43 protein-coding genes, 1 tRNA gene and 2 pseudogenes (1 of these 46 only partly in view) are annotated in these 52,566 nt (G+C 72.8%); 17 read left to right on the forward strand and 29 right to left on the reverse strand.

What is annotated here, in order from left to right:
- Positions 1 to 170, reverse strand: partial view of an SOS response-associated peptidase gene (locus ACTYVM_RS14810; RefSeq protein ID WP_445526397.1) — the 5' portion only. It extends 646 nt beyond the left edge of the window; only the first 170 of its 816 coding nucleotides appear in the window; its start codon is at positions 168 to 170; its stop codon lies off the left edge, out of view.
- A gap of 51 nt (positions 171 to 221) precedes the next feature.
- Here ACTYVM_RS14810 and ACTYVM_RS14815 point away from each other — a divergent pair, with 51 nt between their 5' ends.
- From ACTYVM_RS14815 to ACTYVM_RS14830, 4 genes are all read left to right on the forward strand, one after another.
- Entirely contained in the window at positions 222 to 944 is a 723-nt protein-coding gene (locus ACTYVM_RS14815; protein ID WP_400029027.1) for a M50 family metallopeptidase, read from the forward strand.
- A 131-nt stretch (positions 945 to 1,075) separates the two neighbouring features.
- Positions 1,076 to 2,392 (forward strand): 3-phosphoshikimate 1-carboxyvinyltransferase, encoded by a 1,317-nt coding sequence (gene aroA / locus ACTYVM_RS14820; RefSeq protein ID WP_445526398.1) that lies wholly within the window; start codon positions 1,076 to 1,078, stop codon positions 2,390 to 2,392.
- An 18-nt stretch (positions 2,393 to 2,410) separates the two neighbouring features.
- Positions 2,411 to 3,421, forward strand: a complete 1,011-nt coding sequence (gene rsgA / locus ACTYVM_RS14825; RefSeq protein WP_445526399.1) for a ribosome small subunit-dependent GTPase A — start codon at positions 2,411 to 2,413, stop codon at positions 3,419 to 3,421.
- A gap of 120 nt (positions 3,422 to 3,541) precedes the next feature.
- Entirely contained in the window at positions 3,542 to 3,865 is a 324-nt protein-coding gene (locus ACTYVM_RS14830; RefSeq protein ID WP_445526400.1) for a DMT family transporter, read from the forward strand.
- A 41-nt stretch (positions 3,866 to 3,906) separates the two neighbouring features.
- Here ACTYVM_RS14830 and ACTYVM_RS14835 read toward each other — a convergent pair whose 3' ends face one another.
- Positions 3,907 to 4,515 (reverse strand): TetR/AcrR family transcriptional regulator, encoded by a 609-nt coding sequence (locus tag ACTYVM_RS14835; protein ID WP_445526401.1) that lies wholly within the window; start codon positions 4,513 to 4,515, stop codon positions 3,907 to 3,909.
- A 232-nt stretch (positions 4,516 to 4,747) separates the two neighbouring features.
- Between ACTYVM_RS14835 and hisN the strand changes: the two genes are divergently transcribed.
- The 3 genes from hisN to ACTYVM_RS14850 all read left to right on the forward strand — a co-directional run bounded on the left by hisN (position 4,748) and on the right by ACTYVM_RS14850 (position 6,643).
- A complete protein-coding gene (gene hisN, locus ACTYVM_RS14840) occupies positions 4,748 to 5,545 on the forward strand; it encodes a histidinol-phosphatase (RefSeq protein WP_445526402.1) in 798 nt (265 codons plus the stop codon).
- A gap of 177 nt (positions 5,546 to 5,722) precedes the next feature.
- Positions 5,723 to 6,133 carry a CBS domain-containing protein gene (locus tag ACTYVM_RS14845; protein ID WP_445526403.1) on the forward strand — a complete coding sequence of 137 codons (411 nt, stop codon included), beginning with the start codon at positions 5,723 to 5,725 and terminating at the stop codon, positions 6,131 to 6,133.
- Between the two features lie 90 nt (positions 6,134 to 6,223).
- A complete protein-coding gene (locus ACTYVM_RS14850; RefSeq protein WP_400029021.1) occupies positions 6,224 to 6,643 on the forward strand; it encodes a Fur family transcriptional regulator in 420 nt (139 codons plus the stop codon).
- A 153-nt stretch (positions 6,644 to 6,796) separates the two neighbouring features.
- Here ACTYVM_RS14850 and ACTYVM_RS14855 read toward each other — a convergent pair.
- The 3 genes from ACTYVM_RS14855 to ACTYVM_RS14865 form a co-directional block, all read right to left on the reverse strand.
- Positions 6,797 to 6,870: transfer RNA gene (locus tag ACTYVM_RS14855), tRNA-Met, on the reverse strand.
- An 83-nt stretch (positions 6,871 to 6,953) separates the two neighbouring features.
- Positions 6,954 to 8,786: a tetratricopeptide repeat protein gene (locus tag ACTYVM_RS14860; protein ID WP_445526404.1), complete on the reverse strand. Its 1,833-nt coding sequence runs from the start codon at positions 8,784 to 8,786 to the stop codon at positions 6,954 to 6,956.
- Between the two features lie 218 nt (positions 8,787 to 9,004).
- Positions 9,005 to 11,992 (reverse strand): UPF0182 family membrane protein, encoded by a 2,988-nt coding sequence (locus ACTYVM_RS14865; RefSeq protein WP_445526405.1) that lies wholly within the window; start codon positions 11,990 to 11,992, stop codon positions 9,005 to 9,007.
- Positions 11,993 to 12,147: 155 nt separating this feature from the next.
- Between ACTYVM_RS14865 and ACTYVM_RS14870 the strand changes: the two genes are divergently transcribed.
- The gene (locus ACTYVM_RS14870; protein WP_445526406.1) at positions 12,148 to 12,690 is read left to right on the forward strand and encodes a PPA1309 family protein; all 543 of its coding nucleotides are present in this window, start codon (positions 12,148 to 12,150) and stop codon (positions 12,688 to 12,690) included.
- A gap of 101 nt (positions 12,691 to 12,791) precedes the next feature.
- On the opposite strand, the gene ACTYVM_RS14875 is transcribed toward ACTYVM_RS14870, so the two are convergent.
- The 4 genes from ACTYVM_RS14875 to ACTYVM_RS14890 all read right to left on the reverse strand — a co-directional run bounded on the left by ACTYVM_RS14875 (position 12,792) and on the right by ACTYVM_RS14890 (position 15,903).
- Positions 12,792 to 13,889 (reverse strand): YlbL family protein, encoded by a 1,098-nt coding sequence (locus tag ACTYVM_RS14875; protein WP_445526407.1) that lies wholly within the window; start codon positions 13,887 to 13,889, stop codon positions 12,792 to 12,794.
- Between the two features lie 50 nt (positions 13,890 to 13,939).
- Positions 13,940 to 14,071: a hypothetical protein gene (locus ACTYVM_RS14880; RefSeq protein WP_400029243.1), complete on the reverse strand. Its 132-nt coding sequence runs from the start codon at positions 14,069 to 14,071 to the stop codon at positions 13,940 to 13,942.
- Positions 14,072 to 14,246: 175 nt separating this feature from the next.
- A complete protein-coding gene (locus tag ACTYVM_RS14885) occupies positions 14,247 to 14,705 on the reverse strand; it encodes a molybdenum cofactor biosynthesis protein MoaE (protein ID WP_445526408.1) in 459 nt (152 codons plus the stop codon).
- Positions 14,706 to 14,793: 88 nt separating this feature from the next.
- The gene (locus ACTYVM_RS14890) at positions 14,794 to 15,903 is read right to left on the reverse strand and encodes an SDR family oxidoreductase (RefSeq protein ID WP_400029016.1); all 1,110 of its coding nucleotides are present in this window, start codon (positions 15,901 to 15,903) and stop codon (positions 14,794 to 14,796) included.
- A 193-nt stretch (positions 15,904 to 16,096) separates the two neighbouring features.
- Here ACTYVM_RS14890 and ACTYVM_RS14895 point away from each other — a divergent pair, with 193 nt between their 5' ends.
- Positions 16,097 to 17,581: a zinc-dependent metalloprotease gene (locus ACTYVM_RS14895; protein ID WP_445526409.1), complete on the forward strand. Its 1,485-nt coding sequence runs from the start codon at positions 16,097 to 16,099 to the stop codon at positions 17,579 to 17,581.
- Positions 17,578 to 18,129, forward strand: a complete 552-nt coding sequence (locus ACTYVM_RS14900; RefSeq protein ID WP_445526410.1) for an NUDIX hydrolase — start codon at positions 17,578 to 17,580, stop codon at positions 18,127 to 18,129. Before ACTYVM_RS14895 ends, ACTYVM_RS14900 begins: the two co-directional genes overlap by 4 nt.
- Positions 18,130 to 18,181: 52 nt before the next feature.
- Here ACTYVM_RS14900 and ACTYVM_RS14905 read toward each other — a convergent pair.
- From ACTYVM_RS14905 to ACTYVM_RS14915, 3 genes and pseudogenes are all read right to left on the reverse strand, one after another.
- Positions 18,182 to 18,286 (reverse strand): annotated as a pseudogene (locus tag ACTYVM_RS14905) (AIM24 family protein); the annotation flags it as partial.
- 119 nt (positions 18,287 to 18,405) lie between these two features.
- Positions 18,406 to 19,539: pseudogene (locus tag ACTYVM_RS14910) on the reverse strand (TerD family protein); the annotation flags it as partial.
- 136 nt (positions 19,540 to 19,675) lie between these two features.
- Positions 19,676 to 20,272, reverse strand: coding sequence for a M48 metallopeptidase family protein (locus ACTYVM_RS14915; protein ID WP_445526411.1), 597 nt, complete (start codon positions 20,270 to 20,272; stop codon positions 19,676 to 19,678).
- Positions 20,273 to 20,522: 250 nt separating this feature from the next.
- Between ACTYVM_RS14915 and ACTYVM_RS14920 the strand changes: the two genes are divergently transcribed.
- Positions 20,523 to 21,737 carry a TOMM precursor leader peptide-binding protein gene (locus tag ACTYVM_RS14920; RefSeq protein ID WP_445526412.1) on the forward strand — a complete coding sequence of 405 codons (1,215 nt, stop codon included), beginning with the start codon at positions 20,523 to 20,525 and terminating at the stop codon, positions 21,735 to 21,737.
- The gene (locus ACTYVM_RS14925) at positions 21,730 to 23,124 is read left to right on the forward strand and encodes an ABC1 kinase family protein (protein ID WP_445526413.1); all 1,395 of its coding nucleotides are present in this window, start codon (positions 21,730 to 21,732) and stop codon (positions 23,122 to 23,124) included. The genes ACTYVM_RS14920 and ACTYVM_RS14925 overlap by 8 nt, the downstream gene beginning before the upstream one ends.
- A gap of 12 nt (positions 23,125 to 23,136) precedes the next feature.
- Here the strand turns inward: ACTYVM_RS14925 and ACTYVM_RS14930 are convergent, their stop codons facing one another.
- From ACTYVM_RS14930 to ACTYVM_RS14950, 5 genes are all read right to left on the reverse strand, one after another.
- Entirely contained in the window at positions 23,137 to 23,406 is a 270-nt protein-coding gene (locus ACTYVM_RS14930) for a hypothetical protein (RefSeq protein WP_445526441.1), read from the reverse strand.
- Between the two features lie 146 nt (positions 23,407 to 23,552).
- A complete protein-coding gene (locus ACTYVM_RS14935; RefSeq protein ID WP_445526414.1) occupies positions 23,553 to 23,876 on the reverse strand; it encodes a putative WhiB-interacting protein in 324 nt (107 codons plus the stop codon).
- A complete protein-coding gene (locus tag ACTYVM_RS14940) occupies positions 23,873 to 24,241 on the reverse strand; it encodes a WhiB family transcriptional regulator (protein WP_400029007.1) in 369 nt (122 codons plus the stop codon). The genes ACTYVM_RS14935 and ACTYVM_RS14940 overlap by 4 nt, the downstream gene beginning before the upstream one ends.
- 174 nt (positions 24,242 to 24,415) lie before the next feature.
- On the reverse strand, positions 24,416 to 24,736 hold the full coding sequence (locus ACTYVM_RS14945) for a hypothetical protein (protein WP_445526415.1): 321 nt from the start codon (positions 24,734 to 24,736) through the stop codon (positions 24,416 to 24,418).
- A gap of 197 nt (positions 24,737 to 24,933) precedes the next feature.
- Entirely contained in the window at positions 24,934 to 27,282 is a 2,349-nt protein-coding gene (locus tag ACTYVM_RS14950) for an ATP-dependent DNA helicase UvrD2 (RefSeq protein WP_445526416.1), read from the reverse strand.
- A 97-nt stretch (positions 27,283 to 27,379) separates the two neighbouring features.
- Here ACTYVM_RS14950 and ACTYVM_RS14955 point away from each other — a divergent pair, with 97 nt between their 5' ends.
- Positions 27,380 to 27,637, forward strand: a complete 258-nt coding sequence (locus tag ACTYVM_RS14955) for a glutaredoxin domain-containing protein (RefSeq protein WP_445526417.1) — start codon at positions 27,380 to 27,382, stop codon at positions 27,635 to 27,637.
- 134 nt (positions 27,638 to 27,771) lie between these two features.
- Positions 27,772 to 28,569, forward strand: coding sequence for a class I SAM-dependent methyltransferase (locus ACTYVM_RS14960; protein ID WP_445526418.1), 798 nt, complete (start codon positions 27,772 to 27,774; stop codon positions 28,567 to 28,569).
- Positions 28,570 to 28,656: 87 nt separating this feature from the next.
- Here ACTYVM_RS14960 and nudC read toward each other — a convergent pair whose 3' ends face one another.
- The 5 genes from nudC to ACTYVM_RS14985 all read right to left on the reverse strand — a co-directional run bounded on the left by nudC (position 28,657) and on the right by ACTYVM_RS14985 (position 38,970).
- Positions 28,657 to 29,601, reverse strand: a complete 945-nt coding sequence (gene nudC / locus ACTYVM_RS14965; protein ID WP_445526419.1) for an NAD(+) diphosphatase — start codon at positions 29,599 to 29,601, stop codon at positions 28,657 to 28,659.
- A gap of 154 nt (positions 29,602 to 29,755) precedes the next feature.
- Positions 29,756 to 31,159 carry a dipeptidase gene (locus ACTYVM_RS14970; protein ID WP_445526420.1) on the reverse strand — a complete coding sequence of 468 codons (1,404 nt, stop codon included), beginning with the start codon at positions 31,157 to 31,159 and terminating at the stop codon, positions 29,756 to 29,758.
- Positions 31,160 to 31,169: 10 nt separating this feature from the next.
- Complete coding sequence (locus ACTYVM_RS14975) at positions 31,170 to 34,835, reverse strand: ATP-dependent helicase (protein WP_445526421.1); 3,666 nt, start codon at positions 34,833 to 34,835, stop codon at positions 31,170 to 31,172.
- A gap of 100 nt (positions 34,836 to 34,935) precedes the next feature.
- On the reverse strand, positions 34,936 to 38,271 hold the full coding sequence (locus tag ACTYVM_RS14980; RefSeq protein WP_445526422.1) for an ATP-dependent helicase: 3,336 nt from the start codon (positions 38,269 to 38,271) through the stop codon (positions 34,936 to 34,938).
- Positions 38,272 to 38,583: 312 nt separating this feature from the next.
- The gene (locus tag ACTYVM_RS14985; RefSeq protein ID WP_445526423.1) at positions 38,584 to 38,970 is read right to left on the reverse strand and encodes an MGMT family protein; all 387 of its coding nucleotides are present in this window, start codon (positions 38,968 to 38,970) and stop codon (positions 38,584 to 38,586) included.
- A 186-nt stretch (positions 38,971 to 39,156) separates the two neighbouring features.
- On the opposite strand from ACTYVM_RS14985, the gene ACTYVM_RS14990 reads away from it, so the two are divergent.
- The 3 genes from ACTYVM_RS14990 to ACTYVM_RS15000 all read left to right on the forward strand — a co-directional run bounded on the left by ACTYVM_RS14990 (position 39,157) and on the right by ACTYVM_RS15000 (position 45,309).
- Positions 39,157 to 41,976 carry a lysylphosphatidylglycerol synthase transmembrane domain-containing protein gene (locus ACTYVM_RS14990; protein ID WP_445526424.1) on the forward strand — a complete coding sequence of 940 codons (2,820 nt, stop codon included), beginning with the start codon at positions 39,157 to 39,159 and terminating at the stop codon, positions 41,974 to 41,976.
- A gap of 71 nt (positions 41,977 to 42,047) precedes the next feature.
- Positions 42,048 to 43,589, forward strand: coding sequence for an alpha/beta hydrolase (locus ACTYVM_RS14995; protein ID WP_445526425.1), 1,542 nt, complete (start codon positions 42,048 to 42,050; stop codon positions 43,587 to 43,589).
- Positions 43,590 to 43,764: 175 nt separating this feature from the next.
- Positions 43,765 to 45,309: an alpha/beta hydrolase gene (locus ACTYVM_RS15000; protein WP_445526426.1), complete on the forward strand. Its 1,545-nt coding sequence runs from the start codon at positions 43,765 to 43,767 to the stop codon at positions 45,307 to 45,309.
- Here ACTYVM_RS15000 and ACTYVM_RS15005 read toward each other — a convergent pair.
- The 7 genes from ACTYVM_RS15005 to ACTYVM_RS15035 form a co-directional block, all read right to left on the reverse strand.
- Positions 45,304 to 45,666, reverse strand: a complete 363-nt coding sequence (locus tag ACTYVM_RS15005; protein WP_445526427.1) for a transcriptional regulator — start codon at positions 45,664 to 45,666, stop codon at positions 45,304 to 45,306. The two genes, ACTYVM_RS15000 and ACTYVM_RS15005, sit on opposite strands and share 6 nt — an antisense overlap.
- 8 nt (positions 45,667 to 45,674) lie before the next feature.
- A complete protein-coding gene (locus ACTYVM_RS15010; RefSeq protein WP_445526428.1) occupies positions 45,675 to 46,037 on the reverse strand; it encodes a hypothetical protein in 363 nt (120 codons plus the stop codon).
- 241 nt (positions 46,038 to 46,278) lie between these two features.
- The gene (gene moeZ, locus ACTYVM_RS15015; protein ID WP_400028993.1) at positions 46,279 to 47,457 is read right to left on the reverse strand and encodes an adenylyltransferase/sulfurtransferase MoeZ; all 1,179 of its coding nucleotides are present in this window, start codon (positions 47,455 to 47,457) and stop codon (positions 46,279 to 46,281) included.
- 63 nt (positions 47,458 to 47,520) lie between these two features.
- Positions 47,521 to 48,270, reverse strand: coding sequence for a spherulation-specific family 4 protein (locus ACTYVM_RS15020; RefSeq protein WP_445526429.1), 750 nt, complete (start codon positions 48,268 to 48,270; stop codon positions 47,521 to 47,523).
- A complete protein-coding gene (locus ACTYVM_RS15025) occupies positions 48,258 to 49,220 on the reverse strand; it encodes an NAD-dependent epimerase/dehydratase family protein (RefSeq protein WP_445526430.1) in 963 nt (320 codons plus the stop codon). Before ACTYVM_RS15025 ends, ACTYVM_RS15020 begins: the two co-directional genes overlap by 13 nt.
- 249 nt (positions 49,221 to 49,469) lie before the next feature.
- On the reverse strand, positions 49,470 to 50,678 hold the full coding sequence (locus tag ACTYVM_RS15030; protein WP_445526431.1) for a hypothetical protein: 1,209 nt from the start codon (positions 50,676 to 50,678) through the stop codon (positions 49,470 to 49,472).
- On the reverse strand, positions 50,675 to 52,405 hold the full coding sequence (locus tag ACTYVM_RS15035; RefSeq protein ID WP_445526432.1) for a DUF3492 domain-containing protein: 1,731 nt from the start codon (positions 52,403 to 52,405) through the stop codon (positions 50,675 to 50,677). The genes ACTYVM_RS15030 and ACTYVM_RS15035 overlap by 4 nt, the downstream gene beginning before the upstream one ends.
- Between the last annotated feature and the right edge of the window lie 161 nt (positions 52,406 to 52,566).

Genomic DNA, 52,566 nt, shown 5'->3' on the forward strand with positions numbered 1-52,566 from the left:
GGACTGCGGTCGTCGGCGTCCTTCAAGGGGCGGTCCAGGACCACGTGGACCTCCTTGGTCGGAGCCACGTTGTAGTCGGGTTCCAGGGTCTCCTCCGGGTCCCACCGCTGGATCTCGAAGACTCCTGCGAGATCCTCGGGGCCGCGACTCGCCGCATACCGTCCGCACATACCGTGCAACACTGCCAGACCCCGCACACGCACAGGGAGCCACTCGGACACATGGACAGCCTCGCCGCCACCGCGCTGCCCGATCTCTGGGACCGGCTCGTCGGCACCCAGCCCGACCCCGACCTGTGGGTGGTGATCGTCACCGCGGCCGCCGCGCTCGCCGTGGTCGTGCCGCACGGCCTGTGGCGCGTCTCGCGCAACGCGATCACCATCGCGCACGAGGGCGGGCACGGGCTGGTCGCGCTGCTCACCGGACGCACGCTGACCGGCATACGCCTGCACTCCGACACCAGCGGCCTGACCGTCAGCCGCGGCAAGCCGCACGGCGTCGGCATGATCCTCACCGCGGCCGCCGGCTACACCGCTCCCCCGCTGCTGGGCCTGGGCGGCGCGGCCCTGCTTGCCACCGGCCGCATCACTCTGCTGCTGTGGGTGGCCACGGCGCTGCTGGTGGCGATGTTGGTGATGATCCGCAACGCCTACGGGGCGCTGACCGTGCTCCTCACCGGCGGCACGTTCCTGCTGGTGTCCTGGCTGACCGGCCCCCAGGTGCAGGCCGCGTTCGCGTACGCGGTGGTGTGGTTCCTGCTGCTCGGCGGGGTGCGCCCGGCCTTCGAGCTCCAGGCCAAGCGGGTGCGCGGAGGCGCCGGGGACTCGGACGCGGACCAGTTGTCGCGCCTGACGCACGTCCCGGCGGCGCTGTGGCTGTTCCTGTTCCACGCGGTGTCGCTGTGCTCGCTGATCGGCGGCGGGCGGTGGCTGCTGACGGGGTGAGGCGCTTTCTCCGAGGGCGACGACGGGGCCGAGAGGGCGCGTGACCGTGCCGGTGTGCGGCTGCGTCGCGGGGCGCGACCAGCGACTACGCGGCCGTACCCGAACCACGGCCGCCCATTAAGGTGGGGAACATGGCCCCGAACCCCGCGCACACCGCCCTCTGGCCCGCCCCGCACGCGAGCGGAGCCGTCGACGCGACGGTCCACGTGCCCGGGTCCAAGTCCGTCACCAACCGTGCCCTGGTGCTCGCCGCCCTCGCCTCCGAGCCGGGCTGGCTGCGCCGCCCGCTGCGCTCCCGCGACACGCTGCTGATGGCCGGCGCCCTGCGGGCCATGGGCGTCGGTATCGACGAGGGCGTGGGTCCTGACGGCACCGGGGAGGCCTGGCGCGTGATCCCGGCGGGGCTGCACGGCCCGGCCACGGTCGACGTCGGCAACGCCGGCACGGTGATGCGCTTCCTGCCGCCGGTCGCCGCGCTGGCCGACGGCCCCATCCGCTTCGACGGCGACCCGCGGTCGTACGAGCGCCCGCTGGACGGCGTCATCGACGCACTGCGCGTCCTCGGCGCCCGGATCGACGACGACGGCCGCGGCGCGCTGCCGATGACCGTGCACGGAAGCGGCGCGCTGGACGGCGGCCCGGTGGAGATCGACGCCTCCTCCTCGTCCCAGTTCGTCAGCGCCCTGCTGCTGTCGGGACCGCGCTTCAACCAGGGCGTGGAGGTCCGGCACACCGGCACGTCACTGCCGTCGCTGCCGCACATCCGGATGACGGTGGACATGCTGCGAGCGGTCGGCGCCCAGGTGGACACCCCCGAGTCGGGCGGCGAGCCGAACGTCTGGCGGGTCACCCCGGGCGCCCTGCTCGGCCGGGACCTGACCGTGGAGCCCGACCTGTCCAACGCCCAGCCCTTCCTCGCGGCGGCGCTGGTGACCGGCGGCAAGGTCGTCGTCCCCGACTGGCCGGCCCGGACGACCCAGCCGGGTGACCGGCTGCGGCAGATCTTCACCGAGATGGGTGGTTCCTGCGAACTCACCGACTGCGGCCTGGTGTTCACCGGTTCGGGTGCCGTGCACGGCATCGACGTGGACCTCGGCGAGGTCGGCGAGCTGACCCCGGGCGTCGCGGCCGTCGCCGCGCTGGCGGACTCGCCCTCCACCCTGCGGGGCGTGGCCCATCTGCGGCTGCACGAGACCGACCGCCTGGCCGCGCTGACCAAGGAGATCAACGAGCTCGGCGGTGACGTGACCGAGACGGCCGACGGCCTGCACATCCGCCCCCGCCGCCTGCACGGCGGCGTCTTCCACACCTACGAGGACCACCGCATGGCGACCGCCGGCGCGATCATCGGCCTGGCGGTCGAGGGCGTGCAGATCGAGAACGTGGCGACGACGGCGAAGACACTGCCGGAATTCCCCGACCTCTGGACCGGGATGCTCGAGGCGTAGGGACGCGGGGACCACACCATGCGCCGCTACGGCAAGCACACCGACGAGGACGACATCCGCAGCCGCCCCAACCGCAGGGGCAACCGGCCGCGCACGCACATCCGACCCAAGCACGAGGACGCCGCCGAGGGCATGGTCCTCACCGTCGACCGGGGACGGCTGACGTGCCTCGTCGACGACCGCGCGGTCATCGCGATGAAGGCCCGCGAACTGGGCCGCAAGGCCGCCGTGGTGGGCGACCGGGTGGCCCTGGTAGGTGACCTGTCCGGGAAGAAGGACACCCTCGCGCGCATCGTCCGCATCGAGGAGCGCGCCTCGCTCCTGCGCCGCACGGCGGACGACGACGACCCCTACGAGCGCGTGGTCGTGGCGAACGCCGACCAACTGGCCATCGTCACCGCGCTCGCCGACCCCGAGCCGCGCCCGCGGCTGATCGACCGCTGCCTGGTGGCGGCGTACGACGGTGGCCTCGACCCGCTGCTGGTCCTGACCAAGTCGGACCTGGCCCCGCCGGACAAGCTCCTGGAGCTGTACGGGGATCTGGACATCCCCTACGTCGTCACCAGCCGTGCGGAGCTGGACGCCGGTGCCGCCGCGGACCGGGTGCGCGAGCACCTCCACGGGAAGGTCACCGCGTTCGTCGGCCACTCCGGCGTGGGCAAGACGACCCTCGTCAACGCGCTGGTGCCGCCGGAGCGGCGGCGGGTGACGGGACATGTGAACGCGGTGACCGGCCGGGGCCGGCACACCACCACCTCCGCGCTCGCGCTGCCGCTGGCGGACGCGGCCGGCTGGGTCGTCGACACCCCGGGCGTACGGTCGTTCGGGCTCGCGCACATCGACCCGTCCCGGGTCATCCACGCCTTCCCCGACCTGGAAGCGGGCACCGAGGGCTGCCCGCGCGCGTGCAGCCACGACGAGCCGGACTGCGCGCTGGACGCGTGGGTCGCCGAGGGGCACGCGGACCCGGCCCGGCTGTACTCGCTGCGCCGGCTGCTGGCCACGCGAGAGCGCAGGGAAGGCGACTGACCTTCGCGTTGTTTGGGTGCGGTGCGGTCCGGCAAGTGCATAATCGCACGGAGCCGGATCATGACCTGCCCCAGGCACGACCAAGCGGTCACGGCACGCGGACCCACGGGAGGACAGCACATGGCGTGGCTGCTGGTCATCGTCGCCGGGTTGCTCGAGACCGGCTTCGCCGTGTGCCTGAAGCTGTCGCACGGCTTCACCCGGCTCTGGCCGACCATCGCCTTCTGCTGCTTCGCCCTGGGCAGTTTCGGTCTGCTCACCCTGGCCCTGAGGAAGCTCGACGTGGGCCCCGCGTACGCGGTGTGGACCGGCATCGGCGCGGCGGGCACCGCGATCTACGGCATGGTCTTCCTCGGCGACCTGGTCTCCACCCTGAAGATCGTCTCGATCAGCCTGGTCATCATCGGGGTGATCGGGCTCCAGCTGTCCGGTTCCGCGCACTGACGCGGCGGCGCGACGGGCGGACGGGCCGACGGGCCGACGGGTCAGCCCAGTTGGCGCGGGAGCGCCCCGCGTACCAGTTCGGCGACGCCGCCCCGGCCCGGCGGCGCCGCCACGCACGACAGGGCGAGACGGATCACCAGCTCGCAGGCGCGGGCCAGTTCGGCGGTGTCCGCCCTGGGTGAGCCGGAGACCGGGAGCAGGCTCACGGCGCGGTCGCGGACGATCGCCACGAAGTCGCCGGGCGACGGCAGTGGGCCGTCGGCCCGGCGCTGCGCCGGAACCGCGCTGGAGGACGGCACCGCCGACAGCGTCGGCGAGGGCAGCCGTTCGCTCCAGCAGCCAGTGAGCATCGCCTTCACCAGCGCGTTGTCCCGGGCCGCGGCGACGGTCCACTCGGCGACCGCGATGAGCCGCTCGCGCGGGTCGGTGGGGGCGGTGAGGGCCCGTTCGACCCCGGCGAGATAGCCGTCCGCCTCCCGCCGGACCAGGGCCCGCGCGCACCCCTCCTTGCTGCCGAACTCGTTGTACAGCGTCTGCCGGGAGACCCCGGCCGCTGCGGCCACGTCGACCATCCGTACCGCGGGCCACGGCCGCCGGGTCAGCGCCGTGTAGGCGGCGTCCAGCAGGGATTCCCGCGCTGCAGGCATCATCGCCTCCCTGGGGCGAGCGGCTCTGCGCCCAGGTTTGACGCCCCCGAACGCACTGTCAAGGGTCCGTGACAGCATGTGCGCTCCCTGCTGGGCACCACACCCTCGTCACCGCGGGTCCCACACCCCGTCGCCGCGGGCACCCAAGCCCCTCGGTGCACGGGCCCCTCCGCGCACCGAGGGGCTTGGGTGCCCCCCGTGGCCCCGTGCCGCCCCGGGCGGATACGGTGCTCGCATGCCGGACTACCTCGACGACCTGCGCCTGGCCCACGTCCTCGCGGACGCCGCCGACGCCGCGACCATGGGCCGCTTCAAGGCCCTCGACCTCAAGGTCGAGACCAAGCCGGACATGACCCCGGTCAGCGAAGCGGACAAGGCGGCGGAAGAACTCATCCGCGGCCAGCTGCAACGCGCCCGCCCCCGCGACGCGGTCCTCGGCGAGGAGTACGGCATCGAGGGCACCGGCCCCCGCCGCTGGGTCGTCGACCCGATCGACGGCACCAAGAACTACGTGCGCGGCGTCCCGGTCTGGGCCACGCTCATCTCCCTGATGGAGGCGGGCGAGGGGGGCTACTGGCCCGTCGTGGGCCTCGTCTCCGCCCCCGCCCTGGGCCGCCGCTGGTGGGCCGCCAAGGGCCACGGCGCCTTCACGGGCCGCAGCCTGGCGCGGGCGAGCAGGCTCCAGGTGTCCCGCGTCGCGGAACTCCCGGACGCCTCCTTCGCGTACTCCTCGCTGAGCGGCTGGGAGGAGCAGGGCCGCCTGGACGGCTTCCTCGATCTGACCCGCGCGGTCTGGCGCACCCGCGCCTACGGCGACTTCTGGCCGTACATGATGGTCGCCGAGGGCTCGGTCGACTTCTGCGCCGAGCCGGAGCTGTCCCTGTGGGACATGGCCGCGAACGCGATCATCGTGACGGAGGCCGGCGGCACCTTCACCGGCCTCAACGGCCGCCCCGGCCCGCACAGCGGCAACGCCGCCGCGTCCAACGGACTGTTGCACGACGAGATGCTGGGGTACCTCAACCGGCGCTGACGGGCGACGCGGAACGCGTGCGCACGCCCCCGGCCGGCCGCGCACGCCCTCTTGTTGACTCCCGCTTTGCCTGAGACTCTGGGAGTTCCCCTACTTGTGAACTTGTGCGGTGCTCCCCGGGCGCCCTTCGCGCCGGGCACGCACCAGCCGGATTCCCCGAGGAGGTGGCTCCCTCCCATGCTCGTCCGCGACGCCATGAGCACGGTGGTCCTCACCATCGGTCCCGCACACACCCTGCGCCAGGCGGCGGCCCTGATGTCCGCGCGCCACGTGGGCGCCGCCGTCGTCCACGACCCCGACGCGGGCGGCATCGGCATCCTCACCGAACGCGACGTCCTCATCTCCGTCGGCCTGGGCCAGAACCCGGACACGGAGCGCGTGCACGCGCACACCACCACCGACGTCGTGTTCGCCGCGCCGTCCTGGACGCTGGAGGAGGCGGCCCGCGCCATGACCCACGGCGGCTTCCGACACCTCATCGTCCTGGACCACGACGAGCCGGCGGGCATCGTCTCGGTCCGCGACATCATCCGCTGCTGGGCGCCGGTACGGCAGCACGCGGCGGCCGCCGGTGCGGGCACGGCCTGAACACACTCAATGGACTTTGTCCAACTTCAGCAGGGATCCAAAGTCACACTGATTCGGGAACTGTTTCCCCTTGCTGTTAGGCTGGTCTGTATGAGTGACCTTCTGGAACGGTTGCGCGGACGCGGATGGCGGATGACCGCGCAGCGGCGCGTGGTGGCCGAGGTCCTCGACGGCGAACACGTCCACCTGACGGCCGACGAGGTCCACGCCCGGGCCGTCGCCAAGCTGCCCGAGATCTCCCGGGCGACCGTCTACAACACGCTGGGCGAGCTGGTCTCCCTCGGCGAGGTCCTGGAAGTCGCCACGGACAAGCGCGCCAAGCGGTACGACCCCAACGCGCACGAGCCGCACCACCACCTGGTCTGCGCCGGCTGCGGCGCGATCCGGGACGTCCACCCGAGCGGCAACCCGCTGGCCGACCTGCCCGACTCGGAGCGCTTCGGCTTCACGGTCTCGGACGTGGAGGTCACCTACCGTGGGCTGTGCCCGAACTGCTCGGCGGCGGCCTGACAGCCCCGGCCCACAGCCCCACTCGCACAGGAAAGACCCCCGGCACCCGACGGCGCCGGGGGCCTTTCACGACCTGGCGTTCGCGAGCCGCCGTTCGCGAGCCGAAACACCGAGGGCCGGAATCCTGATCGGATTCCGGCCCTCGGCCTTCAGTAGCGGGGACAGGATTTGAACCTGCGACCTCTGGGTTATGAGCCCAGCGAGCTACCGAGCTGCTCCACCCCGCGTCGTTGAATGGAACAGTACGTGAACGCGGGGCCGAGAAGCAAATCGCTTACGGCGGCGACGGGGCACGACGACGGGACCCGCGTCACGCGGACAGCTCCTCGCGCAGCGCGTCACGCAGTCGCGCGGCCCGCTGGGCGACCTCCGCCGGCCCCAGCGTCACGGCACGGTCGGCCCACCCCTGCCCCTCGGCCAGCTCCCCGCGCCGGGCGTGCGCCAGGGCGAGCCGCAGCGCCGCCCGCCCGTGCCCGGCGTCGGCCGCCCGCGCCCACCACGCGGCCGCCTCGGGCTCGCTGCCCTCCCGGGCGAGCAGCAGCCCCAGGTTGAACGCGCCGTTGCGGGACCCGGACTCCGCCGCCTTCCGGTACCACCGCGCCGCCTCGACCACGTCCCCGCGCGCCGCGGCCAGCATCCCGACCCGCACCTGCGCCCGCCGGTGCCCCTGCCCGGCCGCCCGCTCGTACCACTCCTCGCACTCGGTCTTCTCCTGGATCGTCGGCTCCCCGAGCTCGTGCGCGGGTGCCGGCGGCCGCCGGGCGTCGAGCACGGTGGCCAGCCGGTACGCCGCCTCCGGGCTCCCGCCGCCGGCCGCGCACCGCAGATGCCGCTCGGCCTCCCGCTCGTCGCCCGCCCGCAGCCGGGCGATCCCCACCTGCAGCGCCGCCTCCGTGTGCCCGGCCGCCGCCGCCCGCTCGTACCACCGCAGGGCCTGGGCGTCCTGGTCCCGCCCGGCGTGGAGGATCCCCAGGTTGAACGCGGCGTCGACGCTCCCGGCCTCCGCCGCCTTGGAGAACCACGGCTCGGCCCCACCGGTGTCCCCGCCCTGGAGCAGCAGGACGGCCAGCGCGTTCGACGCCTCCCGGTGCCCGGCGTAGGCCGCGCGCCGGTACCACTGCTCGGCCTGCGCGGTACGGCCCTGCTCGGCGCAGAGCAGCCCGAGGTTGTAGGCGCCGTTGATGTCGCCCGCGTCCATCGCCGCCCGGTACCACCGCTCGGCGGTCTGCGTCTCGCCGCGCTCGGCGTGCAGCGCGCCCAGCGCGTTCGCCGCGTTGCCGTCGCCGTGTTGCGCGGCTCTGAGCCACCACAGGGCGGCGCTCTCGGCGTCACCGGCGTCCCGCAGCAGGAACCCGAGCGCGCAGGCGGCCCTGGCCTCGCCGTCCTTGGCGGAGGTCAGGTACCAGCGGCCGGCCTCCTTGAGGGCGCCGCGCCGCTCCAGGATGGCGCCGAGGTGCAGGGCGGCCCGCCGGTGCCCGCGCGCGGCGGCCTGGCGGTACCACTGCTCGGCCTGCGCCATCAGCCCGGCACCGTCCCCGCCGGGCTGCCTCCCGGCCCGCCGGTCCAGCGCCCGCGCCAGCCGGTACTCCGCCTCCCGGTGCCCCCGCTCGGCGGCGGCCCGCAGCCAGCGCTCGGCCCCGGCGTCGCCGCGGTGCTCCAGCAGGTCGGCGAGGGCGTAGGCGCCCAGGAGGTGGCCCTGCTCGGCGGACTGGCGCAGCCAGTACTCGGCGGCGGGCTCGTCACCGCGCTCACGGTGGTGCCGTCCGAGCGCGTGCGCGGCCGCCGCGGAGCCGGCGACGGCGGCGATACGCCACCACCCGGCGGCCTCGTCGGCGTATCCGCGCTGGTGGAGCAGGACGCCCAGGTTGTTGGCCGCGGCGCGGTCGCCGCCCGCGGTGGCGGAACGCAGATGGGGTTCGGCTCCGTCGAGATCGCCGCGGCGCAGCAGCATGGCCCCGAGGACGCTCATGGCCTCCACGTCGCCCGCCTCGGCGGCGAGGCGGCGGCGTGCCAGCTCGGCGGTCTCGTCGGCGGCCGCCGCCACGGACTCGCCCCGGGCCCCGCCTCCGGTCCCCTCAGAACCGGAAGCCTGCACAAATCGCCCCGTCCCGAACAGAGTTGCCTTGTCCCCCATAACGTCCATCGTCGCACCACCTGCAACCCGGGTACATCAGTAATACCCCAGCCAGTGAGGTCACTTCAGCGTTTTGTCGACATGCCCACAGAGAGACAAGTCAAACACAGATCTCCCAACTCCCCACGGCGGCACGGCGGCTGGATACGTCGGCACATGCGTTCGCACACGGCGAAGGGCCCGGATCCGCAGTGCGGATCCGGGCCCTTGGACTCGGCGGAGAGCGATCAGCCCCCGCTCGGGCTACCGCTCGGACTGCTGTCCGGTGCCGGAGCGCCGCCCTTGCCGTCGCCGTTCTTGCCGCCGGCGCCTGCCTTCGCCGCCTGCGCCTGCGCGTCCTCGGCCCGCTTCAGCGCGTCCTGAAGGTCCTTCTGCGCCTGGCCGTACGCCTGCCAGTCACCGTTCTTCAGGGCGGTCTGACCGTCGTCGAAGGCCTTCTGGGCGTCCTTCAACGCCTCCTTGACCGTCGGGTTGTTCGACGGCGGCGGGGTGGTCGTCCCGCCGGTGCCACCGCCACCGGTGTCGGAACCGGGTGGCTCAGTGGTCGAGCCCTCGACGCCGAAGATCTTGTCGAGCGCCTTGTCGAGCGTGTCCTCGAACGCCGTGTTCCCGCCGTAGGTCACCAGGACCTTGCGCAGCAGCGGGTACTTGAGGCCGCCGCCGCGCAGGTAGACCGGCTCGACGTAGAGCAGTCCCCCGTCGAGCGGCACCGTCAGCAGGTTGCCGTACTCGACCTCCGAGTCGCCACCCTTCAGCAGCCGGATGGACTCGGCGATGGCGGGTTCGGAGTTGAACTGGCTCTGCACCCGTTTCGGACCGTCGATCGTCTTGCCCGTGGGCAGCTTCAGGATGCTGATCCTGCCGTAACCGCTCGTGTTCGCGTCGGCGTTGACCGTCATGAACGCGCTCAGGTTGTCACGGCCGTTCGGCGTCATCGTCGTCGTCAGCGAGAACGTCTGGGACGACTCACCGGGCATCTTGAGGCTCAGGTAGTACGGCGGCACCGCGTCGCCCGACTTGTTGGTCGGGTCGTTGGGGATCTGCCACACCTCGCTGCCGCTGAGGAAGGTCTGCGCGTCCGTGACGTGGTAGCGCGTGAGCAGCTCGCGCTGCACCTTGAACAGGTCCTGCGGGTACCGGATGTGGGACATCAGCTCCGGGGAGATGTCCTTCTTCGGCTCGACCGTGCCCGGGAACGCCTTCATCCAGGTCTTCAGGACCGGGTCCTTGGTGTCCCACTGGTAGAGCTTGACCTCGCCCGTGTAGGCGTCGACGGTCGCCTTGACCGAGTTGCGGATGTAGTTGACCTGGTTCTGCTGGGCCACCACCCGCTGGTTGTTGGCGGCGGTCAGCGAGTCCAGCGTCGTGTCACCGAGGGTGGTGCGCGAGGAGTACGGGTAGCCGTTGGTGGTCGTGTAGGCGTCCACGATCCACTGGACGCGCCCGTCGACCACCGCCGGGTACGAGACCCCGTCGATCGTCAGCCACGGGGCGACCGCCTCGACGCGCTGCTTGGGCGTGCGGTTGTACAGGATGCGCGAACCGTCGCCGATCGCGCCGGAGTACAGGATCTGCGGCTCGCTGAACGCCACCGCGTACGCGGCCCGGTTCAGCGGGTTGGAGAGGCTGACGCCGCTGTTCCCCTTGTAACTGGTGGTCTTCTCACCGCTGTCGTCGGAGTAGTCGATCTCCTTCTGGGGACCGCCGACGATGGAGTAGGTGCTGGTCTTCTCGCCGTAGTAGATCCGCTGCTCGTAGCGCGGGAGGTCACCCGTGGACGGCAGGTTGTACTCGGTGAACACCGGGCGGCCCTCGGAGTCGGCCTCGGTGCCCTTGGCCGCAACCACGCCGTAACCGTGGGTGTAGCGGAAGTGGTCGTTGATCCAGTTGTTCTTCGGGATCCCGGCGAGGTTCAGCTCGCGCAGGCCGATGACCGTGTCCTGGACCTTTCCGTCCTTGGTCTTGTACCGGTCGACGGCCAGGTTGGACGGGAAGCCGTAGTAGTTGCGGACCTGCTGGAGCTGCTCGAACGTCGGCGAGACGATGTTCGGGTCCATCAGCCGGTAACTGGCCGCGTCGGCGGCGGCGTCCCGCAGCTGCTTCTTGTCCTGGGTGCTGCTCGTGCCCGCGTAGTCGGTGACCTTGGAGTCGTCGATTCCGTACGCCTCACGGGTCGCCTGGAGGTTCTTCTGGACGTACGGGGCTTCCTTGGCCTGCTCGTTGGGCTCGACCTGGAACTTCTGCACGATCGCCGGGTACAGGCCGCCGATGAGTACGGCCGACAGCACCATCAGGCCGAACCCGATGACCGGCAGCTGCCAGGTGCGCCGCCACAGGGTGGCGAAGAACAGCAGCGCGCAGATGACGGCGATGCAGAACAGGATCGTCTTGGCCGGCAGATAGGCGTTGGCGTCGACGTACCTCAGGCCCGTCCAGTTGCCGGTCGCCTTGAAGTCGCTCGACTTCACCGCCAGTCCGTAACGGTCGAGCCAGTAGGCCACCGCCTTCAGCGTCACGAAGACGCCGAAGAGCACCGACAGGTGCCCGGTCGCCGCGCCCGTGGCACGCGCGCCGGGGCTGGTGACGCGCAGACCGCCGTACAGGTAGTGGGTGAGCACCGCGGCGATCAGGGAGAGGATCGTCGCGGCGAAGCCGAAGCCCAGCAGGAAGCGGTACCAGGGCAGGTCGAAGGCGTAGAAGGAGACGTCCAGGTGGAACTGCGAGTCCTGCTTGCCGAACGGCACGCCGTTGACCCACATCAGCCAGGTCCGCCACTCGCTCGCGGCGGAGGCACCGGCGATCAGCCCGACCAGCGCCGTGATGCCGGACAGCAGCCACTTCTTGTACGGCGCGATGCCCATCCGGTAGCGGTCCAGGCTCTGCTGCTCCATCGACATGGCGCTCAGCGGCGGCCGCAGCCGGTGCGCCAGCCAGATGTTCACGCCGACCGCGGCCGCCATCAGCAGGCCGAAGACGAAGAACAGTCCGATCTTGGTCCACAGTGTGGTGGTGAACACGGACGAGTAGTGCACCGACCGGTACCACAGCCAGTCCGTCCAGAAGCCCGCGAACATGGCGAAGACCATGCCGAGGACGGCGAGGACGCCCAGTGTCATGAGCAGGGTCCTGGCACGCCGGGACGGGCGGCCCACTCTCATCCGCGGCCCTGTCGGGCCTCCGCCGCGGTCCGGCATCTGGAAAGCCAAGGTGTGCACCTCGAAAGTCGCTGTTGGTTCGGTTTCGTTGCGTCAGGCCCCCGCTTCCGCGGACCGTACGGTGGGCCCCCGGATTCGTGGGCCCACACCTATGCAACTTACTCACCGTTTACTCAGTTCCCGCTTCCGCCCAGGAACGAGGCAGGATTGTGACCATGTCCAACACTCCCATGGCAGCGAACCCGCTCACCCGGGCGGTACTCGAGATCGACGAGTACGCCTCCGGCCTCGGCTGGGACCAGCCCGCTCGCCTCTTCGCCCTCGTAGACACCGCGCGGCTGCGGACCCAGGAACCCGCGCTCGCGGCCCAGCTCGGCCTGGAGGACGAGCAGGAGACCCCCGGTCTCACCCCGATCGAGCAGGACGAGGTCCCGGCCGACCGGCCCCTCGACGAGTTCCTCGCCACCATCGCCTGGCCGGGAGCGGTGGCCGGCTGCGCGCTGACCGTGGAGCGCCTGATGCTGCCCCCGTCCGCCGAGACGCAGGTCCCGCAGGGACTGGACGGAGCGAGGCTGGCGAAGTGGGTGGCCGGCCACCCCGAGCGCCAGGAGGTCCGCATGACGGTCGCGGTCCTGCGTGACGGCGCCCGGGAGTCGGCCCTGCGCCTGCGCGAGAAGGACTCCGCCACGGAGGTCCTCACGGGCTCCGACCTGGTGCCGGGGCTGGCCGAGGCCCTGGCCGCGACCTTCGAGGACTAGGGTCCTTCGTTTGGATCAGCCCGGCCTGGTCCAAACGAGAGGCCCCAGGTCCGCCCGCCGCCCTTCGGTATCCGTCAGGCACACGGCCGGGGTGCTGCCCGTCAGCCCTTGGCCGTGCACTTCGGCAGGTCGGCGGTCCTGCCGCCGCGGATGTCCTTCAGAGCGGTGAGCGCGTCGCCGATCGTGTGCACCTTGACGAGGGTGAGCCCCGAGGGGGTGTCCTTGGCGGCGGCCGCGCAGTTCTCCGCGGGGGTGAGGAAGAACCGGGCGCCCTTGCTGCGCGCGCCGACGGTCTTCATCTCGATCCCGCCGATCGGGCCGACCGTGCCGCCGTCGTCTATCGTCCCGGTGCCGGCCACGAACTTCCCGCCGGTCAGGCTGCCCGGCGTGAGCTTGTCGTAGATGCCGAGCGCGAACATCAGCCCCGCGCTCGGGCCACCGACGTCCGCGAGCTTGATGTTGATCTCGAACGGGAACGTGTGATCGGTCCCGGCGGAGATCCCCACGATGGCCCGCTTGGCCCCCGCGTCGGCGGACTGCGCGGTGGTGATGGTGACGTCCTTGGTGACGGTCGCCGCCTTGTGCTGCTTCGCGGCGGCGGCCTGCTCCTTGGCCGGCACGATCGTGAAGACCACGTCCTGCCCCGGTTCGTGCTTGGTGACCAGCTTGGCGACGTCGGAGGGCTGCTTGACCGCCGTGCCGTCGACGGCCTTGATGACGTCGCCCGCGTGCAGCCTGCCCTGCGCCGGGGTGCCCTTGACGACCGTGGAGACGATCACCCAGGACTGCACCGGGATGTGGAGCTCCTTCAGGGCGGCGACCTTGGCGCTCTCCTGGGACTGGGTGAACTCCTCGGCGTTCTCCTGGGTCGACTGCTCCTCCGTCTTGCCGTCGGGGTAGAGCGTGTCGTGCGGGACGATCTTGCTGTCGTGTGCCAGCCAGCCGTAGACGGCCTCGACGAGGTTCATGTGGTAGTCGGCGCTGGTGACCCGGACGGTGGTCATGTTGAGGTGGCCGTCCGTCGGGTAGGTCTTCCGGCCGGAGATCTGCAGCACCGGCTCGCCGCCGTGGTTGCCCAGGGTGTTGACCGTCGGCCCCGGTGACATCTCCGAGTAGGGCACGGGGAAGAGGACTCCCGCGCACAGGAGCGCGATGAGCATCAGGGTGGAGGCGAGCATCGTCGCGGTGCGGCGTGGCATGACTCGACAGTACGGGACGGCTCTGTCAGCGCACCGTCAGGGCGGGACCGTCACGTACTGGAGTGGGACCTCTCCATGGCCTCGCGGAAACGGGCGTAACCGTCGAGTTCGGGACCGTCGCTGCGCGCCTTGCGGGTCCGGTTCGCCCAGCTCCCCCACAGTCCGGCGCCTATCGCAGCCATAAACGGAATCAGCAACCAGGCGAGCGCCGCCATGCCGACCTCCCAACCCCACGTGAGCGACCGCAACTGACTGATCAGCAGATTAACCATCCGCACTGACAACGCTCACGCCAGGGGTCCGGTTACGCAACCGGAATTGCGGTATCGGGGTTCGTGATCGACACGGCGGGCGGCCCTACGCGCCGACCCACTCCTCGGTGCCGTCCGAGAAGCGCTGGTGCTTCCAGATCGGCACCTCGTGCTTGAGGTCGTCGATCAGCTTCCGGCAGGCCTCGAAGGCCTCGCCCCGGTGCGGACACGACACCCCGACGACGACCGCGAGGTCCCCCACCCTCAGGTCTCCCACGCGGTGCACGGCCGCCAGCGCCCGCACCGGGTACGCGGCGGCGACCTTCTCGGCGACCCTGCGCAGCTCCGCCTCCGCGCCGGGATGGCAGGAGTACCCGAGCGCGTCGACATCGGCGCCCCCGTCGTGGTTCCGCACGGTGCCCACGAACAGCGCGGTCCCGCCGGCGGCATCGTCCCCGAGCGCCTTGAACACCTCGTCGAGGGAGAGGGGGGTCTCCCGCACGCCGATCAGCTTGACGGGGTCCTCGGCGGCGTACTCGCCGGGATGATCGTTGGTGGCTGCCATGCGTCCATCGTGCCCGACACGTGGCGGGACGGGGAACAGCGCGATCAGCCCGCACGCGCGCGTGCGGGTCCGGAGCCCCGTACGTCTCTCAGCGCCGGCGCGCCTTCCGGGCCCGCCGCACCACCGCCGCCGCTCCCAGCAGGGCCACCGTCGCCCCGGCGGCCCCCGCCGCCGTCGCGTCCTTGCGGCCCAGGCGCCGCCCGGCGACCGTGTGCCGCCCGGACACCTCCTCCAGCAGCGCGGCGAGGACCTCCTCGTTGGTCCAGCGCGGCCGCCACCCGGCATCGTGCAGCCGGCTGCCGCTCACCACCCACGGGTACATCGTGTACGCCAGGTCCCCCGCCGGAGACGGCGTGAGCCCGATCCGGTGCAACCGGGCCGCCGCCCCCAGCGCGACCGCCGACGGCAGTTCCATCCGGCGGATCCCGCTGAGCTCCTCGACCTCCTCCTGCTCCAGCCACCCCTCGCACCCGACGGCCAGCTCGCCGTCGGCCTTCTCCAGCACGGCGTACTCCAGGGCGCTGCACAGGTCCTCCACGTGGCAGAACTGCCACGCGGGCCGTGATCCGGCCACCACCAGCAGTCGCGGCGACTCGAAGTACCTGGTCAGCGCGGTGTCCGTGCCGCCGACGAGGACCGCGGGCCGGACCACGGAGACGTTCAGCCCGGGGTGCGCCCGCGGCGCGCGCCGCGCCAGCCGCTCGATCTCCAGCAGGTCCCCGACCCCGGTCGCCTCGGCGGTCGCCCGCAGCTCCGCGTCCTCCGACAGCGGCAGCTCGTTGTCCGGCAGCGCCCCGTAGACCATCGCGGAGGTGCACAGCACCACGCGGTGCACCCCGGCCGCGGCCGCGGCGGTCAGCACGGTCTGCGTCCCCCGGACGTTGTACGCCGTCCGGGCGGCGGAATCGGTCTCCAGGTCGAGGTCGAGCGCCAGGTGCACCACGACGTCGGCGCCGCGCAGCCGCTCCGCGATCGCCGGATCCCGCACGTCGAGGATGTGCCACTGCGCCGCCGCGCACTCCCCGCGCCGTTCGTCGATGGCGATGACCTGGCGGACCTCTGCGGACTCGGCGAGCCGCTCGGTGAGCAGCGCGCCGACCCCGCGCGCGGCTCCGGTGACCGCGACGACAGGCCCGCGCACGGCGGGGGTGCTCTCGTGGTTTCGCGCTGCGCGAACCTGTGGATCTGGGGAACTCACCGGGCGTCTCCAGCGGTTGTCTTCACATACGGGCGCGAATGACGCGTACGTACCAGGTGGCATCCATCCTGCCGCAGGCGATGTGTCGGCGAAGCACCGAGGCCCGAACCGCCCATGGTGTCTACGCTGGGTGGTGTTGTCGGGCAGCCGCGCCGCCGGAGAGAACCGGTGGCCTTAACAGCCGAGGAACCCCGTGAGTGACACCCCATTCGGATTCGGCCTTCCGCCGGAGGAGCCGGACGACGGCGACGAGGGCAAGAAGAAGGACCAGCAGAGCGGCGGTGAGCAGGGACCGGCCAACCCGTTCGGTTTCGGACTGTCCGGAGCCGGAGGCTTTGGCGGGCCCGGCGCCGACAATCCGCTCGCAGCCATGTTCGGTTCGCTGAACCCCACCGACCTGGGCGCGGCGTTCCAGCAGCTCGGCCAGATGCTCTCCTACGAGGGCGGCCCGGTGAACTGGGACATGGCCAAGCAGATCGCCCGCCAGACGGTCTCCCAGGGCACCTCGGACGGCACCAAGGACGCCAGCGTCGGCCCCGCCGAGCGCACCGCGGTCCAGGACGCCGTCCGGCTGGCCGACCTGTGGCTGGACGACGTGACGTCCCTGCCGTCCGGCGCGGGCTCCGCGGTGGCGTGGTCCCGCGCGGAGTGGGTCGAGGCCACCCTGCCGGCGTGGAAGGAGCTCGTCGACCCGGTCGCCGAGCGGGTCGGCACCGCCATGGGCGACGTCCTGCCGGAGGAGATGCAGGCCATGGCCGGCCCGCTGATCGGCATGATGCGCTCCATGGGCGGCGCCATGTTCGGCACGCAGATCGGTCAGGCCGTCGGCGTGCTGGCCGGCGAGGTCGTCGGCTCGACCGACATCGGCCTGCCGCTCGGTCCGGCCGGCCGGGCCGCGCTGCTGCCGGTGAACATCGAGACGTTCGGCAAGGACCTGGGCGTGCCCAAGGAGGAGGTGCGGCTGTACCTCGCCCTGCGGGAGGCCGCCCACCAGCGCCTGTTCTCGCACGTGCCGTGGCTGCGCTCGCACCTGTTCGGCGCCGTCGACGGGTACGCGCGCGGGATCAAGGTCGACACCGCCAAGCTGGAGGACGTGGTCGGCCAGTTCGACCCGCAGAACCCCGAGCAGTTGCAGGACGCCCTCCAGCAGGGCATGTTCCAGCCGGAGGACACCCCGGAGCAGAAGGCCGCCCTGGCCCGCCTGGAGACCGCTCTGGCCCTCGTCGAGGGCTGGGTGGACGCCGTGGTGCACGCCGCGGCCAAGCCTCGCCTGTCGTCCGCCGACGCGCTGCGCGAGACGCTGCGCCGCCGCCGGGCCTCGGGCGGTCCGGCCGAGCAGACGTTCGCCACGCTGATCGGCCTGGAGCTGCGCCCGCGCCGGCTGCGGGACGCCTCCCGCCTGTGGGCCTCGCTCACCGACGCGCGCGGGGTGGAGGGCCGCGACGGCCTGTGGGCGCACCCGGACATGCTGCCCACCGCCGCCGACCTGGACGACCCGGACGGCTTCGTGCACCGCGAGCACATGGACTTCTCCGAGCTGGACAGGATGCTCGGCGAGGCGGCGGGCGGTTCCGCGCCGAAGCCGGACCTGCGCAAGAAGACCGAGCCCGACGAGAACAACGAGACCAACGAGACCAACGAGGACGGGAAGAGCGACAAGGGCGACGACGCCGAGTGAGCCTCCACGACGACGCGGTCCTCGTCCTGCGGGAGTACCGGGAGCACGGAGAGTCCGGGGAGTACGGGGAGTACGGGGACCAGAAGGAGCTGCGCCCGCTCTACCTGGAGCATCTGCGGACGCGCCCGGACGGCATGTGGAAGGCCTGCGCGGACGGGCACATCACGGCGAGCGCGATGGTGATCGACCCGGAGCGCGGCCGGGTGCTGTTGACCCTCCACAGGAAGCTGCGCATGTGGCTCCAGATGGGCGGCCACTGCGAGCCGGAGGACGCCACGCTGGCGGACGCGGCCCTGCGCGAGGCGACCGAGGAGTCGGGCATCGAGGGGCTGACCCTGCTGCCCGGCGGCCCCGTCCGCCTCGACCGCCACCGCACCCCGTGTGCCTGGCACCTCGACGTCCAGTACGCCGCGCTCGCGCCGAGCGGGGCGGTGGCGGCCATCAGCGACGAGTCCCTGGACCTGCGCTGGTTCGCCTACGACGACGTGCCGGGGGTGGCGGACACGTCGGTCGTCCGCCTGCTGGAGGCGACGCGCGCCAGGCTCTGACCCCGCGAGGGGCGACGGCCGGTGGTGGTCGCCCCTCGCCTCCGGCCTCGGCTCAGCCCCAGACGTTCCCCTGATTCTGTCCCCGCACCCCCTGCCGTCCCATGCCGAACTGCGCGGCGAGACCCTGCCCGACCACCGCGTTCTGCGGTGGCAGCAGCGGGTTCAGCGCGGCGGACACTCCGGCGGCCCGGGGGGCGCCTCCGGCGCTCCGTAGGGAGCGGGCTGACCGGGGGCCTGGCCGAACGGCGGCCGGTCATCGTAGCCGGGGGGCGGCGGGGGCTGCTGTGCCTGGTACTGCGCGGATGGCGGGAGCGGGGGCGGGGGCTGCTGTGCCTGGTACTGGGCGGGCGGCGGGAGCGGGGGCGGGGGCGGGGTCTGTCCGTGCGGCCGGCCGTAAGGCGGCTGCGCGTAGGGCGCGGGCGGCGGGGCGGGCGGCGGGACAGGGGCGCCGGGCGGGGTCAGGGGGGCGATGATGGTCGGCGCCGCGTGCACCGACGGCGCGGGACCCGGCGCCGGGGGCAGAGGCGGCGGGGTGGCTTCCGGAGGCAGCGGGGTGGCTCCTGGAGGCGGCGCGAAGCCGTACGCGACGGGCGACGGCACCAGGGCGACCGGCTCCGGGGCGGGGACCGGGGCTGGGGCCGGGACGACCGGCTCCGGGGCTGGAACCGGGACGGGGGCTGAGGCAGGCATCGGGGCAGGGACCGGGACGGCGGCCGAGGCAGGCATCGGGGCAGGGACCGGGACGGCGGCCGAGGCAGGCATCGGGGCGGGCGGCCCGGAGGGGACGGCGAACTCCGGGGGCGCGGTGGCCTGGGCGGGCGGGGCGAAGCCCGGAGCGGTTCCGGACTGCGGGTCCTGGCCCGCGGCGGGGTCCTCCTCCTCTTCCAGGACCTCCCCGCCGAAGTTCTTCAGCAGCGCCTCGAGGCCCCCGTCGAAGCCCTGGCCGACGGCCGCGAACCGCCACACGTCCCTGACGTAGAAGTCGCCCAGTATCACGGCCCGTTCGGTGGAGAACTCCGAGCCGTCGAACGCGTACCGGGCCACCTCCTCGCCGCCCGCCACGATGCGCAGGTACCCGGAGTCGATCCGGGACATCTGCCCGGCCCCGTCGATGGCGGCCGTGAACGACAGCTTCCGGATGTGCGACGGGATCTTCTCCAGCGTGACCCGGAAGGACTCCGTGTCGCCCGCCTGGGCGCCCAGCAGCTGGATGGCCTCCTCGGGCGACTTCGGCTGGTTGTAGAAGACGAAGTACCGGTCGTCCGACAGGCGTTCGTCGGCGTCCAGACCGAAGCAGCTGATGTCGACGGTCAGTCCGGGGGCCGTGATCTGCACGCCGACGTACAGATCCGTGCCCGCGGTCAGGTCACTGATCCTGGCCTTGTGGCCGCGCTGGAATTCCCTGGGCATGCCCAACGGACCGTCCCCCGTCCCGAGTGCGAGTGCGTCGCGCCAGGCTAACGGCAAACCCCGGCACCGGCCGAAGTCGGTACGGACCCGGTACACAAGCACAGTCGAGTGGTGACGGGCGCCCCCGGCGGCTCGGTCACCCGCCCTGCGAACCCGGCGGATGCGGCAGCCGCGCGGCCGCCGCCACCCCTTCCAGATAGCCCCGGGCCCGCTCGGTGCGCGGGTACGCCTCCAGCAGCCGCCAGAAGTCGGGGCCGTGTCCCGGGACGAGCAGATGGGCCAGCTCGTGCAGCAGTACGTAGTCGACGACGTACTCGGGCATCCCCTGAAGCCGGTGGGACAGCCGGATGCTGCCCTCCGCCGGGGTGCACGAGCCCCAGCGCGTGTTCTGGTTGGTGACCCAGCGGACCGAGGCGGGCCGGGCGCGGCCGTCGAAGAACTGGGCGGACAGCCGTTCGGCGCGTTCGGCCAGCTCCGTGTCGCCGAGCGTTCGCCGGCTCTCCTGGGCGGCGAGCTTGTCGAGCATGACGGTCACCCAGCGCCGCTCCTCCGCCTCGGACATCCGGGCGGGGATGAGCACGACGGTGCGACCGCCCTCGCGGTACGCGGAGACCGTCCGACGGCGCCGGGTACTCCTGCGGACCTCGATCTCGCTCGCCTCGGCGCCGTCCGGCGGCGGGCTCGTCTTGCCGTGCTGCGGCGTTCCGGCACGGTGCAGTGGGTCGGCGGACACGCCCCGACGTTACCGGGTGCGCGGCCGGGAAGTCCCGGGCCCGGAACGGGTTCCGCGCCGATCCCCCGCCGAGCGTCCGATTCGTACGACTCATGCGACTCGTACGACGAATACCCATCGCCTGTGGACAACTTTCGGCGCCCGCCGTCCGGGCCGGGCATGCTGGCACTCGTCGGCGACGGCTGGGACCGGCCTCACCGGCGTACGAGGACGTTCCGGTGCTTTCCTTCTTCGGGCTACGGGGGCTCGCATGCATCCGATGGTGAAACCCGCGCTCAGGCGCGGCTGGCGTGATCTCGGCACCGTGCAGTTCGGGATGACTCCCGCGCACGCGATGACCCTGGGCCCGCTGGACACGGCGACGGGCAGTTTCCTGGACCTGCTCAACGGCACGCGCGGACTGCCGCTGCTGCGGGAGGAGGCACGCCGCATGGATCTGCCCGACGGTCACGTCGACCACCTGGTGGAGCGACTGGCCCAGGCCGGGCTCCTGGACGACGCCCGGGGCGGCGGCGCGGCGGCCGACGCGCTGCGGGAGCGGAAGGAGGCCATGGACCGGCTGGCGCCCGATCTCGCCTCCCTCTCTTTGACCACGCGCGCACCGGGTGAGGCGATGGGGCGCCTCGCCGCCCGACGTGCGGCGCGGGTGCGGGTCGAGGGCGCGGGCCGGGTGGGCGCCGTCCTCGCGGCGCTGCTGTCCGGGGCGGGGGTCGGCGAGGTCGACGTGCGCGACGGCGGCTGTGTGGAGCCGGGGGACGTCGCCCCGGGTGGGCTGTCCGCCGAGACCGTCGGCGAGCGCCGGGACACCGCGGCGCGGCGGGCCGTGCGCGCCGCGGCCCCGGACCGTCCGGCCCGCCGCACCGCCCGGACGCCGTCCGAGTCCGACGAGCGGGGATTCTCCCTGGTGGTCCTCGCCCCGAGGGACGACATCGCCGTGTACGCGCCCGATCCGTCCGCGGCCGCCGCCCTGATCGAGTCCGGCACCCCTCATCTGTACGCCGGGGTGGTGGAGGGCACGGGCGTCGTGGGCCCGCTCGTCCTGCCCGGCGAGACCGGCTGCGCCGGCTGTCTGCACCTGGGGCGCACGGACCGGGACGGGACCTGGCCGCGTCTGGTGGCGCAGTGGCGCTCGGGCAGACCGCGTCATGTACGCCCGTGTGATCTGCCTCTCGCCGCGACCGTGGCCGCCCTGTCGGCGGCGCACGCGCTCGCCTTCCTGGACGGGGAGTCGCCCTCCAGTGCGGGCGCCCGCTGGGAGGTGTCCCTGCCCGACCTGAGCTGGCGCCCACGCCCGGTGTGGCCGCATCCGTCCTGCTCGTGCGGCGCGGCCGGGGAAGCCGAGGGGGAGCAGGCCTCGGGGAACGGCGAGGCACGCGCGACAATGGCTGGGCAACGGCCGTCATCGACGCCCTGCCGCCGGGCAGACGCGGCGCGGCTTGCTCGGACTTGGAGGGCGCATGTCTGATCTTCCCCGGAAGGCGGTCACCCGGACCGCCAAGCTCGCCGCGCTCCCGCTCGGATTCGCCGGGAGAGCGACCTGGGGACTCGGCAAACGGATCGTCGGCGAGTCCGCCGATCTCGTCGGTCGCGAGCTTCAGCAACGCACAGCCGACCAGTTGTTCAAGGTGCTCGGTGAGCTCAAGGGCGGGGCGATGAAGTTCGGGCAGGCGCTGTCCGTCTTCGAGTCGGCACTGCCCGAGGAGGTCGCCGGCCCCTACCGGGTCGCGCTGACCAAGCTCCAGGAGGCGGCGCCGCCGATGCCGACGCGCACGGTGCACTCCGTGCTGGAGGAGCGGCTGGGCGAGCACTGGCGCGAGCTGTTCGAGGAGTTCGAGGACAAGCCGTCCGCGGCGGCCTCGATCGGGCAGGTGCACCGGGCGGTGTGGCGCGACGGCCGCGAGGTCGCGGTCAAGGTGCAGTATCCCGGCGCCGGCGAGGCCCTCGTCTCCGATCTGACCCAATTGAGCAGGTTCGCCCGCCTTCTGGGACCGCTGGTTCCCGGCGTGGACATCAAACCGCTGATCGCCGAGCTCAAGGACCGCGTCTCCGAGGAGCTGGACTACGGACTGGAGGCGCAGGCCCAGCAGGCTCACGCCGAGGAGTTCGCCGACGACCCGGACTTCGTCGTCCCGGCGGTGGTCCATCAGTGCGAGCAGGTCCTGGTCACCGAGTGGCTCGACGGTGTTCCGCTGTCCGAGGTGATCGCGGACGGCACCCAGACCCAGCGCGACCGCGCCGGCCAGCTGCTGGCCCGCTTCCTGTTCTCGGGCCCGGCCCGCACGGGCCTGCTGCACGCCGACCCGCACCCCGGCAACTTCCGTCTCCTGCCCGGCGGACCGGACGGCGAGGACGACTGGCGGCTGGGTGTCCTGGACTTCGGCACCGTCGACCGCCTTCCCGGCGGCCTGCCGACGCCCATCGGCTCAGCGCTGCGCATGGCGCTGGACGGCGAGGCGGAGGCGGTCTACGAGATGTTGTCCACGGAGGGCTTCGTGAAGGAGTCCATCGAGCTGGACCCGGACGCCGTCCTCGACTACCTCCTGCCGATCATCGAACCGGCCCAGGTGGAGGAGTTCACCTTCACCCGCGGCTGGATGCGCAGCCAGGCGGCCCGGATCGCCGACCCCCGCTCCCCCGCCTACCAACTGGGCAAGCGGCTCAATCTCCCCCCGTCGTACCTGCTGATCCACCGGGTCACGCTCAGCACCATCGGCGTGCTGTGCCAGCTGGGCTCCACCGTGCGGCTTCGGGAAGAGCTGGAGGAGTGGCTGCCGGGTTTCGCCGCCCGTCCGGGAGGCGAGCAGCCGGGCGACGAGGAACCGGACGACGAGCAGGCGGCCGCCGAGGCCTGAGCACGCTGGGGGCTACCACCAGGCGGAGTCCAGGCGCCCCTCGATCGAGCGGAGGTTCTCGCGGGAGCAGGCGTCGCAGAAGTGGCGCCGGGTGCCGTTCTCCACGGAGCAGGTCCAGGTGGGCGGCAGGCCCTCGGCCGGGGTGCCGCAGCGTGCGCACGCCAGGCCGGGACGCTCGGCGCTCGCACCGCCGCGGCCCGTGCCGCCGTACGCCGTGCCCGCGTGGTCCGTGCCCGCACCTGCCGTGCCGGCGGGGTCCGCGCCTCCGGGAAGACTCGTCACCCCGCGACCATACCGCCGGGCCGCGGATCGGCGGGAACAACGCACCGCGGGGGCCGGTCCGTCCGAACGGACCGGCCCCCGCGGGCAGGGTTCCGGCCTCCCGGACCGGGAGGCCACCGCCTGGCGGCGTGGAACAGCGTTGTCGGTCAGTGCATCACTGCCATGGCGAGCGCGCGGCGGGCACGCAGCGAGGCGCGCTCGGCGCGACGCTGCATCCGGCGGGCGGCCGCCAGGCGTACGGCCTGGCGTTCCCTCTCCGCCTCGTGCAGCCGCTCGCGCATATGCGCACGAGCCAGCGCTTCTGGGATGAGTTGCATCTCTCGGTTCCTGTTCTGACGCGAGTCGTTCGCGCCGGTGGTGGTGACGTCTTCGGTCGCGGAGCCCGCGGGCTCGCTGGCGGACGGCTTCATCGGGGCCTGCTTCTGGGGGTCGTGCGTGAGGGGGCGGTCGATCGTTCCTGCGGTGTTCATGCCGTGACCGGGTTCTTGCGCGGGCGGCCACGCGGCCGCTTCCGGGCGACGACGACACCTTGGACGAACAGCTCGCCACCCCAGACGCCCCAGGGCTCACGCCGCTCCTTGGCGCCGGCGAGGCAGGCCTCCATCAGCGGGCAGGTGCGGCAGAGGGACTTGGCGTACTCCACGTCCGCCGGCGACTCGGCGAAGAAGACCTCCGGGTCGTAGGAACGGCAGGGGACGGGCACGCCGAGGTTCTCGATGGCTTCGTCGAGCGCGGTGAGCGCGGTGAGCGGGGTCAAGGCGGGGTCCTCCGTGAGACCGGGCTTGGGGATCGTGTCGGAAGGCGGTACGGACGGGGCGTGCGCTTCGAGTTGCACGGTTCGTCTTCCTCGTCTGGTCGGGTCGGCCGGTCGGCCGGGTGTCGGCTGGCTACCGGGTTCTTCTCTTGTCCCGAGGCTCCTTCGCTCCGCTGTCCCCGTTCGGGGAAAACAGAAGGGCCGCGGATCCCGGATGGGGTTCCGCGGCCCTGAAGGCGCCGGCCTGATCGGCGATCAGGCTGGATCACTCCAGGGGTCTGGCCCACGGAAGGCCCACATCAGGTGGTGCTGCTTCGTCTGCTCCCGGTTACCGGCACCGGCCGCCTCAACGGCATAGGCCTGCGCCTGCGCCGCTACTGCTTCCAGTGCCTTGGTCGGTCGCTCATCACGCTCACGGACGGGAAGGCCCGCGAGGGACACGCAGGACGCCGGACGCGCGGCAGCAATGCCGGACAGACCGGTGCCCTGGTTAAAGGCGCCGAGCATGCACAGGGAGACGACCGAGCGATCGGTCATTTTGGCGGTGCTGATGGAGCTGGTCTTGATAGTGATCACTGGGCTCGCCTCCTCTCGGCGTCTGAGGGACTGGGGTGAGCCAGTCCGTACGGATATGCAAGTAGAACACGGAACCGGGGCCTCAGGAAGGCCACTGTTCCCGTGACCAAGAACCTATGGGGACGGACGGCGGGTGCGCAAACTATTTTTTCGACGAGTTCCCCTCATTCCCCGGCCAGTCCGCGGCCGGTACTCGCTCAGTCCTCGTTGCCTCCTTCCCCGGGCTCCCGGCCCTCGCAGAGGGCGAGAACATCCGGCCCGTACCGGCGGAGCTTGCGCATCCCCACTCCGGGGATGCGCGCCAGTTCGCGCTCGTCGTCCGGGACGGTCTCGGCGATCGCCATCAGTGTCCTGTCGGTGAAGACGCAGAAGGCGGGCTGCCCGCTGCGCCCCGCCTGGACCGCCCGCCACTCGCGCAGCCGCTCGTACAGGCCCTCGTCCATGTCGGAGGGGCAGCCGTCGCAGCGCATCAGCTTCATCTCGCCGGCGTCGGTGAGCGTGCGGCCGCAGACCCGGCACCGGGCCGGGGTGCGCTGCGTGCGCCGCGGGGCGGCGGGCGCCGTGCGCGTCGCCACGGCCGCGGTGAAGCCGCGCTCGACGCCTCCGGAGCCACCGGGTGCGGCGCGGCCCGCGGTACCGGCCGAGCCGGGGCGCAGCCCGTCGAGGAAGCGGCTGGGGCGGCGGCCGGGACGGCCGCCCGGCGAGCGGGACAGCGACCAGGACACGTGCAGCAGCTCACGGGCGCGGGTGACACCCACGTAGAGGAGGCGGCGCTCCTCCTCGATCTGTTCGTCTGTTCGGGCGTAGGTGATGGGGATCATGCCCTCGGCGACGCCGACCAGGAAGACGACGTCCCACTCCAGGCCCTTGGCCGAGTGCAGGGAGGCGAGGGTGACGCCCTGGACCGTCGGGGCGTGCTGGGCGTTCGCCCGCTCGTCGAGTTCCGCCACGAGGTCGGCGAGCGTCGCCCCCGGCCGGGCGGCGGCGAAGTCCTGGGCGAGGCTCACCAGGGCGGCCAGGGATTCCCAGCGCTCTCTGACCGCGCCGGAGCCGGCCGGCGGCTGCGGGGTCCAGCCCTCCCCCGACAACACGGCACGCACCTGTGAGGGCAGGTCGTCGGCGTCGTCGAGGAGGGAGTCGTTGCCGCCGAAGCGCGCCGCGGCCCGCAGCGCGACACTGGCCCTGCGCACCTCCGGCCGGTCGAAGAAGCGTTCCGCGCCGCGCAGCTGGTAGGGCACGCCGACGTCGGCGAGGGCCTGTTCGTAGGTCTCGGACTGGGCGTTCGTCCGGAACAGGACGGCGATCTCGCTCGCCGGGAGGCCGGAGGCGATCAGGTCGTGGATGCGGCGGGCGGCGCCTTCCGCCTCGGCGGGCTCATCGGTGTACTCGGTGTAGGCGGGCTCGGGCCCGGGGGCGCGCTGGGAGACCAGTTCCAGCCGGTGGTCGGCGGCACGGCCCCGGGCCTGGGCGAGCAGTCCGTTGGCCAGGTGGACGACCTGCGGCGTGGAGCGGTAGTCGCGGACCAGCTTGACGACGGTGGCGCCGGGATGGCGGGTGCGGAAGTCGAGCAGGTGGTCGGGGGTCGCTCCGGTGAAGGAGTAAATCGTCTGGCTGGCGTCGCCGACGACGCACAGGCTGTCGCGGTCGCCCAGCCACAGTTCCAGCAGGCGCTGCTGGAGCGGGGAGACGTCCTGGTACTCGTCGACCACGAAGTGCTGGTACTGGGCGCGGACCTGTTCGGCGACGTCGGCGCGGTCCTGGAGGACGGCGACGGTCAGCAGCAGGACGTCCTCGAAGTCGATGACCGAGCGCTCCCGCTTGAGGTCCTCGTACACCGAGTACAGCTGGGCGATCTCGGCCGGGTCGCGGGGGACGGCGCGGCCGTCCTTCGCGGCCGCGAGGGCGTAGTCGGCCGGGACGGTCTGGGTGACCTTGGACCACTCGATCTCGGCGGTGACGTCCCGCAGCTCGCCCCGGTCCAGGCGGATGCGGCAGGCGGCGGCCGCGTCCGCGACGAGCTGGATCTTGCGGTCGACGAGCCGGGGCAGGGCGCCACCGATCGCTTTCGGCCAGAAGTACTGCAACTGACGCAGGGCGGCGGAGTGGAAGGTGCGGGCCTGCACGCCGTGCGCGCCGAGCTGGCGCAGCCGGCCGCGCATCTCCCCCGCCGCACGGTTGGTGAAGGTGACGGCCAGCACGCTGGAGGGCTGGAGGACACCCGCGCGCACCCCGTAGGCGATGCGGTGGGTGATCGCCCGGGTCTTGCCCGTGCCGGCGCCCGCCAGGACGCACACCGGCCCGTGCAGAGAGGTGGCCACCTCACGCTGCTCGGGGTCGAGCCCGTCGAGCACCGCGTCGGCGGAGTCGGGGACCCGAGGGAAGAGCGGGGAGTGCGTTGCTGCTGTCACACAGCCATGCTGCCAGGTCGCCGTGGGACGCATGAGCCGGTTGTCCACAGGCAGCCCCCGGCGGTCGTACTGGTCGTACCGGTCGCGCTGGTGCTGCTGCGGCCGTGCCGACTCCGCGCGTCCCGTGCCGCGCGTCACGCGGGCCGGATACCCCCGGTGGGAATGCCGGAGCGGTGGCGTACGTTCCTCCCCTGCGACGAATACGTCCCCGAGCCGCCGAAGGAGCGCGAGAGACATGCCGGGCACTGTGACGATGTACAGCACCACGTGGTGCGGCTACTGCCGCCGGCTGAAGAGCCAGATGGACCGCGAGGGCATCGCGTACACCGAGATCAACATCGAGCAGGACCCGGATTCCGCAGCCTTCGTCGAAAAGGCCAACGGCGGAAACCAGACGGTTCCCACCCTGCAGGTGGTTCCCTCCAATGGTGGGGTCGAGGTCGTGATGACGAACCCGAGCCTCGCCCAGGTGAAGCAGGCACTCGGCGTCTGACCACATGCCGCACACGACCCCCGACCCGCCTGGCGCCGGATCGGGGGTCTTTGCATGCCCCGACCTGTACCGGGGCGAGTCGGTGGACCGCCCGGCACGGCGCAACGCACGCGTGTTCGGGCTATCGTCGCGAGATGCCTGAGGCTCCCGAGAGGTTCAACACCGCGATGACCACCTGGCAGGAATGGCAGGACGCCCCCTGGGGCCGTCTGCGGTACGCGATCGCCGAGGCGAACCTCGCCCGTCATCTCGACGACCTGGGCGGCGGGCCGCTGCGGATGCTCGACCTCGCCGGCGGTGACGGCGGCGACGCGATGCGTCTGGCCGCCCGCGGGCATCACGTCACCATCGTCGACCACGCACCCGCCATGCTCGCCGCCGCGACCGAGCGAGCCTCGACGGCCGGCCTGACGGAGCTGATCACCTGTGTGCGCGCCGATGTGACGGCTCTGCCCGCCGATCTCTCCGCCGGAGCGTTCGACGTGGTCCTGTGCCACAACCTTCTCCAGTACGTGGACGACGTGCCGGGCGTCCTCGCCGCGGCCCTCGTCCCGCTGAAGCCCGGCGGGCTGTTCTCGATGATGGCGATCAACCGTCACTCGGCCGCCTTGACCATCGCCGTTCGCGAGACCGACCCCGCCGCCGCGCTGGCCGCGCTCGGCACAGACCGGTCCCGGACCCAGACGTTCGACTCGGCGGTGACACTCCACACGGCCGAAGAGATCATCCCTGTCCTGCAAAGCCTCGGCTGCCAGGACGTACAGCACTACGGCATCCGCGGCTTCTGCGACTACATCACCGACGACGCGCGAAAACACGACCCGGCGTTCTACGCGGACCTTGAACAACTGGAACTCGCCACGACCGCGCTGCCGCCCTACATGCACACAGCTCGGCTCTTCCAGCTGACGGCGCGCAAGCGGGACGTCTGAGCTCGTGCGTCCGGCGGCAGACGTGGAAGGCGGCCTCCCCGGAACCCCGGGGAGGCCGCCTTCTCGTTGTTTCCGGGTCTCCGGGCCTCAGACGGCGCTCCTCGTCGGCAGCGGCTCGCCGTACCAGAGCTCGATGAGGCGGGCCGCGATGGAGATGCCGTAGGGCGGCAGGACCTCGCCGGACTCGAAGGCCGCGCGCAGTTCCTCGCGGGAGAACCAGCGGGCCTCGTGGATCTCGTCGCCGTCGACGGCGATCTCGGTCGAGGTGGCGTGCGCCATGAAGCCCAGCATGAGGCTGGAGGGGAACGGCCAGGGCTGACTGGCGACGTACTCGACCTCGCCGACGGCGACGCCCACCTCCTCGTGGACCTCGCGGCGCACCGACTGCTCGATGGACTCCCCCGGCTCGACGAAGCCGGCGAGCGTGGAGAAACGGCCCTCGGGCCAGTGCACCTGGCGGCCGAGCAGGATCCGGTCCGCGTCGTCGGTGACCGCCATGATCACGGCGGGGTCGGTGCGCGGATAGTGCTCGGCGCCGCAGGCCGGGCAGCGGCGGATGTGCCCGGCCGCGGCGATCACGGTGCGCTCGCCGCAGCGGGAGCAGAAGCGGTGCAGCCGCTGCCAGTTCTCCAGGGCCACCGCGTGCGCCAGCAGGCCTGCGTCCCGGGGGGACAGGAGCAGACCGGCCTCGCGCAGACCGGCCGGGCGTGCGGACTGGTCGATGCGGCCGGGCAGGGAGTCCTTCTGCAGGGCGAAGTAGCTGACGCCCTCCGCGTCCGTGCCGAGGAAGTAGCGGTGCGCCTCGGTGAGGGGGGCCTCGAAGGAGGGCGTCGTGACCAGTTCGGTGCGGCCGTCGAGGGTCTCGTCGATCAGGGCCTGACCGCCGGAGACCACGAAGCAGCGCGTCGAGGGGTGGCTCCATGCCGCGGCGAGCCAGGCCTCGTCGAGCCGGTGGTGGGCGGCCCGGTCGATGCCGCTGGGCGCGGTGAGCGAGATGGGACGGTCGGCGGTGTGGTCGGTCCAGGTGGTCACGGGTGCTTCCAACTCCCCCGGTGCAACGGTTGTTTCGGCGGCGGTTCAGCGGGACGTGCGGCAGGAGGCGTCCGCGTCCGACGGGGCCTGGGGGCGCGGGAGGGCCTCTCCAGTGTGCGCCCGGCACGACACCGCCCGGGCCGGCGGGCGCCCGTCAGGGCGCATCGTGCCAGTGCTCCGCGAGGTCGCCCCACAGGTACGCGCTGGTCTCGACGCCCTTGAGCAGGAGGTCGAGCTCGACCTTCTCGTTGGGTGCGTGCCAGCCGTCGGAGGGGACGGAGATGCCCAGGAAGAGGACGGGCGCGCCGAGCACCTCCTGGAGGTCGGCGGCCGGGCCCGAGCCGCCCTCGCGTGTGAAGCGGACGGGGGCGTCGAAGGCGCGGCCCATGGCGCGGACCACGGACTGCAGGGCCGGGTGGTCCAGCGGCGTCAGGCACGGGCGCGTGGCCGCGCCGAACACGATCTCCTGCCGTATCCCCGCGGGCACCTGCTCGGCGGCCCAGGCGCGGACGGCCTTCTCGATGTGGTCGGGGTCCTGGCCGGCGACCAGCCGGAACGACAGCTTGACCGTCGCCGCGGACGGGATGATCGTCTTGCTGCCGGGCCCCTGGTAGCCGCCGCCGATGCCGTTGACCTCGGCGGTGGGGCGGGCCCAGACGCGCTCCAGGGTGGTGTATCCGGCCTCGCCGTGGGCGGCGTACGACTTGGCGGTGCGCAGCCACTGCTCCTCGGCGAAGGGCAGCTCGGCGAAGAGGCGGCGCTCCCGGTCGGTGAGTTCCACGATGCCGTCGTAGAAGCCGGGGACGGCCACGCGCGCGTGCTCGTCGTGCAGGGCGGCGACCAGGCGGGCGGCGGCGGTCGCCGGGTTGGGCACCGCGCCGCCGAAGGAGCCGGAGTGGATGTCCTGGTCGGGTCCGTACAGGTGGATCTCGCACTCGGCGAGGCCACGCATCCCGGTGCACACCGTGGGGGTGTCCTCGGACCACATGCCGGTGTCGGAGACGATCACCGCGTCGGCGGCCAGGCGCTCCGCGTGCTGTTCGACGAGCTCCCGGAAGTGCGGGGAGCCGGACTCCTCCTCGCCCTCGATGAGCAGCTTGAGGTTGACGGCCGGGGCGGTGCGGCCGGTGGCGGCGAGGTGCGCGCGGACGCCGAGTGTGTGGAAGAACACCTGGCCCTTGTCGTCGGCCGCCCCGCGCGCGTAGAGGCGTCCTTCGCGTACGACGGGCTCGAAGGGCTCGCTGTCCCAGCCGTCCTCACGGGCGGCGGGCTGGACGTCGTGGTGGCCGTAGACGAGGACGGTGGGGGCCTTCGGGTCGTCGGAACGCCACTCGGCGAAGACGGCGGGGGCACCCGTGGTGGGCCAGACCTCGGTGGTGGTGAAACCGGTCTGCTGGAGTTTGCCGGCGAGCCAGTCAGCACTGCGCCGTACGTCGGGCGCGTGGTCGGGCTGGGCCGACACGGACGGGATGCGCAGCCATTCGGCGAGGTCGTCGAGGAAGGCGGTGCGGTGCTGTTCGATGTACGTACGGACGGCGCTGTCCGGGGTCTGGCTCATGGCTCCGAGCCTATCGGCCCGCGGTGGCCTCCCGTTCGGGCGGTTCGTCACACCGGGGCTCGGCCTGCGGCTCCTCCGTCAGCAGCCGTTCCAGCTCGGCGCGGCCCGGGAGGTCGTCGTGCCGTGCCACCTCGCCGGTGCGCACGTAGACGAACGCGGCCGTGACACGGTCCAGGGGGATGCCGTGCAGTTCGGCCCAGGCCAGCCGGTACACCGCGAGCTGGAGCGGGTCCGCGGTGCGGGAGCGGTGCGTCTTCCAGTCCACGATCTCGTACGTCGCCCGCTCGCCGTCGCCGTCCTTGTAGACGGCGTCGATGCGGCCCCGGACCACCCGGCCGGCGAGGGCGAGCTGGACGGGCGCTTCGACGCGGTGGGGCGTGCGGTGGGCGTACGGGGTGCGCTCGAAGGCCTCCTTGAGGGTTTCGAGGTCGCGTTCGTCGGTGATCTCGGCGTCGTCGCCGGGCAGCTCCCCGGGTTCCAGCATGGGCAGCGTCAGTTCCTCGAAGCGCGTTTCCACCCAGGCGTGGAAGCGGGTGCCACGGCGTGCGGCCGGTTGCGGGGGGCGCGGCATGGGGCGGGCGAGCTCCCGTGCGAACCCGTCGGGGTCGGCGGCCAGATGCAGCAGTTGCGACGCGGTCAGGGTCGTCGGCAGGGGCACATCGGTGACGGCCTGCCGGGCGCGACGGAGTTCCCCCGTCAGCGCTTCGAGGTCGCGGTCCCAGGAGGCGACCATGCGGGCCTCCTCCGGAGTGAGGTGGCTGGATCCGGGTCGGGGACTGGATCCGGGTTCGCGGTCCGGCTCGGGGTGGGTCGGGTACTCGTGATCGGGCTCGGGCGGGGGCGGGGGCGCTGCATGGTCGTCGGGCGAAGGCGCCTGGTGCGGGACGGTCGGACGGTCGCCGCTCCAGGAGTCCCAGTCGTCGGTCTCCCCCTCGAAGGGGTCGCCGTCCTCGAAGGGGTCGCCGTCCCTGAAGGGAGCGTCCTGCTCGAGGGGGCCCTCGACGCCGAACGGGTCGCCGTCCTCGACCGCGTCGTCCTCGCCGAAGAGCGACCCGGCGTCGTACGGGGGCGCGTCGTCGTACGGAGGCGTCTCGTCCTGCGGTGGCGCGGGCCAGTCGGGGTCGCCGTGGGACGCGGGGTCGTGCGCGGCCTCCGGGTGGCCGTGCGCGCCGGTGGCGAGGTCCTCCAGGTGGGCCAGGACGATCGCGGCGGCCTCGCGGCGGCGGGTCAGGGCGGCCTCGTCCAGCGGCAGGGGCCACACCTGGTCGGCGGTGGCCCGGTGCAGGGCCGGGTTCTCCTCGTCCTCCCCGGGCTCGTCCGCCCACGCCTCGATCTCGCCGTGGCCGGCGGCGCAGTGGTCGTACAGGGCCTGAAGGAACGCGGACGGGCCACGGCGCCGCTTCTGGCTCGGGCCCCACCAGTGGCCGGAGCCGAGGAGCAGGGAGCGGGGGCGGGTGAAGGTGACGTAGCCGAGGCGGAGCTCCTCGGTGTGCTGGTGGTCCTTCATGGCCTCGTGGAAGGCCTTCATGCCGCGCGCGTCCCAGCCGTCGATGTCCGGGAGGGTGTCGGCGTCGCCGCGCAGGGCGTGCGGCAGCACCTTGCCCTGGCTGGTCCACTTCTCCCGGCCCTGCCCGCTGGGGAAGGTGCCGGTGACCAGGCCGGGGACCGCCACGACGTCCCACTCCAGGCCCTTGGACCGGTGCGCGGTGAGCACCTTGACGGTGTTCTCGCCGCCGGGCAGCGCGTTGTCGAGGCCCTTCTCGTACTGGGCCGCGGTGCGCAGGAAGCCGAGGAAGGCCAGCAGGCTCGCCTCGCTCTCGTTCGCGGCGAAGGAGGCGGCGATGTCCAGGAAGTTCGCCAGGGTCTCGCGGCGGCGGGCGGCCAGGGCGTGCGGGGAGGCCGACAGTTCCACCTCGAGACCGGTGACGGCCAGAACGCGGTACAGCACGTCCATCAGCGGGTCGGACAGTGAACGCCGCAGGTCGCGCAGTTCGGCGGCGAGCCGGGCGAACCGCACGCGCGCGTCCGGGGAGAACGGCAGCCGGTCGTCGTCCCCTGCACCGTCCAGGGGCGTTTCGAGGAAGGTGTCGAGGGCGTCCGCGAGCGAGATCACCTCGGCCGGGTCGACGCCCTCCACGGCCTCGGCGAGCCGGCTGTCGGGGTCGTCGTCGGCGTCCACGCGCGCGTGGGCGACGAGCAGCCTCGCCCGGCGGCCCAGGAGCGCCAGGTCGCGCGGGCCGATGCGCCAGCGTGGGCCGGTCAGCAGCCGGACCAGCGCGGCGTTGGCGCCGGGGTCCTGGAGGACCTCGCAGACGGCGACGAGGTCGGCGACCTCGGGCAGGTGCAGCAACCCGGACAGGCCGACCACCTCGACCGGGACGTCCCGGGCGACCAGGGCGCCCTGGATCTCGGCGAAGTCGGCTGCCGTACGGCACAGGACGGCGATCTCGCCGGGTGCCGTCCCGGTCCCCACGAGGTGGGCGATCGAGTCGGCGATCCAGTCGATCTCCTCGGCGTGGGTGGGCAGCAGGGCGCAGCGCACCAGACCGTCACGTTCGGCGCCGGGGGCCGGGCGCAGGGCCTCCACGCCCGCGTGCATGGCGCGCAGGGGCTCGGCGAGGCCGTTGGCGAGGTCGAGGAGGCGGCCGCCGCTGCGGCGGTTCTCGCTCAGGGCCTGCCGGGTGGCTCTGCGGCCGTCGGCGTGCGCGAAGTGCTCGGGGAAGTCGTCGAGGTTGGCGACGGAGGCACCGCGCCAGCCGTAGATCGCCTGGCAGGGGTCGCCGACGGCGGTGACGGGGTGGCCGGTGCCGTCGCCGAAGAGGCCGGCCAGCAGGATGCGCTGGGCGACGGAGGTGTCCTGGTACTCGTCGAGCAGGACGACCCGGAACTCCTCGCGCAGGACGCGGCCGACCTCCGGCAGACGGGCGAGCCGTGCGGCCAGGGCGATCTGGTCGCCGAAGTCGAGCAGGTCGCGCTCGCGTTTGGCGGCCCGGTAGCGGAGCACCAGTTCGGCCAGTTCCCGGCGGGCGGCGGCCGTCTCGGGGACCCTGCGCAGGTCGGCGTTGGTGAGCTTGGCGCCCTCCAGGGTGTGCAGCAGCCCGGTGTCCCAGGCGCGCAGGTCCTCCGGGCGTACGAGGTGTTCGGCGAGTTCGGCGTCGAGGGCCAGGAGGTCGCTCACCAGGTCCGGGAAGGAGCGGGCCAGCGCCGGGTAGGGGCCTGGGGCCTCGCGCAGCACGCGCGCGGCGAGCTGGTAGCGGGTGGCGTCGGCGAGCAGGCGGGTGGTGGGCTCGAGCCCGATGCGCAGTCCGTGGTCCTTCAGCAGACGGCCGGCGAAGGCGTGGTAGGTGGAGATCAGCGGCTCACCCGGCGGGTTGTCGGGGTCGATGGCCTCCGGGTCGGTGACGCCTGCCCTGATCAGTGCCTTGCGGACGCGTTCGGCGAGTTCGCCGGCGGCCTTGTTGGTGAAGGTCAGTCCGAGGACCTGCTCGGGGGCGACCTGTCCGGTGCCGACCAGCCACACCACGCGGGCCGCCATCACGGTCGTCTTGCCGGAGCCGGCGCCGGCCACGATCACCTGCGGGGCGGGCGGCGCGACGATGCAGGCCGTCTGCTCCGGGGTGAACGGAATCCCGAGGAGCTCCTTGAGCTGCTCGGGATCGGTGATACGGGCGGGCATCTCACAGAGGCTAGCGGCGGGCACTGACAATCCGTGCCAGACGATCTCCAGGGGCCAAGAACCCGCAGGTCAGCATGAGTGGTGCCGTTCGTCACGCGGCTCACTCGACGATATGGCGCCCCTCCGGCCGCGCGCTGCACGACGCCCGGAAGGAGCAGTGCGCGCAGTGCTGCCCGGCCGTCGGTGTGAACCGTTCGTCGAGGACCTTTCCGGCGGCGGTGGCCAGCAGCTCGCCGGCCCACTCCCCCGTCAGCGGTTCCTGGGTCTGCACCTTGGGCAGGCCGTCGCCGCCGTCCCGTTTCGCCGCGCCCTGGCGCAGCTGGACGAGTTCGGCGCCGCCCGGTTCGGGGCGCGCCCCGTCGAAGACCTCGTCGACGGCGCCCTCGCGAACGGCGAGCTGGTAGACGGCCAGCTGCGGATGGCGTGCCACCTCGGACCCGGTGGGCGCCTGCTTGCCCGTCTTGAAGTCGACGACGTAGGCGCGTCCCTCGCCGTCGGCCTCCACCCGGTCCATGGAGCCGCGGATGCGCACCTGGTAGCCGCCCGCCTCCAGGGTCACGTCGAAGTCGTGCTCGCCGGCGACCGGGGTACGGCCGGCGCGCTCCAGGACGTGCCAGTTCAGGAAGCGTTCCAGCGCCTCACGCGCGTGCGCCTTCTCCTGCGCCGACTTCCACGGCGCGTCGAAGGCGAGCGCGTTCCACACCGTGTCCAGGCGCTCCATGAGGACCGCGAGGTCGGCGGGACTGCGTCCGGAGGCGACCTCGTCGGCGAGGACGTGCACCACGTTGCCGAAGCCCTGGGCGGCGGTCGCGGGGGCGTCGGCCTTGACCTCGCGGCTGAGGAACCACTGGAGGGCGCAGGTGTTGGCGAGCTGGTCGAGGGCGCTGCCGGACAGCACCACGGGCTGCTCGCGGTCGCGCAGCGGCACCTTGCTCTCGGTCGGCTCGGCCATGCCCCACCAGCGGTAGGGGTGGGCCGCGGGCACCAGCGGACGGCCCTCGTCGTCGGCGAGCGCGGCCAGCCGGGCCAGCCGGTGCGCGGCGGCCTGCCGAAGGGTGGCGGAGGCACGCGGGTCGACGGTCGTGGCGCGCAGTTCGGCCACGAGTGCCGCCACCGACAGCGGGCGGCGCGGGCGGGAGGGGACGTCCCTGGGTTCGACACCGAGTTCGGTGAGGAAGCGGGAGGGCTGGTCGCCGTCGTCGGCGGGAGCCTTCACCGCGGTCACCACGAGGCGTTCACGCGCGCGCGTGGCGGCCACGTAGAACAGCCGCCGTTCCTCCGCGAGCAGCGCGCCCGGGGTAAGCGGGGCGGCGAGTCCGTCGCGGCCGATGCGGTCGGCCTCCAGCAGGGAGCCGCGGCGCCGCAGGTCCGGCCACAGGCCCTCCTGGACGCCCGCGACGACGACCAGGCGCCATTGCAGGCCCTTGGAGCGGTGCGCCGTCATCAGGCGTACCGCGTCGGGGCGTACGGCGCGGCGGGTGAGCGTGTCGGCGGCGATGTCCTCGGCCTCGATCTCGGCCAGGAAGTTCAGGGCGCCCAGGCCTCCGGTGCGCTCCTCCGCGCGGGCGGCGGTCGCGAACAGCGCGCACACGGCGTCCAGGTCCCGGTCCGCGTTGCGGCCCGCCGCGCCGCCGCGCCGGGCCGCCCGCTCCAGGCGGGAGGGCCACGGGGTGCCGTCCCACAGGTCCCACAGCGCCTCCTCTGCGGTGCCTCCGCCCGCCAGGCGCTCCCGTGCCTTCCTGAGCAGAGCGCCGAGGCGCTGGGCGCCACGCGCGTACGTGGGGTCGTGCGCGACCAGGCGCTCGGGTTCCGCCAGCGCCCTCGCGAGCAGCTGGTCCGAGGGCGGGGGCAGCGGGTTGCCCGCGGCGCGTTCCTCCTCGCGCAGTGCGCGGCCCAGACGGCGCAGGTCGGCGGCGTCCATGCCCGCCAGCGGTGAGGCGAGGAGGGTGAGCGCGGTCTCGGTGTCGAGCCAGCAGGCGTCCGCCTCCGGCTCCGCCCGCTCGGGGCCCGCCGGTCCCGCCGCTTCCTCCGAGCGACGCGCCGCCTCCGCGCTCGCCACCGCCCGCAGCGCCGTCAGCAGCGGCGCCACCGCCGGTTCGTGCCGCAGCGGCAGGTCGTCGCCGTCGACGTCCAGGGGCACGCCGGCTGCCGTCAGGGCGCGACGGAGGCCGGGGAGGGAGCGGGCGCCGGCGCGCACCAGGACGGCCATCTCGCTCCACGGGACGCCGTCCTCAAGGTGCGCGCGGCGCAGGATGTCGGCGATGTTGTCCACCTCGGTGCCCGCCGTCGGGTACGTGTGGACCTCGACGCGCCCGCCGTCGCGCACCGGGGTGAGCTCCCGGTGGGCGCGGACCTTGTCGGCGGGCAGGCGGGTGAGGGGCATCCGCCGGGTCAGCAGCCGGGTCGCGGCCAGCAGAGCGGCGCCCGAGCGCCGGGAGGTGCGCAAGACCTGCACGGGCGCGGGCGTGCCGTCCGCGCGCGGGAACGTCTGCGGGAACTGCAGGATGCCGTTCACGTCTGCGCCCCGGAACGCGTAGATCGACTGGTCGGGATCGCCGAAGGCGAGCAGGGGGCGGCCGTCCCCGGCCAGCGCGCGCAGCAGCCGTACCTGGGCGGGGTCGGTGTCCTGGTACTCGTCGACGTAGACCGCGTCGTACCGCGCGGCGAGCCGTTCGGCGACCTCGGGGCGGCGGGCGAGGAGCACCGCGCGGTGGACCAGTTCGGCGTAGTCGAGGACGCCCCGCAGGTCGAGGACGTCGAGGTACTCGGCGAGGAAGGCGGCCGCGGCCTGCCAGTCGGGACGGCCGATGCGGCGGGCGAAGGCGGCCAGGGCGTCGGGGCCGAGGCCCAGTTCGCGGCTGCGGGCGAGGACCGCGCGGACCTCGTCGGCGAAGCCTCGGGTGGTCAGGCAGGCACGCAGCTCGTCCGGCCAGCGCACGTGCGCCAGGCCCAGCCGCTCCAGGTCGGCCTGGCCGGCCAGGAGCGAGCGGACGGTCACGTCCTGTTCGGGTCCGGACAGCAGCCGCAGCGGCTCGACGAACCGTTCACTGTCCTGGTGGGCGCGGACCAGGGCGTAGCAGAACGAATGGAAGGTGGTCGCCTGCGGGACGTGGGCCGCGCCGGTGCGCAGCGCCATGCGGTCGCGCAGGTCGACGGCGGCCCTGCGGCTGAACGTCAGCACCAGGATCCGGTCGGGGTCCTGGCCGCGGGCGATCCGCGCGGCCACGGACTCGACCAGCGTGGTCGTCTTGCCGGTGCCCGGGCCCGCGAGGACGAGCAACGGACCGGTCCTGTGGTGAACCACGGAGCGCTGTGCGGCGTCCAGACGAGGGGGGTCCGGTCTGGTCGGCGGGGTACGCACCAGTCGGTAGGCGCCACGATTCCCCTGCCGCCCCCGGGGGTGCGGCAGGCGCCTGGTGGAGGAAGAGGAGCTCACGTGGTTCGCCGGTCCTGGTGGGTGTGCTGTGGTCGGTCACGGCCGCCGCGCAGCGCCGTCGTCGCGGGAGCGGACGGCCCGAGGGGGAGCGCGGTGGCCGCAGGGGTGAGGGGGACACGCGAAGCCGACGCTACGCCGCGGCCGGGCGCGGAAGGAGGGCTTCGCCTTCCTCCCTCGCTTCTCCCGGTCCTCACCCGGCACCGCCGTCACGTGTGTCCCTCGCCCCACGAACGTACGGCATGCCACGGACGTCCCCCGATTCCCCCGTACGGGCCATGGGCTCCCCACAGCCCCCTCGAATGGCGGAAGCTGTCAGGTGTGACCCTGCGCACGTTCGCCGCCGTCCCACCGGGCCCGCCTCATGTCGAGGCGGGGCAGGTGGCCGTCGGCCGCCCTGCCCGCCTGCTTCAGGGGTGTGCCCTCCGTGCGGTAGTGGGCGAGAGCGCGCAGTTCGTGCCCCGGGAGCAGGGTCCCGTCGGCGCGTACGACCCGCCACCACGGGACGGCGCCGCCGTACAGCGCCATCACGCGGCCCACCTGGCGGGGGCCTCCCCGCTCCAGCCACTCGGCGACGTCGCCGTAGGTCATGACGCACCCGGGCGGGATCATCTCGGCGACTTCCAGGACCCGCTCGGCGTACTCGGGCAGCGCGTCGGGGTGCTCGGGGCGGCCGTCGTCCGGGGGGCTCACATCGCTCATCCGTCCCATCCTGCCGCACCCCACCGACAGCCGGCCGCGCCGCGTCCGGGGCGGGGCCCTCGCTCCCGGGCTGCGCCTCGGGCAGACTGTGCGGCCGCGCATATGCACCCTGATGCCCCTGTGTGTCGGTGGGACATGCCACCATCGTGCGGGCGGTGACCGGTGATACGAGACCAAGAAGAGGCCATGAAGCAGCAGGGCGTGCACCCCGAAGACGCGGAGGGCACCTCTGGAGTTTCGTCGCACCCCGTCACCGGCGGCTCGGACGCTCGGAAGGCGGGGGGCACGGACGCTCCGAAGGCGGGCAGGAAGCCCGTGGAGGAGGACGTCGTGACGCACGCCGACGAGCTCGAGGGCGACGAGCCGCTGCTCCCCGCGCGCGTGCATCGTCCCTCCGATCTGATGCGGCTGCTGGTGGGCGTGCTCGCCATCGTCGTACTGCTGGCGATCGCCGGGTTCGCGCACGGCACCACCTCGGGCCTCGAACAGGACATCAACAAGGGCACCGGTCAGGCCCCCGACCTGCTCATCAAGATCGCGGGGCTGGCGTCCAGCATCGCGATCCTGCTGGTCCCGGTGGCGTTCGCGATCGAGCGGCTGATCAAACGGGACGGGCTGCGGATCGCCGACGGCGTGCTCGCGGCCGTCCTCGCCCACGGGGTGACGCTCGCCACCGACCTGTGGGTCGCCAAGGTCGCCCCGCACTCGATCCAGGACGCGCTCACCCAGCCCTCCCCCAGCAACATCCACGCGCTCACCGACCCGGTGCACGGCTACCTCGCCCCGGTCATCGCCTACATGACGGCGGTCGGCATGTCCCGCCGACCGCGCTGGCGCGCGGTGCTGTGGATCGTGCTGCTGCTCGACGCCTTCTCGATGCTGGTCACCGGCTACACCACACCGTTCTCGATCATCCTGACGGTGCTGATCGGCTGGACCATCGCCTACGGCACCCTGTACGCGGTCGGCTCGCCGAACGTCCGCCCCACGGGACGGACCCTGGTGGCGGGGCTGCGGACCGTCGGCTTCCACCCGGTCAGCGCGGCCCGCGAGGACGCGGCGGACACCGCGGACACCGGCGATCGCGGCCGGCGCTACTTCGTCACCCTGGAGGACGGACCGCCGCTGGACGTCACGGTGGTCGACCGCGAGCAGCAGGCGCAGGGCTTCTTCTACCGCGTGTGGCGCAACCTCACGCTGCGCGGCTTCGCCACCCGCCGCAGTCTCCAGTCGCTGCGCCAGGCCCTGGAGCAGGAGGCGCTGCTCGCCTACGCGGCCATCGCGGCCGGAGCCAACGCGCCCAAGCTGATCGCGACCTCCGAGCTCGGCCCCGACGCCGTGATGCTGGTCTACGAGCACACCGGCGGGCGCACGCTCGACGCGCTGGCGGACGAGGAGATCACCGACGAGCTGCTGCACCACACCTGGCAGCAGGTGAAGGCGTTGCAGTCACGGCGCATCGCGCACCGCAGGCTGGCCGGTGACGCGATCCTGGTGGACCGTTCCGGCAGGGTGATCCTCACCGATCTGCGCGGCGGCGAGATCGCGGCCGGCGATCTGCTGCTGCGCATGGACATCGCCCAACTGCTGACGACGTTCGGCCTGCGGGTGGGCGCGGAGCGCTCCGTGGCCTCCGCGGTCGGCGTCCTGGGACCCGACGCGGTCGCCGACTGCCTGCCCATGCTCCAGCCCATCGCTCTGACGCGCTCCACGCGCGCGACGTTGCGCAGGCTGGCCCGGGAGCGGGCGCAGCGGGAACGCGAGGCGGTTCTGGAGGCGTCCCGGCAGGCCAAGCAGGCCCGCCTGGACCAGGCCGCGCAGACCGCGCAGGACACCGGCGGCACCGGCCCGGCCGGCTCGGAGGAGCCCGAGAAACCCGGAAAACCGGAAAGGCCGGAGAGGCCGGAGAGGCCCGACAAGAAGGACAAGAAGGCCGAACGTGCCGAGGCGCGGGCGGAGAAGCGGGCCATCGGCGAAGCCCTGGAGGGGGCCCGCGAAGAGGATCTGCTCACCCAGATCCGCCACCAGGTGCTGCGGATCAGGCCGCAGGCGCCGGTCGAACCGGCCCGGCTGGAGCGCGTCCGGCCCCGCACGCTGATCAGTTTCATCGCGGGTGCCATCGGCGGCTACTACCTGCTGACCCAGCTCACGCACATCGAGTTCGGCACGCTCGTCGCCCACGCCCAGTGGGGCTGGGTGATCGCGGCGGTGCTCTTCTCGGCGCTCAGCTATGTCGCGGCGGCCATGTCCCTGCTGGGTTTCGTACCGGAACGCGTCCCGTTCGTGCGGACGGTGGGGGCGCAGGTCGCCGGCTCGTTCGTGAAGATCGTGGCACCGGCCGCGGTCGGCGGCGTGGCCCTGAACACGCGCTTCCTGCAACGCGCGGGCGTGCGCCCCGGGCTCGCGGTGGCCAGTGTCGGCGCCTCGCAGTTGTTCGGGCTCGGCTGCCACATCCTGATGCTGCTGTCCTTCGGTTATCTGACCGGCACCGAGAAGACGCCGTCCCTGTCGCCGTCCCGGACGGTCATCGCGGGCCTGCTGACGGTCGCGGTGCTCGTGCTGGTGGTCACCTCGGTGCCGTTCCTGCGGAAGTTCGTCGTCACGCGCGTGCGTTCGCTGTTCGCGGGTGTCGTGCCGCGCATGCTGGACGTGCTCCAGCGACCGCAGAAGCTCGTCACCGGCATCGGCGGCATGCTGCTGCTGACGTTCTGCTTCGTGATGTGCCTGGACGCCTCGATCCGGGCCTTCGGCGACCAGTCGACCTCGCTCAGCATCGCCAGCGTCGCCGTCGTCTTCCTCGCCGGCAACGCGCTCGGCTCGGCCGCGCCGACCCCGGGTGGCGTGGGCGCGGTCGAGGCGACCCTCACCGTCGGCCTGATCGCGGTGGGCCTGCCGAAGGAAGTGGCCGCGCCCGCGGTGCTGATGTTCCGGCTGCTGACGCTGTGGCTGCCGGTCCTACCCGGCTGGCTGGCCTTCAACCACCTGTCCCGCAAGGGCGCTCTGTAGGCACGTCCCGCACGTACCCCGAACGGCCCGCGTCCCGCGCGGGAGGCCGTCGGCGGCGTGAGGATGGGTTCATGCACATGCGCCACGGGCTGCGCGCCGCCGCCCTGACCACGACCACCGTCCTGCTGAGCGCCCTGACGGCGGGCTGCGGCGGACTCTCCGTCGGCGGGGGGTCGACGGACCCGGGGCTGGACTGGAAGGACTGCCCGGCGCCGTCCGCGTCGGAGGGCGCCGGGGCGGCACCCTCACCGCCGCCGGGCGGCGGCAAGTGGCAGTGCGCCACTCTGAAGGCGCCGCGGGACTGGAGCAAACCGCACGGTGACACGATCGACATCGCGCTGATCCGGGCGAAGGCGACCGGGCCCGGCAAGCGCATCGGCTCGCTGCTCTTCAACTTCGGCGGCCCCGGCGGCTCCGGCGTCACCACGCTGCCCGCGATCGCCAAGGACTACACGAAACTGCGCACCCGTTACGACCTGGTGAGCTTCGACCCGCGCGGGGTGGGACGCAGCGCCGCTGTGAAATGCAAGACCGACGCACAACTCGACCAGTACTTCCAGCAGGACGCGGTACCTCAGACCGCCGCCCAGCGGGCCACGTTCGTGAACAAAGTCAAGGAGTTCAACGCCACCTGCGAGCAGAACTCCGGGAAGATCCTGCCGTATGTGCGCACCACCGACGCCGCCCGCGACATGGACCTGATCCGCCAGGTACTCGGCGACGCCAAGCTCCACTACTTCGGGATCTCCTACGGCACCGAACTCGGCGGCGTGTACGCCCACCTGTTCCCCACGCACGTGGGCCGCGCCGTCTTCGACGGGGTCGTCGACCCCACCAAGACCCCCGAGCAGACCTCGCTCGGCCAGGCCAGGGGCTTCCAGCTCGCCCTCGACAACTTCGCGAAGGACTGCGTCTCGAAGAGCTCCAAGTGCCCGATCGGCAGTAACGTCCAGGATGTCGAGGACCGCATCGCCGCTCTGCTCAAGAAGCTCGACGGCAGCCCGATCCCCGGCATCTTCCCCCGTCGGCTGACCCGCACCGCCGCGACCAACGGCATCGCCCAGGCCCTGTACTCCAAGGAGCTGTGGGCCCCGCTCACCGAAGGGCTCCAGCGGGCCTACGCCGGCGACGGCGAGATCCTGATGCTGCTGTCCGACGCGATGAACGGCCGCAGCCCCAACGGCCAGTACAGCAACCTCAACGCCGCGAACACCGCCATCAACTGCGCCGACCAGAAGCAGCGGTACACCGCCGACTTCGTGCGGCAGAAGCTGCCCGAGTTCCGGGTTGCGTCGCCGGTGTTCGGGGACTTCCTCGCCTGGAGCATGCTCAGTTGCACCCAGTGGGCGGTGCCGGGCGCGGCCGCCCACGCCGACGTGAGCGCGCACGGTTCGGCGCCGATCCTCGTGGTGGGCAACACCGGCGACCCGGCGACCCCGTACGGGGGCGCCAAGAGGATGGTGGAAGCCCTGGGCAAGGGTGTCGGCGTCGAACTCACCTGGCAGGGCCAGGGACACGGCGCGTACGACAGCAAGAACCCGTGCGTGCAGAACGCGGTGAACAGCTATCTGCTCGACGGAAAGGTGCCACCGGCCGGAACGGTGTGCGCATAGTCGGCAGGGATCGTCCTCTCGTCGCCGACGACGGCCGCGTCCGCCCGCATCTCACCGGTAAAAGCACAGGTCAGATGGTTATCCACAGGCTCCCACGAGGGTGGTGGGATCCGCCTACCATGGCCTGAACGCTCCCCGCGGACGATCCGCGGAGAGCCTGTGAGGGGGGAAGCACATGGCGCGTCTGACGCAGTGGGCGGCCTGGGTCGCCGCCGCGGTGCTGCTGACCGGGTGCGGCGGCGGGCCGGCCGGCCCAAGCGCGAACGACGGAAAGGCCACTCCGGCACCGGCGCCACCGGCCGGCAGCCAGTCCGCGCCCGCGCGGCTGCCCTCCTCGCTCACCTCGCAGCGCCTCGACTGGGGGCGCTGCGGGGCCACGGCCGACTCCCCCGCGCCGGGAGACGAGTGGCGGTGCGCGACGCTCAAGGCACCGCTGGACTGGTCCCGGCCGGACGGCGAGACCATCGGCCTGGCCCTCATCCGCGCGAAGGCCACGGGGGACCGCACCGGTTCCCTGCTGTTCAACTTCGGCGGCCCCGGCGGCTCGGGCGTGGCCGCGCTGCCGGCGTACGCCTCTCAGGTCACCGCCCTTCGGCAGCGGTACGACCTGGTGAGCTGGGATCCGCGCGGGACCGGCGAGAGTTCCGGCGTGCGCTGCCGCAGCGACCGGCGGATCGAGGCCGCCGAGGCGATCGACGTGACACCGGACACCGCGGCGGAGGAGCGGGCCTACCTCCAGGACGCGGCCGACTTCGGCCAGGGCTGCCGCAAGGCGGCCGGGAAGCTGCTCGCCCATGTCTCGACGACCGACACCGCCCGGGACATGGACCTGATACGCCACGTCCTCGGCGACGCCGGGCTCCACTACTTCGGCATGTCCTACGGCACCGAACTCGGCGGTGTCTACGCCCATCTGTTCCCGCGGGAGGTCGGGCGGATGGTCCTGGACGCGGTGGTGGACCCGACCGCGGACTCCGTGGGCCACGCGCGGAACCAGACCAGGGGCTTCCAGCGGGCGCTGGACGCCTACCTGAAGTCCACCGGGCAGGATCCCGGGCACGGTTCGCGGAAGATCGCCGACCTGCTGCGGCGACTCGACGCGAAGCCGCTGTCCACCTCCTCCGGACGGAAGCTGACGCAGAGTCTGGCGGTCACCGGCATCGCGCTGCCGCTCTACAGCAAACGCGGCTGGCCTGCCCTGACCAGTGCCCTCGCCGCGGCGGAACAGGGCGACGGCTCGGGGCTGCTGTCCCTCGCCGACGCCTACAACGACCGTGACGACTCGGGCCACTACGGCACGACGACCCACGCCCAACGGGCCATATCTTGCCTGGACTCCAAGCAGCGGCCGACGCCGGAGCAGGCGAGGGAGCTGCTGCCCGAATTCGAGAGGATCTCGCCTGTGTTCGGCGCCTTCATGGCCTGGGACACGGCCGGCTGGTGCCATGACTGGCCGGTGCCCGGCCAGTACGACACTCCTCGGGTCAGCGCGCCGGGCGCGGCACCGATCCTGCTGATCGGCAACACGGGCGACCCGGCGACACCCTACGAGGGCGCCCGGAGGATGGCCGACGAACTCGGCAAGGGGGTCGGTGTGGAACTCACCTGGAAGGGCGAGGGCCACGGGGCCTACGGCAACGGAAGCGACTGCGTGGACTCGACGGTGAACGCGTATCTGCTGTACGGCACGGTACCCAGGGACGGCAAGGTCTGTTCATGACGACGGCGGGGGCCTCGGGCAGCGAGGGCTGACCGCCACGGCGTCATCGCTCGCTTCGGCGCCTGCCGCCTGTGCCGCCTCGGCGATGGCCTGCAGCGCGGCAAGATGACGCCTGAGAGCCGTACGGCCGGCTGATGTCAGTGACAGCCACGTGCGTGGACGGCGGCCGACCGCTCCTTTGCGGATCTTGACGTACCCGGCCTCCTCCAGGGCGGTTGCGATACGACTGACGCTCGCGTCGGAGACCTGGCAGTACTCACGAAGCGCGGCGAATTCGGCTTCGGCGCACCCCGCGAGGAAGGCCGTCATGGCCAGCCGTGTCGGATGGTGAATGACCGGGTCCAGCTCCGGTGGCACGGCACGGTTCATTCCGCGTGCCCCAACGTCTTCAGCGTCGCCTGCGACTCCGAGCGGAGAGCGTCCTTCCGGGCCTCTCGCCACCACAGAGAGCCTCCTCCCAGTACTCCCAGGGCGATCGCACCCACGGTCCAGCCGAACGCGAGGAACACGAGAGCGGCGACCCCGTAGGTGGCCACCGGGAGACCTTCAAGGAGCAGGCGCTGCCCCGTGGTTCCACGCGGCGGCCAGGCACGGACCCGCATACGGAGGACCCGCACCGCGCACATGACGGGGAAGGCGGACAACGTCGCGATCGCAGCGAGCAGTACCGCGAGCTTCCCGGCCGCACCGTCCGCCTGGTGGAGAAGGGGTCCGGCAGCCAGCGCCAACCCGAATCCGTGAGTAATGCCTGCTACCGGGGCCCACCATGCCGCGTAGGGGGGAGGCGTGTTGGCGGTCAGTCGGGCCCGTCGCGCCGCCGCCAGGTCGCTCGCGCGAGTGGACAGGCTGTCCGACGCCGGCCGACGACGACAGAAGCCCACGGCACCGACCTGGTCGGTGCCGTGGGCTTCGTCAGTCCCGCTGGTCAATGAGTCACTTGATCAGAGGACGGTGATCAGTGGAGGGTGATCAGTAGACGGGCTTGTGCGGTTCGATCTGGTTGACCCAGCCGATCACGCCGCCGCCGACGTGTACGGCGTCCGCGAAGCCCGCGGACTTCAGCACGGCAAGGACTTCCGCACTGCGGACACCCGTCTTGCAGTTCAGGACGATCTTCTTGTCGTGCGGGAGGCTTTCCAGGGCGGAGCCCATGAGGAACTCGTTCTTCGGGATCAGCCGGGCGCCCGGGATGGAGACGATCTCGAACTCGTTCGGCTCGCGGACATCGATGAGTTCGAGGTTCTCACCGTCGTCGATCCACTCCTTGAGCTGCTTCGGAGTGATCGTCGAGTCGGCGGCCGCCGCCTGGGCCTCCTCGGACACGACGCCGCAGAAGGCCTCGTAGTCGATGAGCTCGGTGACGGTCGGGTTCGTGCCGCAGACCGCGCAGTCGGGGTCCTTGCGGACCTTGACCTGGCGGTACTGCATCTCCAGGGCGTCGTAGATCATCAGACGCCCGACCAGCGGCTCGCCGATGCCGGTCAGGAGCTTGATGGCCTCGTTGGCCTGGATGGAGCCGATGGACGCGCACAGCACACCGAGGACGCCGCCCTCGGCGCAGGAGGGGACCATCCCGGGGGGCGGCGGCTCCGGGTAGAGGCAGCGGTAGCAGGGGCCGTGCTCGGACCAGAAGACGGAGGCCTGGCCGTCGAAGCGGTAGATCGAACCCCACACGTACGGCTTGTTCAGCAGCACGCACGCGTCGTTGACCAGGTACCGGGTCGCGAAGTTGTCCGTGCCGTCGACGATCAGGTCGTACTGGCTGAAGATCTCCTTCACGTTGTCGGCCTCGAGCCGCTCCTGGTGAAGGACGACGTTCACGTACGGGTTGATGCCCTTGATGGAGTCGCGCGCGGACTCGGCCTTGGGGCGGCCGATGTCGGACTGGCTGTGGATGACCTGGCGCTGGAGGTTCGACTCGTCCACCTCGTCGAACTCCACGATGCCGAGCGTGCCGACGCCCGCCGCGGCCATGTACATCAGTCCCGGCGAACCCAGGCCGCCGGCACCCACAAAGAGCACCTTGGCGTTCTTCAGCCGCTTCTGCCCGGCCATCCCCACATCGGGGATGATCAGGTGGCGGGAGTACCTGCGGACCTCGTCTACGGTGAGCTCGGGAGCCGGCTCGACCAGGGGTGGCAGCGACACGGGGACTCCGTTGGTCGGTCAAACACTACGGTTGTTCTCCTGGTAACACTGCCACGGCCTTCTTCATTCCGAGACACCTCGTCCGACCCGCGAGACGATTTCGTCCCAGTAACCGGGCAGGTCCTCCCAGGGACCGGCGGTGCCGTCGCGATCGGAGCGGTCGGTGAACCAGAGGGTCGCCGCCCCCTGCCAGCGGGCGACGCGCAGCGCCTCGTCGAGGTGGCCGCGCGGGAGGCCGTGCACGAAGTGGCAGAAGCGCTCGGGCGGGTAGTCGGCGGTCCACTCCGCGGCCTGCGACCAGCGGTAGTCGCTCCACGGGCCGCGGAAGGTCACCAACTGGTCGGCGTTCTCGGCGTAGCCGGGGTGCGGGTGGGTGCCGTGGCCGAGGACGATGTGGGCATCGTCCTGCAGGGCCCGCAGCGCGCCGATCGTACGGCGGACCTCGGGCAGCCCGGCGCGCTCGGCGGGGCAGCGGTCCAGCAGGAAGCCGTCGGCCCGATACCACTCGAGGTACCGCCGCGCTTCGGAGACCAGCTCGGGGAAGGACCGGGCGCCGTACGCGGCGTCGAGGTGGCCGAGGACGCGGACGCCCGCGTTGCGCAGCCGCCCCGCCGCCTCCAGGCAGTGCGGGTCGGGTTGGACGCCGGGGCCGTCGGCGACGTTGAGGACGACCCAGTGCAGGGGGGTGCCGGGCCGGGTGAGTTCGCTCCACTCGGCGGGGGCGAGCAGGGGGTGGGCCCAGCCGGGGACGCCGAGTCCGGTCCGCAGTCCGGTGCTCGGGACGCTCACGGGGGTGCTGGTCAGATGCGGCATGCCGCCTCCATCCAGATGTCGGCGAGGGACTCTTCGAGGTTGATCCGGGGCCGCCAGCCGAGCCGGTCGCGGGCGGTGCGCACATCGGCCTGCTGCCAGCTGCCGCAGCCGTCGGGGTACGGGTACGCGACCGGGGCGGGATGGTCCGAATCGGTCCGGGGGTGCCCGATGGCGGCCCTGAGGTGGCCGCCGGGCGGGCCGTCGAGTTCGTGGAGGGCGCCCCCGTATCCGGCGACGCGGGCGAGGGTCGCCGCGGCGTCGCGCAGCCGGACGGCGCGGCCCGAGCCGATGTTGATGACGCCCTGCGCGGCCGAGAGGGAGGCGGCGTGGACGGCGCGGGCCACGTCGCGCACGTCGACGAAGTCGCGCTGGACGCCGAGACCGCCGAGCTTGAGGTCGCTGTCGCCGGACTGCATGGCGCGGCGCATGGCCTCGGCGAGCCGGCCGAGCGGTGAGCCGGCCGGGGTACCGGGTCCGGCGGGCGAGAAGACCCGGAGCACGACGGCGTCGAGGCCGGACCCGAGAACCAGTTCGGTGGCGGCGAGTTTGCTGACGCCGTACGGGCCTCCGGGGCGGGGCACGGCGTCCTCGGCCGTGGAGGAGCCGGGCTGGCTGGGGCCGTACTCGGAGCTGCATCCGATCTGCACCAGGCGGGCGCCGCAGCCGCTGCGACGCAGGGCCTCGCAGACGGTGGCGACGGCGACGGTGTTGTGCCGGGTGAGCTCGCGGGCGCCGCCGCGGGTGGCGCCCGCGCAGTTGACGACGACGCCGGGGTGGACCGCGTCCAGGAAGCGGGTGAGCGCTCCGGGACTGCCGGCCGCGAGGTCGAAGCGGACGTCGGCGTCGTCACCGCGGCCCAGCGCGGTGAGCTGGACGGCCGGGTCGGCGAGCAGGCGGTCGGCGACGAAACGGCCGAGGTATCCGTTGGCTCCGATCAGCAGAACCCTCATCGGGCGGCTCCCGGGGTGTGCGCTCCGGTGGCTCCGGATGCTCCGAACGCTCCGGATCGGGCGGTGGTCATCTGGTGTTCTCCTTCTAAGGGGTGGTGCGACGGGCTCCGGTGGTGGGTCGGGGGCACGCGGTGGGTCGAGGGCACGCGGTGGGTCGGGCGTCTGTGGTCGACGGCGGAACGCGGGCGGCGCCCGAGGCGGCGGCCTTACGGGGGCACCCAGGAGTGACCTGGACCGGCCTGGCGTCCCTCACGGCTGCCGCTCGGCTCGCGCATGGGCGGAGGCCCGGGTGAGCGTGCGGGTCGCGTGCAGGAGGAGGGCCAGGGCGGCGGCGCCGCAGGCGAGGGCGGGTACGCCACCGGGGCCCCAGGCGGCCACGAGCGTGTCGACCGGGGTGGCGAGGGCACCGCAGCCGGGGAGGCGGGCGGTGAAGACGGTGGCCTGGACGGTTACTTCGGCCGCGGCCGCGGCGCCGAGGGCGACGGCCGGGGCGCGCGTGAAGCCGTGCGTGGTGAGGAGGCGCGCGAGCAGCAGCAGCGCGCCCAGGGTGAGGGCCTGGGCGTAGCCGGCGGGCTCGTCCAGGACCGCGCCGCACACGGCGAGCAGGGCGGCCAGCGCACCCAGGAACAGGCCGAACATGCCGAGCAGCAGGGGCCGTACGGACGCGGCGAACTCCTCGAGGCCACGGCTGGTGGTCACCTTGCGCCGGGCCCCCACGGAGAAGAGGTGCGCGGTCCAGGCCGCCGGTCCGCAGGCCAGGGCGAGCGCCAGCACGGGGGCGGTGGTCAGGGGCCAGGCCCCGGTCGCGGTGCCGTCGGGCAGTCCGTCGGGTCCGCCGCCGACGGCCGCGCCGAGCAGGCCGTCGCCGAGGAGGGCGTACCCGAGAAGCCAGCACGTCCTGGTGCGGATGCCGGGCGTGTGCGGGCCGTGGGGCGTGCGCCGCTCGGCGCGCAGCGGGCCGTGGCGGAGCACGGCGCGCAGGCCCAGGCCCACGGCCACGACGCCGAGCGAGGCCACACCCAGCCGGGTCCGGCCCTCGGTCAGGCGCAGCCCGGCCACGGCGGCCGCGCACAGAACGCCGGGCAGCAGGCCGAAGGCGACCGTGCCGGGACCCAGCCGGGGTACGTCGGTGGTCTCGTGCCGCGGGGGTGTCTCGGCGTCTCGGCTGATCCGGGCGTACATCTCCTCGGCGAGTGAGAAGACGTCACGGTGGCGGAAGCGGGCGGCGGCGCGGTCGGTGACGCCGTGCGCCTCCAGGCGCGCGGCGATCTCCAAGGGATCGACGGCCCGCTCGCACAACTCGCGATGACGGTGCATCAGTGCCTTGACCGGGTCGGCCGCACCGCGCCGGGAGGGCAGGGAGGCGCTCTGGTCGGGGGCAGCCTCGCCGAAGCCGCCGCCCGGATCGCCCAGCCCGGTCGGGGTGCCGAGGTGGTCGCCGGTTCTCGGGCCGGTCATCGGGAAGCCTCCGTGGTGGTCGTGGGGGCCGCGCATCCCGTCGGTGAGCCGGTGGCCCAGCTGGGGCGCGAGCGTGCGGCGGCGTGGTCCACGGACCGGGTCCAGCGGCCCGGCACATGGGCCTCGGCGGGCGCGGCGAACGGGAGGGGCTCACCGGTCTCGTCGAGAACGACGCGCTGGACCGGACAGTGCGAGACGACCTCCAGGTAGATGCCGTGGAAGGCCGCGATGTTCTGCTCGACGGTGAACAGTTCGAGCGCGCGGGCGCGGGCGGCGGCGCCCAGTCGGGCACGGCGCTCGGGGTCGCGCAGCAGGTTCACGCACACCTCGGCGAGCGCCCGCGGATTGCGCGGGGGTACGACCACCCCGGTGCCGCCGACGACCTCGACGACCGCGCCGACGTCCGTGGAGACCGTCGCACGGCCGCAGAGCATGGCCTCGATCAGGCCGAGCGGGAAGCCTTCGACCACGCTCGACAGGACGACCACGGCGCCCGAGGCGTAGGCGTCGGCGAGGGTCGGCACCTCCGGGCCGCCGATCTCCTCGAAGGACACCGGGTTGTCCCCGACGGTGTGCGGGCCCTCGGCCTCGTCGGGGAAGAGCTGGGCGGCGAGCGCCCGGCAGTGGCCCAGGTAAGCGGCCCCGTCGGAGCCGGTTCCCGCGCTCACGATCCGCAGCCGTGCCTTCGGTTCCTGTTTGCGTACCTCCGCGAAGGCGTGCAGCAGGGACACCAGGTCCTTGGCGGGCCCGACCCGGCCGACCCACACGAGGGTGTCCGGGTCGGCGGCCTCCGGCGACTCCCCGGCCTCGGCGAAGGGGGCGGCGTCCATGCCGGGGTGGACGGTGCGCAGGGTGGCGCGGTCGGCGCCGCAGCGCTCCTGCCAGCGGCGGGCGTGCGCGTTGCCGTGGGTGACGACGGCGGCCCGCCGGTAGACCTCGGCGGCGAGACGGCCGTGGAAGGCGGCGAGCAGGGCCCGCACGGGCGGGGCGGTGCCGTCGGCGTCCGCGGCGAGGTAGTGCGCGCGCAGGTGGACGCCGTACTCGGTGACCACCAGGGGCACGCCGGCGAAGTGGCGGGCGAGCAGCCCGGACAGGGCCGCCGTGCCGCCTGCCGTCGCATGGCAGAGGTCGGCGGCGCCGAGGCCGTCGTCCTCGTACCAGTCGAGCGACAGCGGGCCCAGTGCCTGGCGCAGGTGCGCGGCGACCGCGAGCAGATCGGGGACGCGGGCCTCGCGCGCCGCCCGCGGAGCGCCGGGCGCGCGGCAGGCGCGTTCCAGCGCGCGGACGGCGGCCTCCGAGCGCAGCGCGCCCGCCAGGCCGCCCTCGTCGCGGGCGAGTTCGGCCAGGCCGTACAGCGCGCTGCTGAAACGGTCCGCCTCGGTTCCGGCGCCACCCGTGCCCGCCGCCCTGCCGGGCTCGCGCAGTTCGCCGCCGCTCGCCTCGACCAGCGCCGACGCCAGTTCCCCGAAGCACTCGGCGAAGCGCCGGCGCGCACGGCGTCCGTACGCGGTCCCGTCGTCCTCCTCCGCCCACAGGGACGCGGTGCGGACCCGGCTGACCTGTGGCGGCAGGGGCGCCCAGCCCTCGTCCTCCTGCTGTCGGCTGCGACTGAGCGCGTAGAGGTCGAACTCGTGCCGTTCGAGCCCGCGCACGAGCCGTTCACACCAGAGTCCGGCGTCACCGCTCACATACGGATAGCCACCCTCCGTCACCAGTCCGATGCGCACGCGTGCACCCCCGATCTCCCGTCTCCCGTGTCGGGAGCCGCCGTCGCACCGGCGGCTCGCAGCGGCACGAACGTATGCGGACATGACGGTGGCGGGGGGGGGGGGGGGAGGGGGGGGGGAAAAAAAAAGGGGGAAAGAAGGCACTTCCCCTCCCTATAGCG

This window comes from Streptomyces cyslabdanicus, assembly GCF_052663305.1.

Coding starts and splice junctions, on each gene's coding strand:
- ACTYVM_RS14815 (WP_400029027.1), top strand. CDS start 222: ATGGACAGCCTCGCCGCCACCGCGCTGCCCGATCTCTGGGACCGGCTC.
- aroA (WP_445526398.1), top strand. CDS start 1,076: ATGGCCCCGAACCCCGCGCACACCGCCCTCTGGCCCGCCCCGCACGCG.
- rsgA (WP_445526399.1), top strand. CDS start 2,411: ATGCGCCGCTACGGCAAGCACACCGACGAGGACGACATCCGCAGCCGC.
- ACTYVM_RS14830 (WP_445526400.1), top strand. CDS start 3,542: ATGGCGTGGCTGCTGGTCATCGTCGCCGGGTTGCTCGAGACCGGCTTC.
- ACTYVM_RS14835 (WP_445526401.1), bottom strand. CDS start 4,515: ATGATGCCTGCAGCGCGGGAATCCCTGCTGGACGCCGCCTACACGGCG.
- hisN (WP_445526402.1), top strand. CDS start 4,748: ATGCCGGACTACCTCGACGACCTGCGCCTGGCCCACGTCCTCGCGGAC.
- ACTYVM_RS14845 (WP_445526403.1), top strand. CDS start 5,723: ATGCTCGTCCGCGACGCCATGAGCACGGTGGTCCTCACCATCGGTCCC.
- ACTYVM_RS14850 (WP_400029021.1), top strand. CDS start 6,224: ATGAGTGACCTTCTGGAACGGTTGCGCGGACGCGGATGGCGGATGACC.
- ACTYVM_RS14860 (WP_445526404.1), bottom strand. CDS start 8,786: ATGGACGTTATGGGGGACAAGGCAACTCTGTTCGGGACGGGGCGATTT.
- ACTYVM_RS14870 (WP_445526406.1), top strand. CDS start 12,148: ATGTCCAACACTCCCATGGCAGCGAACCCGCTCACCCGGGCGGTACTC.
- ACTYVM_RS14875 (WP_445526407.1), bottom strand. CDS start 13,889: ATGCCACGCCGCACCGCGACGATGCTCGCCTCCACCCTGATGCTCATC.
- ACTYVM_RS14880 (WP_400029243.1), bottom strand. CDS start 14,071: ATGGCTGCGATAGGCGCCGGACTGTGGGGGAGCTGGGCGAACCGGACC.
- ACTYVM_RS14885 (WP_445526408.1), bottom strand. CDS start 14,705: ATGGCAGCCACCAACGATCATCCCGGCGAGTACGCCGCCGAGGACCCC.
- ACTYVM_RS14920 (WP_445526412.1), top strand. CDS start 20,523: ATGCATCCGATGGTGAAACCCGCGCTCAGGCGCGGCTGGCGTGATCTC.
- ACTYVM_RS14925 (WP_445526413.1), top strand. CDS start 21,730: ATGTCTGATCTTCCCCGGAAGGCGGTCACCCGGACCGCCAAGCTCGCC.
- ACTYVM_RS14935 (WP_445526414.1), bottom strand. CDS start 23,876: ATGAACACCGCAGGAACGATCGACCGCCCCCTCACGCACGACCCCCAG.
- ACTYVM_RS14955 (WP_445526417.1), top strand. CDS start 27,380: ATGCCGGGCACTGTGACGATGTACAGCACCACGTGGTGCGGCTACTGC.
- ACTYVM_RS14960 (WP_445526418.1), top strand. CDS start 27,772: ATGCCTGAGGCTCCCGAGAGGTTCAACACCGCGATGACCACCTGGCAG.
- ACTYVM_RS14970 (WP_445526420.1), bottom strand. CDS start 31,159: ATGAGCCAGACCCCGGACAGCGCCGTCCGTACGTACATCGAACAGCAC.
- ACTYVM_RS14975 (WP_445526421.1), bottom strand. CDS start 34,835: ATGCCCGCCCGTATCACCGATCCCGAGCAGCTCAAGGAGCTCCTCGGG.
- ACTYVM_RS14985 (WP_445526423.1), bottom strand. CDS start 38,970: ATGAGCGATGTGAGCCCCCCGGACGACGGCCGCCCCGAGCACCCCGAC.
- ACTYVM_RS14990 (WP_445526424.1), top strand. CDS start 39,157: ATGAAGCAGCAGGGCGTGCACCCCGAAGACGCGGAGGGCACCTCTGGA.
- ACTYVM_RS14995 (WP_445526425.1), top strand. CDS start 42,048: ATGCACATGCGCCACGGGCTGCGCGCCGCCGCCCTGACCACGACCACC.
- ACTYVM_RS15000 (WP_445526426.1), top strand. CDS start 43,765: ATGGCGCGTCTGACGCAGTGGGCGGCCTGGGTCGCCGCCGCGGTGCTG.
- ACTYVM_RS15020 (WP_445526429.1), bottom strand. CDS start 48,270: ATGCCGCATCTGACCAGCACCCCCGTGAGCGTCCCGAGCACCGGACTG.
- ACTYVM_RS15025 (WP_445526430.1), bottom strand. CDS start 49,220: ATGAGGGTTCTGCTGATCGGAGCCAACGGATACCTCGGCCGTTTCGTC.
- ACTYVM_RS15030 (WP_445526431.1), bottom strand. CDS start 50,678: ATGACCGGCCCGAGAACCGGCGACCACCTCGGCACCCCGACCGGGCTG.